Annotated in this window: 36 protein-coding genes; 24 read left to right on the forward strand and 12 right to left on the reverse strand. The window is 69.4% G+C overall.

The window, feature by feature from the left end; translation table 11 throughout:
* The 8 genes from A5691_RS21120 to A5691_RS21155 form a co-directional block, all read left to right on the forward strand.
* Window positions 1–819: alpha-hydroxy acid oxidase (locus A5691_RS21120; RefSeq protein ID WP_068018125.1), on the forward strand; the 819-nt coding region annotated here is incomplete at its 5' end.
* A 119-nt stretch (window positions 820–938) separates the two neighbouring features.
* Window positions 939–3,260 carry an endopeptidase La gene (gene lon, locus A5691_RS21125; RefSeq protein ID WP_068266784.1) on the forward strand — a complete coding sequence of 774 codons (2,322 nt, stop codon included), beginning with the start codon at window positions 939–941 and terminating at the stop codon, window positions 3,258–3,260.
* Window positions 3,261–3,326: 66 nt separating this feature from the next.
* The gene (locus A5691_RS21130) at window positions 3,327–3,815 is read left to right on the forward strand and encodes a hypothetical protein (RefSeq protein ID WP_068019266.1); all 489 of its coding nucleotides are present in this window, start codon (window positions 3,327–3,329) and stop codon (window positions 3,813–3,815) included.
* A 162-nt stretch (window positions 3,816–3,977) separates the two neighbouring features.
* Window positions 3,978–4,463: a hypothetical protein gene (locus tag A5691_RS28795; RefSeq protein WP_067760795.1), complete on the forward strand. Its 486-nt coding sequence runs from the start codon at window positions 3,978–3,980 to the stop codon at window positions 4,461–4,463.
* A gap of 95 nt (window positions 4,464–4,558) precedes the next feature.
* Window positions 4,559–4,936 carry a nitroreductase family deazaflavin-dependent oxidoreductase gene (locus tag A5691_RS21140; RefSeq protein ID WP_067760789.1) on the forward strand — a complete coding sequence of 126 codons (378 nt, stop codon included), beginning with the start codon at window positions 4,559–4,561 and terminating at the stop codon, window positions 4,934–4,936.
* A gap of 8 nt (window positions 4,937–4,944) precedes the next feature.
* Window positions 4,945–5,277, forward strand: a complete 333-nt coding sequence (locus tag A5691_RS21145; RefSeq protein ID WP_067889940.1) for a TfoX/Sxy family protein — start codon at window positions 4,945–4,947, stop codon at window positions 5,275–5,277.
* A 43-nt stretch (window positions 5,278–5,320) separates the two neighbouring features.
* Complete coding sequence (locus tag A5691_RS21150; RefSeq protein WP_067889939.1) at window positions 5,321–5,956, forward strand: endonuclease; 636 nt, start codon at window positions 5,321–5,323, stop codon at window positions 5,954–5,956.
* The gene (locus A5691_RS21155; RefSeq protein WP_068019263.1) at window positions 5,953–6,678 is read left to right on the forward strand and encodes a DUF72 domain-containing protein; all 726 of its coding nucleotides are present in this window, start codon (window positions 5,953–5,955) and stop codon (window positions 6,676–6,678) included. The genes A5691_RS21150 and A5691_RS21155 overlap by 4 nt, the downstream gene beginning before the upstream one ends.
* On the opposite strand, the gene A5691_RS21160 is transcribed toward A5691_RS21155, so the two are convergent.
* The 3 genes from A5691_RS21160 to A5691_RS21170 form a co-directional block, all read right to left on the reverse strand.
* A complete protein-coding gene (locus tag A5691_RS21160; protein WP_068266786.1) occupies window positions 6,675–8,786 on the reverse strand; it encodes an NAD(P)H-binding protein in 2,112 nt (703 codons plus the stop codon). The genes A5691_RS21155 and A5691_RS21160 overlap by 4 nt on opposite strands.
* Window positions 8,787–8,885: 99 nt before the next feature.
* Window positions 8,886–10,370: an acetyl-CoA acetyltransferase gene (locus A5691_RS21165; RefSeq protein WP_068015779.1), complete on the reverse strand. Its 1,485-nt coding sequence runs from the start codon at window positions 10,368–10,370 to the stop codon at window positions 8,886–8,888.
* 59 nt (window positions 10,371–10,429) lie between these two features.
* On the reverse strand, window positions 10,430–12,823 hold the full coding sequence (locus A5691_RS21170; RefSeq protein WP_369827051.1) for a CaiB/BaiF CoA transferase family protein: 2,394 nt from the start codon (window positions 12,821–12,823) through the stop codon (window positions 10,430–10,432).
* Window positions 12,824–12,984: 161 nt separating this feature from the next.
* On the opposite strand from A5691_RS21170, the gene A5691_RS21175 reads away from it, so the two are divergent.
* The 3 genes from A5691_RS21175 to A5691_RS21185 all read left to right on the forward strand — a co-directional run bounded on the left by A5691_RS21175 (window position 12,985) and on the right by A5691_RS21185 (window position 16,227).
* On the forward strand, window positions 12,985–13,902 hold the full coding sequence (locus A5691_RS21175; protein ID WP_067760775.1) for an undecaprenyl-diphosphate phosphatase: 918 nt from the start codon (window positions 12,985–12,987) through the stop codon (window positions 13,900–13,902).
* 179 nt (window positions 13,903–14,081) lie between these two features.
* Window positions 14,082–15,674: an alkaline phosphatase family protein gene (locus tag A5691_RS21180; RefSeq protein WP_231975439.1), complete on the forward strand. Its 1,593-nt coding sequence runs from the start codon at window positions 14,082–14,084 to the stop codon at window positions 15,672–15,674.
* 55 nt (window positions 15,675–15,729) lie between these two features.
* Entirely contained in the window at window positions 15,730–16,227 is a 498-nt protein-coding gene (locus tag A5691_RS21185) for a DUF427 domain-containing protein (protein ID WP_068015773.1), read from the forward strand.
* A 7-nt stretch (window positions 16,228–16,234) separates the two neighbouring features.
* On the opposite strand, the gene A5691_RS21190 is transcribed toward A5691_RS21185, so the two are convergent.
* The gene (locus A5691_RS21190; RefSeq protein ID WP_067778389.1) at window positions 16,235–16,744 is read right to left on the reverse strand and encodes a GNAT family N-acetyltransferase; all 510 of its coding nucleotides are present in this window, start codon (window positions 16,742–16,744) and stop codon (window positions 16,235–16,237) included.
* A gap of 96 nt (window positions 16,745–16,840) precedes the next feature.
* Here A5691_RS21190 and A5691_RS21195 point away from each other — a divergent pair, with 96 nt between their 5' ends.
* From A5691_RS21195 to A5691_RS21205, 3 genes are all read left to right on the forward strand, one after another.
* Window positions 16,841–17,689, forward strand: coding sequence for an SDR family oxidoreductase (locus A5691_RS21195; RefSeq protein WP_067760766.1), 849 nt, complete (start codon window positions 16,841–16,843; stop codon window positions 17,687–17,689).
* A 56-nt stretch (window positions 17,690–17,745) separates the two neighbouring features.
* Window positions 17,746–20,124, forward strand: coding sequence for a phosphoketolase (locus tag A5691_RS21200; protein WP_068015770.1), 2,379 nt, complete (start codon window positions 17,746–17,748; stop codon window positions 20,122–20,124).
* Window positions 20,125–20,246: 122 nt separating this feature from the next.
* Window positions 20,247–21,008 carry a CPBP family intramembrane glutamic endopeptidase gene (locus tag A5691_RS21205; RefSeq protein ID WP_067760762.1) on the forward strand — a complete coding sequence of 254 codons (762 nt, stop codon included), beginning with the start codon at window positions 20,247–20,249 and terminating at the stop codon, window positions 21,006–21,008.
* A gap of 6 nt (window positions 21,009–21,014) precedes the next feature.
* Here A5691_RS21205 and A5691_RS21210 read toward each other — a convergent pair whose 3' ends face one another.
* From A5691_RS21210 to A5691_RS21230, 5 genes are all read right to left on the reverse strand, one after another.
* Complete coding sequence (locus A5691_RS21210) at window positions 21,015–22,043, reverse strand: zinc-binding alcohol dehydrogenase family protein (protein WP_067760760.1); 1,029 nt, start codon at window positions 22,041–22,043, stop codon at window positions 21,015–21,017.
* Window positions 22,044–22,092: 49 nt separating this feature from the next.
* The gene (locus A5691_RS21215; protein ID WP_067760758.1) at window positions 22,093–22,392 is read right to left on the reverse strand and encodes a GlsB/YeaQ/YmgE family stress response membrane protein; all 300 of its coding nucleotides are present in this window, start codon (window positions 22,390–22,392) and stop codon (window positions 22,093–22,095) included.
* 134 nt (window positions 22,393–22,526) lie between these two features.
* Window positions 22,527–23,567, reverse strand: a complete 1,041-nt coding sequence (locus A5691_RS21220; RefSeq protein WP_067760754.1) for an alanine and proline-rich secreted protein Apa — start codon at window positions 23,565–23,567, stop codon at window positions 22,527–22,529.
* A 107-nt stretch (window positions 23,568–23,674) separates the two neighbouring features.
* Window positions 23,675–24,772: a sulfate/molybdate ABC transporter ATP-binding protein gene (locus A5691_RS21225; protein WP_067760752.1), complete on the reverse strand. Its 1,098-nt coding sequence runs from the start codon at window positions 24,770–24,772 to the stop codon at window positions 23,675–23,677.
* Between the two features lie 8 nt (window positions 24,773–24,780).
* Entirely contained in the window at window positions 24,781–25,578 is a 798-nt protein-coding gene (locus A5691_RS21230; protein ID WP_197499222.1) for an ABC transporter permease, read from the reverse strand.
* Window positions 25,579–25,692: 114 nt separating this feature from the next.
* Between A5691_RS21230 and A5691_RS21235 the strand changes: the two genes are divergently transcribed.
* The gene (locus A5691_RS21235) at window positions 25,693–28,362 is read left to right on the forward strand and encodes an adenylate/guanylate cyclase domain-containing protein (RefSeq protein ID WP_231980967.1); all 2,670 of its coding nucleotides are present in this window, start codon (window positions 25,693–25,695) and stop codon (window positions 28,360–28,362) included.
* On the opposite strand, the gene modA is transcribed toward A5691_RS21235, so the two are convergent.
* The gene (gene modA / locus A5691_RS21240; RefSeq protein WP_068015767.1) at window positions 28,363–29,121 is read right to left on the reverse strand and encodes a molybdate ABC transporter substrate-binding protein; all 759 of its coding nucleotides are present in this window, start codon (window positions 29,119–29,121) and stop codon (window positions 28,363–28,365) included. It lies immediately after the preceding gene.
* A gap of 234 nt (window positions 29,122–29,355) precedes the next feature.
* On the opposite strand from modA, the gene A5691_RS21245 reads away from it, so the two are divergent.
* From A5691_RS21245 to A5691_RS21260, 4 genes are all read left to right on the forward strand, one after another.
* Complete coding sequence (locus A5691_RS21245; RefSeq protein ID WP_068015765.1) at window positions 29,356–30,033, forward strand: SDR family oxidoreductase; 678 nt, start codon at window positions 29,356–29,358, stop codon at window positions 30,031–30,033.
* A 59-nt stretch (window positions 30,034–30,092) separates the two neighbouring features.
* On the forward strand, window positions 30,093–31,010 hold the full coding sequence (locus tag A5691_RS21250; RefSeq protein WP_067760740.1) for an LLM class F420-dependent oxidoreductase: 918 nt from the start codon (window positions 30,093–30,095) through the stop codon (window positions 31,008–31,010).
* 116 nt (window positions 31,011–31,126) lie between these two features.
* Window positions 31,127–31,507 carry a DUF4189 domain-containing protein gene (locus tag A5691_RS21255; RefSeq protein WP_067760738.1) on the forward strand — a complete coding sequence of 127 codons (381 nt, stop codon included), beginning with the start codon at window positions 31,127–31,129 and terminating at the stop codon, window positions 31,505–31,507.
* 199 nt (window positions 31,508–31,706) lie between these two features.
* Window positions 31,707–33,095: an NAD(P)/FAD-dependent oxidoreductase gene (locus A5691_RS21260; protein WP_067760736.1), complete on the forward strand. Its 1,389-nt coding sequence runs from the start codon at window positions 31,707–31,709 to the stop codon at window positions 33,093–33,095.
* 89 nt (window positions 33,096–33,184) lie between these two features.
* Here the strand turns inward: A5691_RS21260 and A5691_RS21265 are convergent, their stop codons facing one another.
* Window positions 33,185–33,568: a PaaI family thioesterase gene (locus A5691_RS21265; protein ID WP_067760734.1), complete on the reverse strand. Its 384-nt coding sequence runs from the start codon at window positions 33,566–33,568 to the stop codon at window positions 33,185–33,187.
* A gap of 305 nt (window positions 33,569–33,873) precedes the next feature.
* Here A5691_RS21265 and A5691_RS21270 point away from each other — a divergent pair, with 305 nt between their 5' ends.
* The 4 genes from A5691_RS21270 to A5691_RS21285 all read left to right on the forward strand — a co-directional run bounded on the left by A5691_RS21270 (window position 33,874) and on the right by A5691_RS21285 (window position 38,294).
* Window positions 33,874–34,293, forward strand: coding sequence for a BlaI/MecI/CopY family transcriptional regulator (locus A5691_RS21270; protein ID WP_067760732.1), 420 nt, complete (start codon window positions 33,874–33,876; stop codon window positions 34,291–34,293).
* Window positions 34,294–34,307: 14 nt separating this feature from the next.
* On the forward strand, window positions 34,308–35,258 hold the full coding sequence (locus A5691_RS21275) for a M56 family metallopeptidase (RefSeq protein WP_067760730.1): 951 nt from the start codon (window positions 34,308–34,310) through the stop codon (window positions 35,256–35,258).
* A gap of 99 nt (window positions 35,259–35,357) precedes the next feature.
* Window positions 35,358–36,815 (forward strand): NADP-dependent phosphogluconate dehydrogenase, encoded by a 1,458-nt coding sequence (gene gndA / locus A5691_RS21280; protein ID WP_067760728.1) that lies wholly within the window; start codon window positions 35,358–35,360, stop codon window positions 36,813–36,815.
* Window positions 36,816–36,857: 42 nt separating this feature from the next.
* On the forward strand, window positions 36,858–38,294 hold the full coding sequence (locus A5691_RS21285; protein ID WP_067760726.1) for a GuaB1 family IMP dehydrogenase-related protein: 1,437 nt from the start codon (window positions 36,858–36,860) through the stop codon (window positions 38,292–38,294).
* Window positions 38,295–38,339: 45 nt separating this feature from the next.
* Here A5691_RS21285 and A5691_RS21290 read toward each other — a convergent pair whose 3' ends face one another.
* Window positions 38,340–38,963, reverse strand: a complete 624-nt coding sequence (locus A5691_RS21290) for a GNAT family N-acetyltransferase (protein WP_067760724.1) — start codon at window positions 38,961–38,963, stop codon at window positions 38,340–38,342.
* Window positions 38,964–39,257: 294 nt separating this feature from the next.
* Here A5691_RS21290 and A5691_RS21295 point away from each other — a divergent pair, with 294 nt between their 5' ends.
* On the forward strand, window positions 39,258–40,628 hold the full coding sequence (locus A5691_RS21295) for a hemolysin family protein (RefSeq protein ID WP_067760722.1): 1,371 nt from the start codon (window positions 39,258–39,260) through the stop codon (window positions 40,626–40,628).
* The last annotated feature ends 67 nt before the right edge of the window (window positions 40,629–40,695 follow it).

Raw genomic sequence — 40,695 nt, forward strand, 5'->3', positions numbered from 1 at the left:
GCGATCGAAGACCTGGAGACCGCTGTTCCCCAGGGGCGCAAGTGGTTTCAGCTTTACATGTGGCGCGACCGCGACCGCTCGATGGCGCTGGTGAAGCGCGCGGCCGACGCGGGGTTCGACACCCTGCTGGCCACCGTCGACGTCCCGGTCGCGGGCGCGCGGCTACGTGACAACCGCAACGGAATGACCATCCCGCCGACGCTGACGCTGCGCACCGTGCTGGACGCGGTGCCGCACCCGAAGTGGTGGTTCGACCTGCTGACCACCGAGCCGCTGTCCTTCGCATCGCTGGATCGCTGGTCGGGCACCGTCGGCGAGTACCTCAGCACGATGTTCGACCCCAGCCTGACCTTCGACGACCTCGAGTGGATCAAGGCTCAGTGGCCGGGCAAGTTGGTGGTCAAGGGCATCCAGACGCTCGAGGACGCCCGCGCCGTCGTCGATCGCGGCGTCGACGGCCTCGTCTTGTCGAATCATGGTGGGCGGCAACTGGATCGGGCCCCGGTACCCTTTCACCTGCTGCCCACCGTGGCCCGTGAGCTGGGCAAGCACACCGAGATCCTGGTCGACACCGGCATCATGTCGGGCGCCGACATCGTCGCGGCGATCGCGCTGGGTGCGCGGTGCACGCTGATCGGGCGCGCCTACCTGTACGGGCTGATGGCCGGTGGCGAGGCGGGGGTGACCCGCGCCATCGAGATCCTCCAGAGCGGGATCATCCGGACGATGGGGCTTCTCGGTGTCACCTGCCTCGAAGAGCTTTCGCCGCAGCACGTGACCCAGTTGCGGCGGTTCGGGCCGATTTCGCCGCCAGCGTAACGGCGGCGCACCCGCGTCCCGAACGTGCGGCCAGCCGCACGCTCGTGGCGAAACCACGCCCGGGAACAAACCGGCACCGGGCTGGGTTGAGCGCATCAGACTCAGATTTTGGAGGATTGATGGCTGAAGCCAAATCGGTGCCGGTGCTGTTCGTCACTGACACCATTGTGTTGCCCGGAATGGTCGTGCCGATCGCGCTCGACGACACCGCGCGCGCGGCGATCGACGCCGCTCAGGCGAGCGAATCGGGGCAGCTGCTGATCGCGCCCCGGCTCGACGACCGCTACCCGTCGCACGGTGTGATCGCGAAGATCCTGCAGGTCGGCCGCATCGCGGGCGGGGGCACCGCGGCCGTGGTCCGCGGCGAACGCAGGGCGCAGATCGGGACCGGAGCGTCCGGGCCCGGCGCGGCGCTGTGGGTCGAGGTGACCGAGGTCCCCGAGGCGGAGACGACGGACGAGATCAAGGCGCTGACAGCGGAGTACAAGAAGCTGCTGCTGGCCATGCTGCAGCGGCGCGAGGCCTGGGAGATCATCGACTACGTCAACCGGCTGACCGACCCGTCGGCCCTGGCGGACACCTCCGGGTACGCGTCCTACCTGTCCAGCGAGCAGAAGCGGCAGCTGGTCGAGACCGTCGACGTCGCCGAGCGGTTGCGGGTCCTGATCGACTGGACCAGCGCCCACCTGGCGGAGGTCGAGGTCAACGACAAGATCGCCGAGGACGTGCGCGAGGGCATGGAGAAAACGCAGAAGGAGTTCCTGCTGCGCCAGCAGCTGGCGGCCATCCGCAAGGAACTCGGGGAAGGCGAGCCCGACGGCTCCGATGACTACCGGGCGCGTGTCGAGGCCGCGGAGTTGCCCGAGAAGGTGCGGGAGGCCGCGCTGCGCGAGGTCGGCAAGCTGGAACGGTCAAGCGACCAGAGCCCGGAGAGCGGCTGGATCCGCACCTGGCTGGACACCGTGCTCGACCTGCCCTGGAACGTCAGGACCGAGGACTCGACGGATCTGAAGGCCGCGCGCGGCGTTCTGGACGCCGACCACCACGGGCTGGACGACGTCAAAGACCGCATCGTCGAGTACCTGGCCGTGCGGGCCCGCCGCGCTCAGCGCGGGCTGCAGGTGGTCGGCGGTCGCGGCTCCGGCGCGGTGATGGTGCTGGCCGGTCCCCCCGGCGTCGGCAAGACGTCGCTGGGCGAGAGCGTCGCCAGGGCGCTGGGCCGCAAGTTCGTGCGCGTCGCCCTGGGCGGTGTGCGCGACGAGGCCGAGATCCGCGGACACCGCCGCACCTATGTGGGCGCGCTGCCGGGCCGGATCGTGCGGGCGATCGGCGAGGCCGGGACCATGAATCCCGTTGTGCTGCTGGACGAAATCGACAAGGTCGGATCCGACTATCGGGGCGACCCGAGCGCTGCGCTGCTCGAGGTGCTCGACCCGGCGCAGAACCACACGTTCCGCGACCACTACCTGGATCTGGACCTGGACCTGTCCGATGTGGTGTTCCTGGCCACCGCCAACGTGATCGAGAACATCCCGTCGGCCCTGCTGGACCGCATGGAGCTGGTGCAGATCGACGGCTACACCGAGGACGACAAGGTCGCCATCGCGCGGGACTACCTGCTGCCACGGCAGCGGGAGCGGGCGGCGCTGACCGAGGACGAGGTGACGCTGACCGACGCCGCGTTGCGCAAGATCGCCGCCGATTACACGCGGGAGCCCGGCGTGCGGCAGTTCGAGCGGCTGCTGGCCAAGGCGCTCCGCAAGGTGACCACCAAGCTGGCCGAGGCCCCCGAGCCGATCACGATCGACGAGCCGGATCTGGTCGACTACCTGGGTCGTCCGCGGTTCACCCCGGAATCGGCCGAACGCACGGCCGTGCCGGGCGTGGCCACCGGCCTGGCCGTCACGGGCCTGGGCGGCGACGTGCTCTACATCGAAGCCGGCGCAACGGACGGCGAGGCGGGCTTGCAGCTCACCGGTCAGTTGGGTGACGTGATGAAGGAGTCGGCGCAGATCGCGCTGTCCTACGTGCGCTCCCACGCCACCGAGCTGGGCGTCGACCCCAAGGCCCTGGACCGGCGCATTCACGTCCACGTGCCCGCCGGCGCGGTGCCCAAGGACGGCCCGTCGGCCGGCGTCACCATGGTTACCGCCCTGGTGTCGATGGCCACCGGACGGCAGGTCCGCTCAGATGTCGGCATGACCGGCGAGGTCACGCTGAACGGCCGGGTGTTGCCGATCGGCGGCGTGAAGCAGAAGTTGCTGGCGGCCCAGCGGGCCGGCCTCTCGACCGTCTTCATCCCGTCGCGCAACGAGCCGGATCTGGATGACGTGCCGGCCGAGGTGCTCGGCGCGCTCAACGTGCGGCCGATGACCGATGTCGCCGACATCGTTGCTCAGGCGCTGGAACCGGTCGCGCAGACCGCGACGGTCGCCGCTTGAGCTGAGCTTGGCCGGGATGCGCAGCAAACTCGCGCGCATCCCGGCCAACCGCGTTAAGGTCCGTGAATGGCCGTGATCTTGCGAAGGTTGCTACGCATTGGCAACCTTCCCGCCGACATGAGAGCAGAGGTCGAACCGGAGGGGATCCTCCTGCTGGCCGAATACGTCCCCGTCACCTTCCGGTTCGGCGGCTCGGTGCCGGGGCTCGTTTCCAAGGGCAGCGTCCGCAGTTACGTCGGCTCCCTCGTGCTCACCTCCCAGCGGGTGCTCGGCACGCTGTCCACGGTGCCCAAGCTCGCCGGGCGGGCCATCGACCAGCGCTGGGATGCTCCGCAGGAGGGCCCGGTTGGAGCCGAGATCTCGTCGACCGGAATAGCGGTCAACGTCGACGTCGGCCAGGTCGATCCCGCCTTCACGGGTCAGCTGTCGCTGCACTACAAGACGGCGATTCCGGAGCCGGTGCTGACCACCCTCCCCCGTCGGACGCTGAGTTTCTCGGTCCCGCGTGAATGGGTGTTGCGCGCCGTCGGCGTTCCCGCCCCCCGGCCTGCGTGAGGCCAGCAAATACGGCGAAGAGGTTTTCGACGTCCGACACCCGGGTATCTGCGGGGTTGGAGGTTCGACTGCCCGATGAGGGCGGTGGGGTGAGCGAATCACCAAGTCAATTGGTTCAGCTGCTGTTCAGGCAGCCAAACTGCTCGACAAGGGGGTTCACTGATGAATCTGAGCAAAATCACAGCCGGCACAATCATGGCCGGAACCATTACGTCCGCGGCGCTCGGCATCGGCGCCGGCATCGCACAAGCCGGCCCGGATGGCCCGAATGTGCCGAATCCGGGCATTCCGGGTCCGAACGTCCCGGGCGGCGACCGGGATGACCTGCCGGGCCAGCATGTGCCGGGACAGCCGATCTGTAACCCCGGCGCGCCGGGCGTGAACTGCAACGCGCCTGGCAGCCCGCTTCCCCCGGGACACGACAACTTCCCGCCGCCGGGGCACTACAACGACCCGGGCCGCTACGGCCTACCGGCCACCTGGGTCCCGCCAGTGGGTGACCCGGACGGAGCCCAGCTTCCGGTCGTGTTCAACCCTGACCTCGGTCAGTGGGGCGTCCAGACGTCTACCGGGTTCCAGGCGTACACGCCCGTCGGCGGTGCCAACGCCGGCGGCAGCGTCGGCGGAAACGTCGGCTCTCCGCGTTAAAGTCCGGTAGCTAACGACGTGCAGCCGCCCCCGAAAGGGGGCGGCTGTTTCGTTGCACGGTGACAGCGGCGGCACGCTCGGCGTTGAATGGACCCGTGAGTCTCAAACGCCAAGTGGTCCACCGCGTGCAGCGGTTGCTCGTCAACCCGGTGGGCCGACAAATGCCCGGAATCAGCTTGGAAACCACCGGCCGCAAGAGCGGCAGGCCGCGGCGCACCGCCGTCGGCGGGCGCCTGGTCGGCAATCAGTTCTGGATGGTCTCCGAACACGGCGAACACTCCGACTACGTCCGCAACATCAAGGCCAATCCCGCCGTTCGGGTGCGCATCGGCGGCCAATGGCGCAGCGGCACCGCGCATCTACTGCCCGACGACGACCCCCTGCGCCGGCTGGGTGACCTGCCGCGGCTCAACAGCGCGGTGGTGCGCCTGATGGGCAGCGACTTGCTGACCATTCGGGTGGATCTGGACTGACGCGCCGCATGGCCTACGACGAAGACCTGGCGAACGAAATCCGCGAGCTCGTGGCCTCCGAGCACGGCATCGAGGAGAAGCGCATGTTCGGCGGCCTTGCGTTCCTGGTCAACGGCAACATGTCCGTGGCGGTCAGCGGCCAGGGCGGTCTGCTGGTCAGGGTCCCGAAGGACGACCTCGACAAAGTGCTGCAGCGAGACCACGTCAGCCCCATGGTGATGGCAGGCCGCGACGTCCGCGGCTGGGTGCGGGTGGACGCCGCAGGCGTGCGCACCAAACGCCAGCTGCAGAGCTGGGTGACGCGCGGCGTCGGCTACGCGCGCAGCCTGCCCGCCAAGTGACCGGCGCGGTTTGCTGACACCCGGTGCGGGTACGTGGTCGGGTATGCCGAACCGCGAGCGACTGGTGCGACGACTGCTCGACGTCGCCGGCACCACCTACGCGGCCGAGGCGCGAATCAAGCTCGGCGACAAGCCGATGCCGTTATTTCAGCTGCTGGTGGTGTGCATGCTGGCCAGCAAGCCGATCGATGCCGCCATCGCCATGGCGGCCGGGCGGGAGCTGTTCGAGGCGGGTCTGCGCACCCCCGCGGCCGTGCTGGACGCCGACCGGCAGACCATGATCGACGCCTTCGGCCGGGCCCACTACGTGCGCTACGACGAAAGTTCGGCCACCCGGCTCACCGACATGGCCCAGCGCGTGCGCGACGAATATTCCGGCGATCTGCGCGCGCTGGCCGAACGCAGCCAACACGACGCCCCCTCGGCGAAACGATTGCTCAAGCAGTTCAAGGGAATTGGGGACACCGGCGCCGACATCTTCTTGCGCGAGGTGCAGGACGTCTGGACCTGGCTGCGGCCGTATTTCGACGACCGCGCCACCGCCGCGGCCAAGCAACTGGGTCTGCCCGCACAACCGGCAAGGCTGGGAGCCCTTGCGCCGCAGGCCAATGCGAGGCTCGCCGCCGCGCTCATCAGGGTGTCGCTGGACGACGGCGTGCGTCGGCAGGTGACCGGTTGACCGTACGCATCGGTACCTCCGGGTGGTCGTACAACCATTGGGCGGACGTGCTGTACCCGCCGGGCCTGCCCGCCGCGCGCCGGCTGGCGCGCTACGTCGAGGTGTTCGACACCGTCGAGCTGAACGCGAGCTTCTATCGGTGGCCGAAGGATACGACCTTCGCGGGATGGCGCGACAAGCTGCCGGACGGCTTCAAGATGTCCGTCAAGGCGCATCGAGGACTGACGCACTACCGTCGCCTGGCGTCGTTCGGCACGTGGATCGAGCGCTTCGAGCGTTGTTGGGAACTGCTCGGTGATCGCCGCGGGGTGCTACTCGTGCAGCTGCACCCCGAGCAGCAGCGCGACGACGCGCGCCTGGACGCCTTTCTGGAGGCCGTGCCGGAGTCGATCCGGGTGGCCGTCGAGCTGCGCCACCCGTCCTGGAACCACGAGGGCGTCTACGAGTTGCTGGAACGGCGCCGCGCCGCCTACGTGGTGATGAGCGGCGCCGGACTGGCGTGCGTGCCGCGCGCCACCACCGATCTGGTGTACGTGCGCATGCACGGTCCGGATCAGGACGCGATCTATGCCGGCTCCTACTCCAACGACCAGCTGCGGGAGTGGGCGGAGCGAATCATCGCGTGGAGCGACGACGGCAAAGACGTGTGGATGTATTTTAACAACGACCTGGGCGGCCACGCGGTGCGCAACGCGCTGTACCTGCGCGATCTGCTGGGTTAATCGGAGATCTGGTCGACGGGGGCCCACGCCCCGTCGATGACCTCGGGCGGGCGCTGCGCCTGCAACCGGTCCCGCTCGGCGCGGCGACGTTTGATCCGCAACCGGGCGTCGCCGGGCATGCTGACCAGCTCGTCACAGGTCAGGTAGTACACGTCCTCGGCTACGTCGAATAGGTCCGCGGCGGCTCGGCGAGAACCCAATTCCCGCAACGTGATTCGAAGCTGATGGGTGAAGCGCAGGGTGGCGTCATGAGCGAGCTCGCGGGAGTCGCGGGCGCTGGTGGTGAGCCGCTGGGCCAGCGTCGGCGACGCCGGCTCGGTCGACGCGGCGGCGGCCACGGCGACTTCCCCGGCGGCCGTCAGCAGCATCGTCGGGTCGTCGGCGTACGTTCGGCTGGCCAGCTCCGCCTCACCGGGCCCGCGATGCGCGATGCGGGCGACGGTCGCGTCCACGGCGGCCGCGGTCGTGGGAGACAACGCGCGGATGCTGGCGAGGTTGCCCTCCTGGGCCAGCGCACACAGCGGCGGGTCGGCCCGCAGCACGGCGGCCAGCTGGGCCGTTTCGGACGCCACGATGCTGCTTTCCATGATCATGCCCACCCCGGGCACACCGCGCGCCGCGTTGCTCCGCTCCAGCGCTGCCGCGGTGATACCGCTGTCGATCAGCCATAACGCGGTCAGGATCCAGCCCTGATGAATGCGGTCACGAAGCAAGCCGATCCGAACCTCCAGGCCGGCATCGGGCAGCGACGCCAGCTGCGCCGCGTCGAGGTGTTCGGTTTCGGCGGCCGCGCAGTAAGCGCGGGTGTCGGACTTGAGATGGCGCAGGAGCGCCAGCGACCGGCCCGCGACGACGGCTTTGGCGATCGACCCCAGGGCCCCGCCGGCCAGCGCGGGCTCCCCGAACGGCAGGGGGTCCCCCACATGCGGCCGGCCCACCAGCGCGTCCCGGGCGACGGCGTCCTGGTCCCAGCCGGGCAGCTGCGCGGCGGCGACCATGTTGACCGACACCCCGACGTAGGGCCGGTGACCGAACACGGCGATGGCCCGGTTTGCCCACTCGTCGCCGACCACGCCGCCGAGCGCCAGAACGTGGCCCAGCATCCGATTCGCCGTGCGCAGTCCGTTCAGCTGGACGTCCAGCGTGATGGGGGTGAGCGGCCCGGGCAGCGCCTCGGCGAGGTTGCCCGCACTGAAGATCGGGAAGCGGGGGTCGATCCGGTCGTCGAATTCGCCCTCGACGCCCTCGGGCGCCGCGCTGCGCTCGTCGCCAGAGGGGCCGGGGCGCGGGACCACCTCGACCGGAAGGGCCACCTGGCGACCGTGCCCGGTGGCGCCCGCGGCGGCGATCTGGCGGCCGACGAGGCCGCGGGCGGTGTCGGCGACCGCTTCGAGCGCCTGCCAGCCGAACTCGAACGACCAATCCTCTTGCACCCCGGCGATGTCCATGTCCGGGATGAGCTGCGGCCAGCTGCGCACCCGGTTCAACCGCGATCGCGGGTCGGCGGACCGCAGCAATCGCCACGCGGTGACGACGTTGACGGTGTCGGGCGAGGCGAGGTCCACCACACCCGTGCGGTCGGTGTTCAGCGACGCCACCAGAAAGCGAACCAGGTCCTCGACGTGCAACACCCGCATCGGCTCCGCCGAGACTTTGGTGCGCAGGAGCGTGGCCACGGTGCGGCACACCATCCAGTCGAGCTGGCGGCCGACCGGCGGGGCGATCCGGACCACCAGGCTGGGGCCCCAACTGGTGGCGACCAGGTCCTCGGCCGGCCGGTACAGCTCGGGCCGGCCCGCGGCCTGGGACACGAACAGCAGCCGGGCGCCTGCGCGGGCGGCGACGTCGGTCACGTGCGCGAGGCCCTCGAGATCGGAGCTGCCGGGCGCGGTCGTATCGACCGGGGCCAGGTGAACCACCGCGTCGGCGTCGTCGGCGAGCTCACGCAGGACGGGGTCGCTCAGCGATGCGCAAACGAATTCGACGCTGGGATCCAGGCAGGGATGCGGGCGCTCGGCAATGCCGCTGACCGTGTGCCCGGCAGCGATCAGCTGCCGTGCAACCAGCCGCCCGAGTGCGCCGGTGGCGTCGGTAACCAGGATCTGCACCTGGGCTCACCTCCCCCGACCTCAAAACTAAACAATAGGCAGCCGGCATGACCTACGCGACCGTTACTGAGCAAACGCCAGTAGACCCGGCGAAGGCGGTTATCGCAGCGCGGCGCTGCCGTCTGCGGCGACGGAAACCTTGGCGCCGCCGATGTCTTCCCGCACCGTGGCCTGCGCCGCGGCACTATCGGTAATCACCGCCAGGGTCCGCGAGCCGTCGGGCGTGCGCACGGCCAGGAAGGCCTTCTCCGGTCGTCCCTCGCGGTCGAACGGCGTCGTCCACGCCTCCACCTTGCCGACGCCTTCCCATTCCACCAGGCCGGCACAAGTCGGCTCGCGGTCGACCGCCGGTTGCGCGTCCTCCCAACGGAATTCGGTGGGCGGCTCGGTGCCGTACACGCCGAAGCTGTGCTTGGTCAGGTAGCCGCCGTTGGCGGTGATCAGTCCGCGTCGCCCGGGGTTGGCCACCAGCAACTCCGCCATGGTGGCGATGGAGTGCATCACGTAGTTGCTCCACGGGCCGCCGGCAAACGTCAGCCCCCCGGTGACCGTGAGCGGGCGGGCGGGGTCGTCGACGGCAAGCCCGAGTTCGGCCGCCGCGACCTGGACGGCCGAGGGAAAGCAGGAGTACAGGTCGACATAGTCGATGTCGTCGATGCCCAGGCCCGCCAGCTCCAGCGCGCGGCCGCCGGCGATCCGGATGGCCGGAGAACAATGCAGCTCGTCGCGCTCGGCGATGGCCGAGGTGTCGTGCGCGTCGGTGCCCGCCTGCGGGTAGATCCAGCGGTCCGCGGGGACCTGCAGTCGCCGGGCCTGCTCCACCGAGGTCAAGACGAGCGCGGCGCCCTGATCGACCATGTTGTTGGAGTTCATCAGCTTGGTGTAGGGCCAGCTGATCATCCTGTTCTGCGGGCCGGGCTCACAGATCTCCTCGGCGGTCACCGGCTTGCGGATCCACGCGTGTGGATTGTCGACCGCGACGGCGTTGAAGCGGGCCCACAGCTCGCCGATGCGCCTGCGGTGCCGCTCGACGGGCTCGCCGTTGGCGATCCGCAGCGCCTGCTCGAACAGTGGGTAGACATAGGCCGGACGGTCCAGCCGGATCCTGATCTCCGCGTCGCCGGCCATCGGGACGTCGTCGCCGCTGACCTCGGCCATCGGCACCGAGTCGTCCTGGATCGTCCACTCGAGCTTGCCGCCTTGGGCCCGCAGCCCCCGGCGGGTGCGCCAGGTCTCGGCTCCGGCGAGCAGCACCACCTGGGCACGGCCCCGCTGGATGTCCAGGCATGCCTGGTTGACCAGGGACTGCGGCACGTTGCCGCCGACGGGGCTGTAGAGGGTGGTGAAGTCGCTCGCGCCGATCCGCTGCCCGAGCAGCAGCCCGGGGTCCCGGTACTGCGCCGAGAGGATGTTCACCACGCGGATGGAATCCACGGCCTCGATCACCCGCGAATCGGCGGCCTGCCGGGCCGCGGCCGCCATCAGGTCCATCGGTTCCACGGACCGCTTGTCCGGGTCGATCTCGTCGCGGTGGTTGACCTGGCCGTAGCCGATCAGCACCGGTGTCCTGGGGTCGACGGTCATGGGTCGAACTTAGCGTGGCTATCGATCCGGCGGGTCGCGCGGGGCGCGTTCGCCGCGCGTCACGGCGGCCCGAACAGCACGCCCTCGGCGGCGAGCCGGTCGATCTCCGGAGGGCTCATGCCGAGCACCCGTCGGCAGACGTCGACGGTGTCCTGGCCCGGCACGGGGGCCGGGCGCTGCGGGGCCGGCGGGATGTGGTGGAACGGCGCCGGGCCCGTCTCCGCGGGCAGCGGGCGTTCGACGAGGGGATGCAGCATCTCGGCATACAGTTTTCGCTCGACCAGCTGCGGGTCCTCCAGCACGTCGGGCGGCCGGTTCATCGGTCCGGCCGCGACCCCCGAGGACTGCAGTAGTTGGGCTGCCCGCACCGGGGTGCGCGTCCGGGTCCACGCCGACACCAAACCGACCAACTCGCGCCGGTTCGCCAGCCGCGCCTCGCCGGTGGCGAAGCGCGGATCGTCGGCCCATTCGGGGTGATGGAAAACGCCTGCGGCGCAACGCCATTCCTCGTCGGAGCCGATCGAGATCACGCACCATTCGTCGTCCCCGGCGCACGGATAGACGGCGTGCAAGCTGGTGTCATCGGAGATTCGCGGCACGCCCGCGGCCAGCGCGGCCTGGGTGACGTACAGGGTGTCGAGTTGATTGACGACGGCTTCGGCCTGCGAGATGTGCACGTGCGACCCGCCGCCCGAGCGATGACGGTGGATCAGCGCGGCCAGCGCCGCGATCGCGGTGATCCGTCCCACCACGTGGTCCGGGAAGATGGTGGTCGCGTCGTAGAAGTGGTGCCGGGCGCCGCTATCGTGCGCCTCCGGATCGTCGCCCGTCCACAGCCGGGTCACGCCGGTGGCCGCGCGAACCAGGGGGCCGTAGCCCATGCGCGTGCTCCACGGACCCCGATCGCCGTATGCGCTGCTCTCGGCGAGCACGATGCGCGGATTCACCGCGCGCAGGTTGTCGTAGGAAAAGCCAAGCGCGGTAAGCGTTCCCGGCTTGAAGTTGGCGAAGACGGCGTCGGATTCCGCGACGAGCCGGGTGAAGATCTCCTTGCCGGCGGGACTGCGCAGATCCAGGCCCATCGCCAGGTGATTGCGGTGCGTCCAGGCGAACGACTCGCTCATGGCGTCGCCGGCACGGGCCTGCCGCAGCCCGTCCGGGTATTCGGGGCTTTCAATCTTGATGACCTCGGCGCCCAGGTCGCCGAACAGGCGGCTCAGCTCTCCACCCGCCACGATGATGCCGAGATCCAGGATGCGCACGCCGGCAAACGGATAGTCGCCGATGCGGCCCGACGGTGACTGCACCACCGCGGGGTTTCCGCGCCAGCCCGGCCCGTCCTGCCCCGCCGCCGGGGCCGGACTGCGGAAACCCGCGTGGTGGCCGTCGACGAGGAAGTAGCCGGTCGGCACGCGGGTGCGCACCCCCGGGACCAGCTCCGCCTCATTGACCGCACCCACCGCCTGGAAATGCTCGGAATCCATCACCCACGACGGCGTCAGCACGGCGGCGATCGGCACGCCGTGGGCCTGCCCCTCGGTCACCAGCTCCTTCATGGTCTGTCCGGCGAACAGCGCCTGGACCAACTCGCTGATCTGCGGCCACGCGGCGAAGCGCGCGCCGATCACGTCGTACTTCGGGTCTTGGAAATCGGCCGGCTCACCCAGCCAGCGCCGCAAGCCCCGCCACTGGCGCGGCGCCATCACGCACAGCCGGACGTACCCGTCCTGGCACGGGTAGATCGGGTAGGCGTCCTGGTTCTTCGGGCGGCCCCGCCACTGTCCCGTGCGGCGGATGCCGGCGGCGACCTGGCCGTGCGCGCCGAACGCCGGATCGAGCGACATGACGACGGCGTCGAACCGCGAAAAATCGATGAATTCACCGGTGCCGCAACGCAATCGGTTGTAGTAGGCAACCAGAGTTGCCCACGCCGCCTGTACGGCGGCGGTGGACGACGCGATTCCGTCGGGCGGCAACACCGGGGTCCCGGTGGTGGGACCGGATCGCGACAGCGAACCGGACATCGCGTACAGCACCGGATCGGTGGCCCGCCACAACGACCGCGGGCCTGTCGCCCCGAAGTCGGTGATCGACAGCACCACCAGATGCGGATGCTGGGCGGCCAGCTCCTCGACCGACGTCCCGAATGTGGGGGCCTCCCCGTAGAAGCCGTCGTCCACGACGATGTCGGCCTGCGCGGCGAGGTCGAGGAAGACACCGCAGTCGTCCTCGTCGAACGGGTCCAGCACCACGCTGCGCTTGTTGGCGTTGTGCACGGCGAAGGGAATGCTCGCACCGGCGAGCGTCGGCGGCGCATCGCGCGCCGGGCTTCCGGTCGGCGGTTCGACCTTGAGCACATCGGCGCCCAGGTCGGCGAACAGGCGCGTCACCGCGTCACCATTGCCGCTCGACAAGTCCAGGACGCGCACGGCGTCGAGCAACCCCTCGGACATCAGCACACCGTACCCGCAGGTGCCTGATCCGGCCCGGCCCCGTGTTGTCCCCCCAAAAGGCCAACTGGGCAAGCTGATTGGGTGGGCCAACCGGCCGTCGGCTATCGTCACAGGCCGATCGGCGAGGCCATGGGCGAAACGATCCGACGGAGGCATCCACTATGAGCGCGCACCTGACCTACATCGAGGCCGTGGTGGTTGGGGCGTTCCAGGGCGTCACCGAGCTGTTCCCGGTCTCCAGCCTCGGGCACGCCGTGTTGGTGCCGGCGGTGGTCGGCGGTCGATGGGCCCGGGACCTGAGCGTCTCCGCCCCCGAATCGCCCTACCTCGCATTCATCGTCGGCCTGCACGTGGCCACCGCGGCCGCGTTGCTGGTCTTCTTCTGGCGGGACTGGCTCCGCATCGTGGCCGGATTCGTGTCGTCGTTGCGGTATCGACGCATCCAGACCGCAGACGAGCGGCTCGCCTGGCTGATCGTGGGCGCCACGATCCCGGTCGGGCTGGCGGGGCTGGCGCTGGAGCGGACGTTCCGCACCACGCTCGGCAAGCCCGTCCCCGCGGCGATCTTCCTTTTGCTCAACGGCATCGCCCTCTACGCGGGCGAGGTGCTGCGCCGGCGCGTCTCCCCCACGCCCGACCACGACCAAACCGCCGGGGAAGAGCCCGCGCACAGCGGCGAGGCCGTCGACAACCGCCTGGCCCAACTCCCCCTGCGCCGCGGCGTCCTGATCGGCGCCGCGCAAATCCTGGCCCTGCTCCCCGGCATCAGCCGCTCGGGCATCACCATGGTGGCCGGCCTGTGGCGCGGCTTGTCACACGAGGACGCCGCGCGGTTCTCCTTCTTGTTGGCGACGCCCATCATCCTGGCCGCCGGCGTGTACAAGATCCCGGAACTGTTCGGGCCCCGCGCGGCCGGGATCGGCGGCCAGGTGCTCGCCGGGAGCATCGCCTCTTTCGTGTGCGCTTACCTCGCCGTGCGGTTCCTGACGCGGTACTTCCAGACCCGAACCCTGACGCCGTTCGCCGTTTACTGCGCGCTGGCCGGCGGCGCCAGCCTGGTGTGGCTCGCCATCAGCTGAACGCCGTACACGATTTCGGTGACAAGGCTTCACCGACTCGGTCACCAAACGGCAACCGCTGGGTATCGATTCGCGCAAGAACATAGGCGGGCGGCGTGGCGTAGCTCACCATCGACGGAGCAAATGCGCGGCGTCCCAATCACAGAGGTGAAGCCTGAATGTTCTGTCGCCTTGGTCGTGTGGCCGGCGCTGCCGCCGGGACCGCCCTGCTTGCGCTTTCGACGTTGACGGCGCCCAAGGTGGGCGCCCTGGTCCCGATGAGTCCGAACCTGTTGGTCAACCCGGGCGCCGAACTCGGTGACCCGTCATTGTCGGGATACAGCGGGGTGACCATGCCCGGCTGGACCGTGACGGGAACGCCGACGGTCATCAAATACAACACCCTGGTCCGCCTGCCCTCGCCGCTCGGGTCGCCCGGGCCGACCATGCCGAAGTTCCTGGCGTTTCCGTCCGCCCAGCACGGGCCTCCCGACGGCGGCGCCCAGTACTTCGGCGGCGGGAACGTGGCGTCGTCCACCATCACCCAGGTCGTCGACCTCAGTGGTGCCGCGGCGGCCATCGACACCGGCACCGTGCCGTACACGTTCAGCGGCTGGCTCGGCGGCAACAGGCTGGAGCTGTCCGAGGCGTCGGCCACCGTGGATTTCCTGGCCGCCAGCCAATTACCGCTGGGCACAGGGAAAATCGGGCCGGTCTCCGTGTTCCAGCGGGAATTCCAGAATGAGCTGTTCGAGCGCAGCACCACCGGGACAATCCCGGCCGGCACGCGCAGCGCGCGGGTGACCGTCCTCTTCAAGGACACCCACTGGGCGGGCGGCGCGTACAACCACTCGTATGCCGACAACCTCTCGTTCACCGTCGGCGCCCCGCTGCCCGCCCCGCCGCTGCCCACGCCGCCCAACTCGACGGTCAAGCCACTGGACCACGTGTTCCTGGTGTACATGGAAAACCATGGCGTGAAAGACGTTGTGGGCAGCCCCAATGCGCCGTACATCAACAGCCTCATCAGCTCGTACGGCTACGGGGCCAACTACTTCGCCCTGACGCACCCGAGCCTGCCCAATTACTACCCGATCCTCGGCGGATCCGACTTCGGCGCCAACTACAACTGCGAACTGAACTGCTTCGACGCGCCCAACCTGGCCGACTCCGTCGAGGCGAACAACAAGACGTGGGCCAGCTATGAGCAGTCCATGCCCACCCCGTGCGCCAAGACGTCGAGCGGCCCATACACCCCGGGCGAACTACCGTTCCTCGCGTTCCACGACATCGTGTCCAACACCCCGCGGTGTGAGGCGCATGTGCTGCCGTTGACGCGGCTGGCCACGGATCTCGCCTCGGCCAACACCACCCCGAACTTCGTGTGGTTCGCCGCCGACGAAAACAACAACATGGAAGGACCGGTCAACCTGCGCTTCGTTGGCAGCCAGCTGACATCGCATCAGTACAACATCAAGGCCGGCGACCAGTTTCTGCAGCAGGTACTGCCGACGATCGTCAATTCGCCCGCCTTCCAGACGCAACGCAGCGCCATCTTCATCACGTGGGACGAGGACTACAACAACCTGTCGCTGACCAACGGCAACGAAGGCAACCACATCCCGATGATCGTCATCCCGTCACCGAATTCGGGTATGCGCCAGGGTCATTTGGTGTCCACCAGCCACAACAACCACTACAGCCTGCTGCGCACCATCGAAGATTCCCTCCAGCTTCCCCGCCTCACCAACAACGATAAATTCGCCCAGCCGATGAACGAATACTGGCCCTAGATTGGTCGTAGCCTGGCCGGAGGTACGAAGTGACCGACGAGTCGAGGCAACCCACATGAGCCGTTTTGAATCCGGACGTTCCGCACCCGGCCAGGAGTCGGTGTGGGAGTACCCACGCCCGCCCAGAGTCGAGCCGTTCACCGGTCCCATCACCGTCGAGTTGGGTGGGGAAGTCATCGCTTCCACCCGGCGGGCCTGGCGGGTGCTCGAGACGAGTCATCCACCGACCTATTACCTCCCGCGCGAGGCTTTCGCCGACGGCGCGCTGCGCCGGGCGTCCGGGAGCTCGTGGTGTGAATGGAAAGGCAGGGCAACCTATTACGACCTGCTCGCCGGCGGGGTCGTGGCCCCGAAATCCGCGTGGAGTTATTTGAGTCCGGCGCCGGGATTCGAAGCTATCGCCGGGGCGGTCGCGGTGATGGCCGCCAACGTCGACCGCTGCACGGTCAATGGAGAGGTCGTCCTGCCCCAACCAGGCGGTTTCTACGGCGGCTGGATCACCAGCTGGGTGACCGGGCCGTTCAAAGGGGTTCCGGGCTCGACGGGTTGGTGATGCGCCGCTACACCGGCTCGAGTCGATAACGCACCAGTCGCGCCGGTTCATCACCGAAATGCTCTGTGCGGCAAGCCCCATCGAGCCGCCAGCCGCCTCGTTGGTAGAACCGGCGGGCGCGGGCGTTGGCGTCCAGCACCCATAACACGGCCCCGGTCACGCCGATCGCCCGCAGCCGGTACCGGGCCGCCCCCAGCAACAGGGTGCCCACCCCCGCACCCGCGTGCGCCGGGTCGACGTAAAGAGCCATCAGCTCACCGAAGTTCGGCAACGCCGCGTCGCGACACAGGCCCGCGGTGGCGAAGCCGCGAATCGCGGGGCCGTCGACGGCGACCAAGGTGGAGGGCATTCGCAACCCCACGCGGCCGAAGGCGTACCGATCGACCACCGCCTCCGGGGTCAGACTGTCCAGGTACTCGTCGGCGACGAGACCGCGGTACGCCGACCGCCACGACCGCACGTGCAGGCGGGCCACCTCGTCGGCATCGGCGGGGACCGCCGCGCGCACCTCGATCACCGGTGCAGTATCCACGGTTGTTGCGCAGCCCGACGCCGAGTGCTGTGCTTACCGGGTCGCCTGTTGACACCCGTCAAGAATTCGGAGGGTAGGGAAATGGCAGACACGGCATCGGTCGGGTTGAAGGTTCGCGGCAAGGTCATCGTCATCACCGGCGGCGCCCGGGGCATCGGGCTGGCCACCGCCACCGCGTTGCACAATCTGGGTGCCAAGGTGGCGATCGGCGACGTCGACGAGGTCCGGGTGAAGGAATCCGGCGCCGCGCTCGGCCTGGACGTGTACGGCAAACTCGACGTCACCGACCCGCACTCGTTCTCCGATTTCCTGGACGAGGTCGAGCGCCAGCTCGGCCCGGTCGACGTGCTGGTCAACAACGCCGGCATCATGCCGCTCGGCCGGATCGTGGACGAGCCGGACGCCGTCACCCGGCGCGTCCTCGACATCAACGTCTACGGCGTGATCCTGGGCAGCAAACTGGCAGCCCAGCGCATGGTGCCCCGCGGATCCGGCCACGTCATCAACATCGCCTCGCTCGCCGGCGAGACCTACATCGCCGGGGCGGCCACCTACTGCGCAAGCAAGCACGCGGTGATCGGGTTCACCGACGCCGCGCGGATCGAATACCGCAGCACGGGCGTGAAATTCTCGGTCGTCATGCCGACGTTCGTGAACACCGAGCTGATCGCCGGCACGTCGGGGGCCAAGGGCATCAAGAACGCCGAGCCGGCCGACATCGCCGAGGCGATCGTCAACCTGGTGGCGCATCCCAGGCCGCGTGTGCGGGTCACCAAGACGGCCGGCGCGCTGATCGCCTCGCAGAAGTTCATGCCGCGCGCGCTGTCCGAGGGGCTCAACCGCGCGCTCGGCGGCGAGCACGTCTTCACCGACCACGTCGACGCCGAGCAGCGCAGGGCCTACGAGTCGCGCGCCCGCGGCGAAGAGTAGTCGGCGATGGCGACCGCGTCGGGCGCCGTTCACCGCAAGCGCGGACAATCGGCTGAGTGAGCCTAGAAACCCAGACAACCGCTCCCCTTGCCGACGACGAACTCGACCTGATCAACGCGTATTGGCGCGCCGCCAATTACGTGTCCGTCGGGCAGATCTACCTGCTGGACAATCCCCTGCTGACCGAACCGCTCTCGCCCGAGCACGTCAAACCGCGGCTGCTGGGGCACTGGGGCACCACCCCGGGCCTGAACCTGATCTACGCGCACCTCAACCGGATCATCCGCGACCGCGACGCCAGCATCATCTACGTCACCGGGCCCGGCCACGGCGGCCCGGCGCTGGTCGCCAACGCCTACCTCGAGGGCACCTACAGCGAGGTGTACACCGGCATCGAGCAGGACGCCGAAGGGCTGCGAAAGCTCTTCCGGCAGTTCTCTTTTCCCGGCGGCATCCCCAGCCATGTCGCCGCCCAGACGCCCGGCTCCATCCACGAGGGCGGTGAACTCGGCTACGCGCTGGTGCATGCCTACGGCGCGGCCTTCGACAACCCGGATCTGGTCGTGGCCTGCGTGGTCGGGGACGGCGAGGCCGAAACCGGGCCACTGGCGGCCAGCTGGCATTCCAACAAGTTCCTCAACCCGGTCACCGACGGCGCGGTGTTGCCCATCCTGGCTCTCAACGGCTACAAGATCGCCAACCCGACGGTGCTGGCGCGCATCCCGCACGACGAACTCGAGGCGCTGCTACGTGGCTACGGCTACCGGCCCATCACGGTCGCCGGTGACGATCCGGCGAACGTCCATCAGCAGCTGGCCGCCGCCCTCGACGACGCCTTCGACGACATCGCGGCCATCCAGCGCGCGGCCCGCGCCGGCAACGGGACCGAGCGGCCCGTGTGGCCGATGATCGTGCTGCGCACCCCCAAGGGCTGGACGGGCCCGAAGGTGGTGGACGGCAAGAAGGTCGAGGGCACCTGGCGAGCGCACCAGGTCCCGCTGGCCGAGACGCACGACAACCCTCAGCACCGCGCCCAGCTCGAGGAGTGGCTGCGCAGCTACCGGCCCGGGGAGCTATTCGACGACGACGGCAGGCTGCGCGCCGAGCTGCGCGCGCTGGCGCCCAGCGGTGACCGCCGGATGAGCGCCAACCCGCACGCCAACGGCGGACTGTTGCTGCACGACCTCGACCTGCCGGACTTCCGCGACTACGCGGTCGCGGTGCCGCGGCCCGCCGCCACGACGCACGAGGCGACCCGGGTGCTCGGCACCTTCCTGCGGGACGTGATCGCCCGCAACTCCGACCGGTTCCGGCTGATGGGTCCCGACGAGACCGCGTCGAACCGGTTGGACGCCGTCTACGGGTCGACCGACAAGGTGTGGCTTTCGGAAATCGGGCCCGACGACGAGCACCTCGCGCCCGACGGCCGGGTGATGGAGGTGCTCTCCGAGCACCTGTGCCAGGGCTGGCTGGAGGGCTACCTGCTGACCGGCCGGCACGGCCTGTTCAACTGTTACGAGGCGTTCGTCCACATCGTCGACTCGATGCTGAACCAGCACGCGAAGTGGCTTGCCACCAGCCTGGAGCTGCCGTGGCGGCGGCCGATCGCGTCGCTGAACTACCTGCTCTCCTCGCACGTCTGGCGCCAGGACCACAACGGCGCGTCGCACCAGGACCCCGGCTTCATCGACCTGGTCGCCAACAAGCGGGCCGAGCTGACCCGGGTGTACCTGCCGCCGGACGGCAACACGCTGCTGTCGGTGACCGACCACTGCCTGCGCAGCCGCGACTACATCAACGTCATCGTCGCCGGCAAGCAGCCGGCGCTGGCCTACCTGGACATGGACCAGGCCGTCGCGCACTGCGCGCGCGGCGTGGGCATCTGGCCGTGGGCGAGCACCGCCACCGCCGAACCCGACGTCGTGCTGGCCTGCGCCGGCGACATCCCGACGCTGGAAACCCTGGCCGCGGCCGACATCCTGCGTCGCGAACTGCCCGAGCTCGCGGTCCGGGTGGTCAACGTCGTCGACCTGATGCGGCTGCAGCCGGATTCCGAGCACCCGCACGGCTTGCCGGACCGGGAGTTCGACGCGCTGTTCACGCGCGACAAGCCGGTGATCTTCGCCTACCACGGCTACCCGTGGCTAATCCACCGGCTCACCTACCGGCGCACCAACCACCCGCGCATCCACGTGCGTGGGTTCAAGGAGCGGGGCACCACGACGACACCGTTCGACATGGTGATGCTCAACGATCTGGACCGCTTCCACTTGGTTATCGACGTCATCGACCGGGTGGACGGGCTGGCCAGCAAGGCCGCGGTGCTGCGCCAGCGCATGGTCGACGCCCGGCTCGCGGCGCGCATCTACACCCGGGAGCACGGCGAGGACGACCCGCAGATCGCCAACTGGACCTGGGAGGCGAGCGAGCAGTGATGGGAGCGAGGCGGACATGCGCGCCGAGATTGCCGTCACGGTCGCGCCCCGGGCGCCGACCACAACCGTGACGGCCATCTCGTTGGAGTCACGCCGCCGCGGCTCACCGGTAAACTGGCCAAATGCCCGAGGCGCCCGCCATCGCTGACACCCACCCGGTGCTCGCGCAGCTGTCGGCGCTGCACAGGGTCCGGATCCACCTCGACATCGCCGTCGTCGTGCTCGTGCTGGTGCTGACCAACCTGGTCGCCCACTTCACCACCCCCTGGGCCGGCATCTGCGTCGTTCCCGCCGCCGCCGTCGGCCTGGTGTTCCTGATGCGCGCCAACGGTCTGGAGTGGGCCGATTTGGGTCTGGGGCGCGAACACTGGAAATCGGGGTTGGGCTATGCCGTGGCCGCGGTGCTGGTCGTGGCGTCGGTGATAGCTGTCGGGGTGCTGCTGCCGATGACCCGGCCGATGTTCCTCAACCACCGCTACGCAACGGTCTCCGGCGCGCTGATCGCATCGATGGTGATCATCCCGCTGCAAACCGTGATCCCGGAGGAGCTGGCATTTCGGGGCGTGCTGCACGGCGCGCTGCACCGGGCCTGGGGCTTCCGCGGGGTCGCGTTGGCGGGTTCGCTGCTGTTCGGCCTGTGGCACGTCGCGACGTCGCTGGGGCTGACCAGCAGCAACGTCGGCTTCACCCGGCTGTTCGGCGGCGGCGTCGTGGGGATGCTGGCGGGTGTCACCGGCGCGGTGCTGGCCACCGGTGCGGCCGGCTTCGTCTTCAGCTGGCTCCGCCGGCGCAGTGGCAGCCTGATCGCGCCGATCGCGTTGCACTGGTCGCTGAACGGGCTTGGGGCGCTGGCCGCCGCCCTGGTGTGGCATCTGACCAGCTGAGGGCGCTCACACCAGCAGCACCGCCGCGCCGGCGATGCGGCCCGCGCTGAGGTCGGCCAGCGCCCGATCCGCCTGGTCCAGCGGGTATTCCGGTGTGGTCACCTCGATGTGATGCTCGCCCGCGAAGTCGAGGAACGCCCGCGCGTCGGCCCGGGTGTTCGACGTGACCGAGCGGACCTGGCGCTCCTGAAACAGGTGTCGCTGGTAATTCAGGACCGGGATGTCGGACAGGTGGATGCCGGCGATCGCGAGGGTGCCGCCGCGGTCCAGGGCCTCCAGCGCGGGCAGCACCAGCTCCCCGACCGGCGCGAACAGGATCGCCGCGTCGAGTGGCACCGGTGGCGGGTCGGCCGCTCCCTGCGCCGACGCCGCCCCGAGCTGCATGGCGAGCTCACGCGCCTCGGCTCCGCGGGTCATCACGTGCACCTCGGCGCCCTGCGCCAACGCGACCTGCGCGGTGATGTGGGCACTGCCGCCAAAGCCGTACAGCCCGAGCCGTCCGCCTGGCGGCAGGTCGGCACGAAGCAGGGAGCGGTAGCCGATGATGCCGGCGCACAGCAGCGGCGCGAGCTCGCTGTCGCTGTAACCGGCGGGCAGCGGATGCGCGAAAGCGGCGGGAACCGTGGCGAATTCGGCGTAACCACCATCGGCGTCCCAGCCGGTGTAGCGGGACTGCGGGCACAGGTTCTCGTCGCCGCGGCGGCAGTACTTGCACACCCCGCAGGTGTGGCGTAGCCAGGCGATGCCGACCCGGTCTCCCACCCGAAACTCGTCGCCCGCTTGCGCGCCCATTTCCACGACCTCCCCGACCACCTCGTGGCCGGGCGTCACGTGGTCGCGATGCACGGGCAGGTCGCCCTCGGTGACGTGCAGGTCGGTGCGGCAGACGCCGCAGGCCCGGACGGCGACCAGCAAATCCGATGGCCCGGGGCGCGGCACCTCCGAGGCGACTTGCTCGAGCGGGGCGGTGTCCATGGGGCCGGGTTGACGCACCCGCCATGCGCGCATGGCCGCGGTGGACAGCGGTGCAATCATCCGTCAATCATGCCGCCAACCGCCACGGCCGCAACGGGTTGACTGGGGTCTACGTCCTGCGCACCATCCCGACGATCCAGAGCAGGATCAGCGACCCTAGCAGCGCGGTGAAGAAGGTGAAGATCAGGCCCCCGCCCGCGGTGTTGACGAAGAAGCTCAAAATGAAGCCGCCGATCAACGCGCCGATGATTCCGATCACGATGTCCATCAGGATCCCGGCGCCGCTGCCCCGGATGATCTTGCTGGCGAGCGCGCCGGCCAGACCGCCGATGATGATGTATCCGATGATGCCGACGCTCGTGAACGTGGTTGAGCGGGCCAGATATTCGGTAGCTGCCATGACGTCCATGCGGGTCTCCTTGCATTCGCTGGCAAAGCCCAGCGAATTGCTGGGCCGTCACTTCGGTATACCCGCTCCGCGTAACGAAAAAGGTCCGGATTCGGCGACGGTTCGCCCATCATCCCGGCGCCCCGATCAGGGTGTCAGGTGGACTGCGTCCGCTGTGGTGCCGGCGCCGGGGTGGGGCTTACCTCCCCGGCCGGAGCCGGAGCGGGAGCCGGCGATGGCGCTCCCGGGGCCGCCGGGGCGGCGGGCGCAGGTTGGCCTCCGGGCGGAGGTGCCGCCGGTGCCGGCTGTGCGCCCGGAGCCGCCGGGGCTCCAGCGGCCGGCGCGGGCGGGCCCGCCCAGGGCTGGATCGACTCGGCCAGCGCCTTGGCCGCACCCTTGTCCACCGGGTCGTTGGCCGTGCCGAGCCAGACCACGAACCAGCGTTGCGGCGGTCCGCCCGCGTTCGTCGCGGGCAGCCCGACCACGCCCGTCCAGATCTGGCCGTTGGGCTTGGAGGCGTCGCTGAACTTGACCTCGTAGTACGACGCGCTGCCCGTGATGCCGTTGGCGCCGGTGAGCGTGGTGGCTTCCTGGTTGATCCGGGTGCCCGGATACGGCAGGAAGAACTCACCCATGTCCGAGCCGAGCCGCACGGCGGCCTTGGCGTTGTTGGCTTCCGCACTGGCGTAAAGCTTCTGGTCCAGGCGGCCCATCACGATGCGGGTGTCATTGGCGACCGGTGGCGGCTGGTCGGGCAGCGGCGGCGGCCCCGTCGTCTTGCTCAACAGCGCCGAGCCGTAGTCGAGGTGGGAAGCGTCCGATTCCACCCAGCCGGGCGGAAGGACGTAGCTGAAACCGCCCACGGCGTTGGCGACCCGCCCGGCGTTCGGGTCGACGGGGGGCGGCGGCGGTGCGTTCGGGTCGACGGGCGGCGGCGGCGGCGCGTTCGGGTCGACCGGTGCCGGGGACGCGCCGGGCGCCGGGGCGGCCGGCGGCGGTGTGGTCGCGGGAGCCGCGGGGCCGGCTGCAGGAGGCGCCGTCGTTGTCGTCGGCGGGACCGGAGTCGGAACCTCCGGATCGGCGTTCGCGGCCCCCGGCAATGCGATCGTGACGGCGCTGGCACTGGTCACTGTGGCTATCGCCAGCGTCGCCCACAGGCCTTTGCGACGTGTCGAGTTGGGATCCACCTGCTCCATGGCGACGAACCTACCGTGTTACCGCTGTGACGCAAGGAGCCTTGCGGACAATTGCAGCGTCGTTTTTCCGATGTTGCCGATGCGCGACCGGGCGCCCGATTGCACCCTCAGTGCGCCGCCGGATACAACTCGACCTCGTGCGCTTTGACCGAGAACCACACCCTTTCCCCGGGCGCCAGCCGCAGCTCCGATGCGGCGTCGACCGTGATCTCCGCGGCCAGGCCGGGCGCACCGTCGGGTTGCTGCTCGCCGCGCACCAGCACCGCCGCCCCGCGGATGTCCAGCTCCGCCACCGTCACCTCGACCGTGTTGCGCGGGCTGCCGTGCGGTCGGTCCCGATAGATCGCCACCGCCGTGGGCGGGAACACCGCAATCGCATTCTGGCCCGCGGCGAGCCCCTCACCCCCCGGCGCCGCATGCCAGCGCACGCCGGAGCGCGCGTCCAGTGCGGCGTCCGCGGCGGCCGTCCCGTTGACCAGGTTGACGCCCGCGATCCGCGCCCCGAAGTGACTGCGCGGCGCGGTGAGCACGTCGGAAACGGGACCGATCTCGGCGATCTTGCCGGACTCGAGCACCAGCACCCGGTCGGCCAGCGTGAACACGTCGAGCAGGTCGTGCGTAATCAGGACCACCGCGCAGCCGGTGCGGGCGACCACGCGCCTCAGTACCGCGCGAATGCTCGCGGCCGCCGCGACGTCAAGACCGTTCAGCGGCTCGTCCAGCAGCAGCACGTCGGGCTCGGCGGCCAGCGCCCGCGCCACCGCCACGCGCTGGGCTTGCCCGCCGGACAGCTGCCGCGCCTTGCGGTCGGCGAACCGCTCGGCGTCCACCTCGCGCAGCCAGCGCAGGGCCGCCGCCCTCCCCGCGGCTCGTCGTGTTCGCAGCCCCCCGCCCCGGCTGCGCGTCCCGAAGGCCACGTTGGCGGCGACGCTCATGTGCGGGAACAACAACGGGTCCTGCATGAGCAGGCCGACGCGGCGGTCATGGGTTGCCACGTTGACCCCGGCCGCGGTGTCGGTCAGCACCCGGTCGCCCAGCCGCACCACCCCGTGGTCCGGGCGAACCAGCCCGGCGATCACATGCAGCGCGGTGGATTTGCCCGCGCCGTTGGGCCCCAGGACCGCAAGGACTTCGCCGGCCGACACGGTGAACTCCACGTCCAGTCGGCGGTCCGCGACGTCGGCGCGCAGCTGCAGTTCGCTCATGGCCCCGGCTATCTCGTTTCGTCTCCGGTCAGCCGGCGGGCGCCGAGCCCCAGCACCACCAGCGCCGCCACCGCGACCAAGAGGATCGACAGCGCGACCGCGGCGTCGGCGTCGGTGACCCGCTGCAAATAGATCTCCAGCGGCAGCGTGCGGGTGACCCCTTGGCGGGACCCGGCGAACGTCAGCGTGGCGCCGAACTCCCCCAGCGAGCGGGCGAACGCCAGCACCGCGCCCGACGCCAGGCCCGGCAGTAGCAGCGGCAGGGTGATTCGCCACCAGACGGTGCTGGGCCGCGCCCCCAGGGTCGCCGCCACCACCTCGAAGTCGGCGCCGGCGGTGCGCGCGGCGCCCTCCAGGGAGATCACCAGGAACGGCAGCGACACGAAGGTCTGCGCCAACACCACCGCGGTGGTGCTGAACGCGATGCTGACACCGGCGGCCTCGAGGTACTTGCCGAGCAGCCCGAGCCGGCCGAACGCGTACAGCAGCGCGATCCCCCCGACGACCGGCGGCAACACCAAGGGCAGCAGGATAAATGGTCGCAGCAGCCGCACCGGTCGCGCGGTGCTGCGGGCCAGCACCAGGGCCATCGGGACGCCAAACAGCACGCAGAGCACGGTGCTGGCCGCGGCGGTCTTGAGGCTGAGCAGCAGGGCGGTTCGCGACGACGCGCTGGCGATCAGTGACCAGAAGTTGGGCCAGTCGACCTTGATCGCGATGGCGAGTAGCGGCAGCACCACGAACCCGGTCCCCGCGGCGGCGGGAACGTACACCCACCGCGGTAGATCGGCGCGACGCTCGCTAATGCTTGGACCCCAACCATGATCGGGCGATGAACACCGCCCCAACCTAGCGCCCGAGAGCCGAGGTTTCCGCCGATGTGCGAGGTAGAAGCAGGTGCGTTGTGAGATTCTGCTGGGGTGTCCGCTCGGCCGGCGGCCGCTCCTTCGGGGGTGGTGACGTTTCTGTTCACCGACGTCGAGGGCTCGACGCGTCGGTGGGAGGCCGACGCGGACGGGATGCGGGTGGCCCTCGCGGCCCATGACGACGCGTTGCGCACCGCGATCGAGGCGCACGGGGGCTGGTTGTTCAAGCACACCGGTGACGGCGTGTGCGCGGCGTTCGCCTCGCCGCGCGCGGCGGTCGATGCCGCCGTGGCCGCACAGCGCTCACTCGAGTTGCCGGTGCGGATGGGGCTGGCGACCGGCGAGGCCGAGCTGCGCGACGGCGACTACTTCGGCACGGTGCTCAATCGTGCGGCGCGCGTGATGGCCGCCGGGCACGGCGGTCAGATCCTGGTGGCCGCGTCGACGGCAGGCTTGCTGAGCGGCGTGGATCTGGTCGACCTGGGACCCCGTCGGTTGCGGGACGTCCCCATGCCGGTCGGCGTGTTTCAGGTCCGAGCCGCCGGCCTGCGGGCCGACTTTCCGCCGCTGCGGGCGCTGGACACGAGTCCGGGCAACCTGCGGCCCGCCCACACGAGCTTGATCGGCCGCGAGGCCGCCGTTGCCGACATCGAAGCGGCGGTCAAGACGCATCGTTTGGTGACGCTGACCGGAGTGGGTGGGGTCGGCAAGACCCGCCTCGCGTTAGAGGTGGCCACGCGGTTGGCTGATGAATTCCCGGACGGGGCGTGGCTTTTCGAGTTGGCCGCGGTGACCGACCCGGCGGCGGTTCCCGACGCGGTCGCGGCGGTGTTGGGCATCACCCAGCAGCCGGGCCAGACCGTCGGCGAGTCGGTCGCTGCCGCATTGGAGGGCCGGGTAAGGCTGTTGGTGCTCGACAACTGCGAGCACGTGCTCGACGCCGCCGCCCAGCTGATCGAAGCCATCCTCGCACGATCGGCCTCCGTGAAGATCCTTGCCACCAGCCGCGAAGGACTGGGAATTCCCGACGAGCAGGTGCGGCCCGTCCGTTCCCTGGACGTGGCGGGCGTCCACTCCGCGGCTGTTACCCTGTTTACCGAACGCGCCCAAGGCATTTCGGCGGGCTTCTCGATGGTCGACGGCCGTGATGCCGCCGCCGTCACCGAAATCTGTCAGCGGCTGGACGGGATTCCCCTAGCCATCGAGCTGGCCGCGTCGCGGATGGCGTCAATGACCGCCAGTGAAGTGCGTGACCGCCTCGACCACCGCTTCAGGCTGCTGGTCGGTGCGCGGCGCGGCCTGGAGCGCCACCACACGCTGCGCCACGCCGTGGCCTGGTCCTACGACCTTCTCGACGACGACGAAAAGGCAGTGCTGGCACGCTGTTCGGTGTTCGCGGGCGGATTCGACCTCGAAAGTGCCTGCGCCGTAATGGGCGCCGAGGATGAGTACGTGATTCTGGACCTGCTCGATGCCTTGGTGCGCAAGTCGCTGCTGGTCGTCGACCGGTCTTCGGGGCGCACCCGGTTTTCGATGCTCGAGACGATCCGCCAATTCGCCGAGGAACAGCTCATCGCCTCCGGCGCTGCGGGAGAGATCCGCGCCGCGCATGCCCGCCATTTCGCCGGGCGCGAGGCCGACGTCATGGCGCTGTGGGACGGCCCGCGCCAGCGTGAGGCATACGACTGGCTCACGGTCGAGTTGGCCAACTTGCGCACCGCCTTTCGCTGGTCGACCGAACACGGCGACCTGGATGCGGGTGCGGCCATCGCCGCATACGCGGGCTTGCTTGGTCCGTTTCTCGAGAACTACGAACCCATCGCCTGGGCCGAAGAAATGGTCGAACCCCTTCGTGCCGTCGACCACCCACGGCTGGCAGCCGTGTGCGTGGGGGCATCGCTGGCCGTTCTGGTCGGCCGGTACCAAGAGGCCGTGCGCTACAGCGAAATCGGTGAGACGGTCATCGCCGCCGCCAGCGACAAGGTGTCGTCGTTCGGGGAGGCCTTTCTCGGCAGCGCGTATTTGTTCGTCGGGCAGCCCGAACGGTATCTCGAGCTATGCCGGGCCCAGGTGGGGCGCGGTGGGGACGCCAACACTTTCGCCAGGGCAAACCTGGTGTTCGCTCTGGCCGTCTGCGGTTCGTCTGACGGGGCGTTGGCAACGGGCGAGGGCCTCATCGATGCCGCCGAGGCCACCGGGAATCCATGGGTGCTCGCCTACGCACTCTTCGTGTATGGGTACGCGGTCCGTGCGACCGATCCGGATCGCGCCCTCGCGGCGCTGCGCCGCAGTCTGCTCGTCGCGCGGGATAGCGGCAACCGGTTCTACGAGACCCAATTCCCGTACTGGGCCGCCGGACTCATGGCCGAGCAAGGGGACCCCGGGGCGGCGGTGGATCACCTCGCCTCGGCCATCCGCAACAACCACGAGTCGGGCAACATCGGCATGATGTACAACGCGCTCGCCGTCCTCGCCGTGTTCCTCAACCGGCTAGGACACTACGAACCGGCTGCCACCATCGCCGGTTTGGCGGCGGTCAGCCCGATGGCAGCAACGACCTTGCCCGAACTCGCAGAAATGATCGCCGACCTTCGCGAGGTCCTCGGTGACCAAACCTACGAATCGCTCGCCCGCAAGGGTGAGACGATGACCACCGCCGAGATGGTGACCTACGCCTATGGCCAAATCGACCAGGCCCGAACGGGTTTCGGACCGCCGCGCTGATCAGGGCTTGGCGAACCCCGCCTGGGCCAGGATGTTTTGGCCGACGTCACCGGTCACCATGGCCACGAACCGCTTCGCCAGCGACGCTTGCGGCGCCTTGTTCATCACCGCGATCGGATAGACGTTCACCGCGCCGGCGGCCTCCGGGAAGCTGACGGTCGTCACCTTGTTCCCGGCGCTGTGGGCGTCGGTGACATAGACGAGCCCGGCGTCCGCCTGCCCCGTGGTGACCTTGTTGAGGACGTCCGTCACGCTCGGTTCCTCGCTCACCGGGTTGAGGTGGACGCCGGTGCTGTCCTCGACGCGCCGGGTCGCCGACCCGCAGGGCACCGGCTTCTGGCAGACGACCACGGCCACCCCCGGCCTCGCGAGGTCGGCGAACGACCCGACCTGCCTCGGGTTGCCCGGCGCGGTGACGATCACCAGCGTGTTCGAGGCGAAGTTCGTCGGGTCGCCGGCGACCAAGCCGGCCTTGGCGACCGTGTCCATCTGCGCGGTGTCCGCCGACGCGAAGACATCGGCGGCGGCGCCCTGCGTCAACTGGGTGGCCAGTTCCGACGATCCCGCGAATTCGAAGTCGACGTTGCTGCCGGCGTTCTGGGCCTTGAACAGCGCTCCGATCTGGGTGAACGCGGGCTTCAGCGAGGCGGCGGCGAACACCACCAGCGTCCCGGGCGCCGCCGGTTTCGATCCGCACCCGATCAGGGCCGCCATCAGCATCGTCGAGACGAAACCGGCCAGGAGTCCGATCCGAGGCATGGATGCACCCTAACCCGCCGACGATGCGGAGCTATTGCAGGCCTAACGGCGCAAAAAAGTGTGGGTCGAATAGTTACGGAAATGATCCGCGCGTCGCGGCGCGAACAATTTCGCCGACTAGCTACTGTCCAGTAACATGGACGCATACTGATGCCATAACGTGCTGAGATCCCAGGCCGGTCCGTCATTCGATCCGCAGCAGGATCTGGGTTCAACGTTGAACACGAGGAGGTCATGGCAGTGGAAGTGCTGGTCACCGGTGGAGACACCGAACTTGGACGCACAGTGGCCGAAGGCTTCCGCGATGACGGTCACAAGGTGACCCTCGTGGGCGCACGGCGCAGCGACCTCGAGATCGCCGCCAAGGAACTCGACGTCGACGCGATCGTCTGCGACACCACCGACCCGGCGAGCCTGACCGAGGCCCGTCCCCTGTTCCCCCACCATCTGGACACCATCGTCAACGTGCCGGCTCCCACCTGGGAGGCCGGCGACCCCCGCGCGTACTCGATCGCCGACACGGCCAACGCCTGGCGGAATGCCCTGGACGCCACGGTGCTATCGGCCGTGCTGACGGTGCAGACCGTGGGCGATCACTTGCGCTCGGGTGGCTCCATCATCAGCGTGGTGCCGGAGAACCCGCCCGCCGGAAGCGTCGACGCCGCGATCAAGGCGACCCTGTCGAATTGGGTCGCCGGACAGGCGGGCATCTTCGGCACCCGCGGCATCACGGTCAACGCCGTCGCCAGCGGGCGCAGCGCGCAGCCCGGCTACGACGGCCTGTCGCGCACGCCCCCGTCGGTCGCCGGCGAGGTGGCCCGGCTGGCCCTGTTCCTGACCACCCCGGCGGCCCGCCACATCACCGGCCAGACGCTGCACGTCAGCCACGGCGCGCTCGCCCAATTCGGCTGAGGGCGTAATCGCGGCGCGAGCCGTTTCGTCGCGCGTGGAGCGGCACTACGGTAGACCGCGTGGCTATTCGACTCGGTCTGCAGATTCCCAACTTCTCCTACGGCACCGGGGTGGACAAGCTCTTCCCCACTGTCATCGCTCAGGCCCGCGAGGCCGAATCCGCCGGCTTCGACTCGGTCTTCGTGATGGACCACTTCTACCAACTGCCCATGTTGGGCGACCCCGACCAACCGATGCTGGAGGCCTACACCGCCCTGGGCGCGCTGGCCACCGCCACCGAGCGAGTCCAGTTGGGCACCTTGGTGACCGGCAACACCTACCGCAATCCCGCGCTGCTGGCCAAGACCATCACCACCCTCGACGTGGTGAGCCAGGGCCGCGCCATCCTCGGCATCGGAACCGGCTGGTTCGAACTCGAGCATGACCAACTGGGTTTCGAATTCGGCACTTTCACCGACCGATTCAACCGGCTCGAGGAGGCGCTGCAGATCATCCTGCCGATGATCAAGGGCGAGCGGCCGACCTTCTCGGGCAAGTGGTACCAGGTGCGCGAGGCGATGGCGAATCCCCGCTTCCGCGACCACATTCCGCTGATGATCGGGGGCAGCGGTGAGAAGAAGACGATCCCCCTCGCCGCGCGCCACTTCGATCACCTCAACGTCATCGCCGGATTCGACGAACTGCCGGGCAAATTGGACGTCGTGCGGCGGCGCTGCGAAGAGATCGGCCGCGACCCGGCGACGCTGGAAACCAGCACGCTGACCACGGTGCTGGTCGACGAGAACACCAAGCCGGACCAGATTCCGGCCGAGATGACCCAGCGCATGGTGGTCGGCGGCCCCGAGTCGGTCGCCGAGCAGATCAAAACCAAGGTGGTGGACGCCGGCATCGACGGCGTCATCATCAACCTGCCCTTCTACGCCCCCGGCGTGATCAGCTCCGTAGGTGAGGCGCTGCGCCCGGTTGTCGGCCTGTAGCAGCCGACGCCGCGGGCCGTGGGGTCGCGGTTTGGCCCCGCGGCGGTAATACTTCCGTGTAGCAGCGTTTACCTGCGCCACCCGGGCGCAGCGCGGAAGAAGAGGCCGGGAAGGCAATGAAGACAGCAGCCCTGGCGTTGATGGTGGCCGGCGTGGCGTTTGTCGCACCCCCGCTCGCGCATGCCGGCGGCGACGGGATCGCGATGGCGATATCGGACTCCACCGGCCACATCGACATCGCCGACGGCGCCTCGAGCGTGGGTGCGGCCGAGAAGGCGGTTATGGAGACCTGCCGCAAGACGATCAGCGACTGCCGCCTGCTGGCCAGTGGGCAGGGTGGGTGCGTGGCGCTGGTGATGAACGCGTCGAAGACCAAATACTTCGGGGGCTGGGGCCCGACGCCCGAAGAGGCGGAGGCACAGGCGCTCTCACGCGCCCCCGGCGGAACGATCCAGGCGGGCCACGACCACTGCGTGGGCGGAGGCTCGAGCCAATAACGGCGGCCTCGTGCCAGCGGGCCGGCGACCCTGATAGTTGCGCCACAGTGGCCGGCGCCCACCAGGGTTTTCGCCCCCAACACCGTTAGTGTTGCAAACAACACATGCGTATCAACTAGGTTTCCGGGTACCCGCCTGGCTAGCGTTGTGGCTAACTGCAGTCGCGTGTCCAAAAGCCCCCGTCAGGAGCAGCGGAAACATGAGCCCCCCACCCGAAACCACAGCTGGAACCGAACGGCGCCACCAGGTCGTCATCATCGGTTCGGGATTCGGTGGACTCAACGCGGCAAAGAAACTGAAGCACGCCAACGTCGACATCAAATTGATCGCGCGCACGACCCATCACCTCTTCCAACCGTTGCTGTATCAGGTGGCCACGGGCATCGTGTCCGAGGGCGACATCGCCCCGCCCACCCGTGTCGTGCTGCGCAGGCAGCGCAACGTCCAGGTCCTGCTCGGTGACGTCACGCACATCGATCTCGATGGGAAGTTCGTGGTGTCCGATTTGCTCGGTCACACCTACGAAACCCCTTACGACAGCTTGATTATCGCCGCCGGCGCGGGGCAGTCCTACTTCGGCAACGACCACTTCGCCGAGTTCGCACCCGGCATGAAGTCGATCGACGACGCACTGGAGGTGCGCGGTCGGATCCTGAGCGCCTTCGAGCAAGCCGAACGGTCGCGCGATCCGGAGCGACGGGCCAAGCTGCTGACGTTCACCGTCATCGGCGCCGGCCCCACCGGCGTCGAAATGGCAGGCCAGATCGCGGAATTGGCGGCCCACACGCTGAAGGGCTCGTTCCGTGGCATCGACTCCACCAAGGCGCGGGTGATCCTGCTCGACGCCGCCCCCGCCGTGCTGCCGCCGTTCGGCGACAAGCTGGGGACGCGGGCGCGGGCCCGGCTGGAGAAGATGGGCGTGGAGATCCAACTGGGGGCGATGGTCACCGACGTCGACCGCAACGGCATCACCGTCAAGGATTCCGACGGCACCATCCGGCGCATCGAGTCCGCGTGCAAGGTGTGGTCTGCGGGCGTGCAGGCCAGCGGGCTGGGCCGAGACCTCGCCGACCAGTCGTCGGTGGAACTGGACCGGGCGGGCCGCGTCAAGGTGCTGCCCGACTTGTCGGTTCCCGGCCACCCGAACGTGTTCGTGATCGGCGACATGGCCGCCGTCGAGGGCGTACCCGGGGTGGCGCAGGGCGCGATCCAGGGCGCCAAGTACGTCGCCGGCACGATCAAGGCCGAACTCGGCGGGGCCGACCCCGCCGAGCGCGAGCCGTTCCAGTATTTCGACAAAGGCTCCATGGCAACGGTTTCGCGGTTCTCCGCGGTGGCCAAGGTGGGCCCGCTGGAGTTCAGCGGCTTCATCGCCTGGCTGATGTGGCTGGTGCTGCACCTCGTCTACCTGGTCGGGTTCAAGACCAAGGTCAGCACGCTGCTGTCGTGGACGGTGACCTTCCTGAGCACCCGGCGTGGCCAGCTGACGATCACCGAGCAGCAGGCCTTCGCCCGAACCCGCCTCGAACAGCTGGCGGTGCTCGCCGCCGAAGCCAAGCGGCCGGCGACCGCCAAGCGAGCGAGCTAACGGGCCAATCGCAGCAGGGCCCGAATCGCGGATCCGGCCGGCCTCCGCGAAAGTCGTTGCGCAACACAGCAATACGCCGTCGCGCGGATCTACAGGTTCTGCAGCCGCACCTGGCCGCGGGCGACCACCTTGCCGTCGCCGTCGGTGATCGTGACCAGCCACAGCTGCTGGCGCCGGCCGCGATGGATCGGTTCGGCGACGCCGTACACCATGCCCGAACCGATGGAACGCAGGAAGTCGGTGTTGTTGTTGACCCCTACGACGTTGCCGCCGCCGCGGGTCGCAAGCCAGGTGTAGGCGGCCACGCTGGCCATGCTCTCGATGATCGAGCAGTACACCCCGCCGTGCACGAGGCCCATCGGTTGCAGCAGTTTGGGCGTGACCTCGAGTTGCGCGCGGGCGCCGTCGGGGCTCAGTTCGGTGAACTGCAGTCCGATCTCCTGATCGAAGGGGGCGGTGAAATCCGGCGGCATGCTCGGCGGCTGAGGCACGTTCTGTGTCTACACCATGGGTCGGGCGACGGCGCTGGTGGCGGGGTTGCCGCCCCGGAAACGGCTGAGCCCCGTGCCGCGGGGGCACGGGGCTCGCCGATCGAGTAGACCGGGGGTCACTGCAGCCCTCAGGACTCTGCCGCGGTCGTTGTTCGCTCGACTGGGTTAGCATAGGCAAGGCTGCCCTAATTTCGCAAGCGCCTATCCGGCGGCGCGGTGAGCAGCTGCGGTACGACGGTCGGTAGTAAGCGGAGTAAGATGTTGTCGACGTCAGGAGAGAACGCACTATGGCGAAACTGACCCGGCTCGGGGATCTGGAACGCGCCGTGATGGATCACTTGTGGTCCACGCCGGAACCTCAAACGGTCCGCCAGGTCCACGAGGCGTTGTCCGCGCGACGCGACCTCGCCTACACGACGATCATGACCGTCCTGCAGCGGCTGGCCAAGAAGAACCTGGTCTCGCAGATTCGCGACGACCGCGCGCACCGATACGCTCCCGTGCACGGCCGCGACGAACTGGTCGCCGGGCTGATGGTCGACGCGCTGGCCCAGGCCGAGGACCCCAGCGGCAGGCAGGCCGCGCTCGTCCATTTCGTCGAGCGGGTCGGCGCCGATGAGGCAGCTGCGCTCCGGCGGGCGCTCGCCGAACTGGAAGCTAATCAACGCAACAACGCGCCAACCGCTGGCGCGTCGCCGGAGGACTGAGGGAGACTGACAGCGTGTCCGCGCTGGCCTTCACCATCCTCGCGGTGCTGCTGGTCGGTCCGGTGCCGGCCTTGTTGGCACGCGCGAGCTGGCCGCTGCGCGCTCCCCGCGCCGCGATGGTGTTGTGGCAGGCCATCGCGCTCGCCGCGGTCCTCTCGGCGTTCAGCGCCGGCATCGCGATCGCCACTCGGCTGCTCATGCCCGGTCCCGACGGGCGGCCCACCGCCAGCATCCTCGGCGCCGCCGGCCGCCTCGGCTGGCCGCTGTGGGCCGCGTACATCGGCGTCTTCGCCCTGACCGTGCTGGTCGGCGCCCGATTGATGGTGGCCGTCGTCCGGGTGGCAATCGCCAACCGGCGACGGCGCGCCCATCACCGCATGGTCGTCGATCTGGTCGGCCTGGGCCACGGCGGCGCGCTTCCCCAGCCCTGCGCCCACACGCGGGACCTTCGTGTGCTGGACGTGCCGCAGCCGCTCGCCTACTGCCTGCCGGGCGTCCGCAGCAGGGTGGTGGTCAGCGAGGGGGCGCTGAGCACGCTCGCCGACGCCGAGGTCGCGGCGATCCTCACCCACGAGCGGGCCCACCTGCGGGCCCGCCACGACCTCGTCCTGGAGGCCTTCACCGCAGTGCACGCCGCGTTCCCGCGGCTGGTGCGCAGCGCGAACGCGCTCGGGGCGGTGCAGCTGCTCGTCGAGCTGCTCGCCGACGACGCCGCCGTGCGCGCGGCGGGCCGCACTCCCCTGGCTCGCGCGCTGGTCGCCTGCGCGTCCGGGCGGGCGCCGTCCGGCGCACTGGCCGCCGGCGGACCCAGCACCGTGGTCCGCGTCCGCCGGCTGTGCGGGGGCGGCAACAGCCTGGCGCTGGCGGCGGCCGCATACCTGGCCGCGGTCGCCGTGTTCGTCGTGCCCACCGTCGCGTTGGCCGTGCCGTGGCTCACCGAGCTGCGGCGCCTGATCAACCTCTGACGCGTTCGACGGCCAGCACCCCGGGCGGACGCCGGTCCCCTGTGCCACAGTGTGACGGAAAGCTTTTGGGCACAGTTCTCCGACTCGAGAGGCGAAGACATGGGTTCGTCGGAATCAACCACCGCTACCGCGCAGATCGGCGTCACCGGCCTGGCGGTGATGGGCTCGAACATCGCGCGCAATTTCGCCCGGCACGGCTACACGGTGGCGCTGCACAACCGCTCGATCGCGAAGACCGACGCGCTGCTCAAAGAGCACGGTGACGAGGGCAAGTTCGTGCGGTCGGAGACCATCGCGGAGTTTCTCGACGCCCTGGAGAAGCCGCGGCGGGTGCTGATCATGGTCAAGGCCGGCGACCCCACCGACGCCGTCATCAACGAGCTCGCCGACGCCATGGAGGAAGGCGACATCATCATCGACGGCGGCAACGCCCTCTACACCGACACCATTCGCCGCGAGAAGGCGATGCGCGAACGGGGCCTGCACTTCGTCGGCGCCGGCATCTCCGGCGGCGAGGAGGGCGCGCTGAACGGCCCGTCGATCATGCCGGGCGGCCCCGCCGAGTCCTACACGTCGCTGGGCCCGCTGCTCGAGGAGATCTCCGCACACGTCGACGGGGTCCCGTGCTGCACCCACATCGGGCCCGACGGCGCGGGCCATTTCGTCAAAATGGTGCACAACGGCATCGAGTACTCCGATATGCAGCTGATCGGCGAGGCCTACCAGCTGCTGCGCGACGGCCTGGGCAAGACCGCCGAGCAGATCGCCGACGTGTTCGACGAGTGGAACAAGGGCGACCTGGACAGCTTCCTCGTCGAGATCACCGCCGAGGTCCTGCGCCAGAAGGACGCGAAGACGGGCAAGCCGCTCGTCGACGTCATCCTCGACGAGGCCGAGCAGAAGGGCACCGGCCGCTGGACCGTGAAGTCGGCCCTGGACCTCGGCGTCCCGGTAACCGGGATCGCCGAGGCCGTGTTCGCCCGCGCGCTGTCGGGTTCGGTGACCCAGCGCAAGGCCACCACGGGGCTGGCCTCGGGCGAGCTGGGCGCCAAGCCCGCCGACGCGCAGCAGTTCGTCGAGGACGTGCGCCAGGCCCTCTACGCGTCGAAGATCATCGCGTATGCCCAGGGCTTCAACCAGATTCAGGCCGGCAGCGCCGAATACGACTGGGGCATCACGCCGGGCGACCTGGCCACCATCTGGCGCGGCGGCTGCATCATCCGGGCCAAGTTCCTCAACCGCATCAAAGACGCGTTCGACGAGGACCCCGATCTGCCTAGCCTGATCGTCGCGCCCTACTTCCGCAGCGCGATCGAGGCCGCGATCGACGGCTGGCGCCGCGTCGTGGTGACCGCCACGCAGCTGGGCATCCCGATCCCCGGCTTCTCCTCGGCGCTGTCCTACTACGACGCGCTGCGCACCGAGCGGCTGCCCGCGGCGCTCACCCAGGGGCTGCGCGACTTCTTCGGCGCGCACACCTATGGCCGCATCGACGACGACCCCGATAAGCGCTTCCACACGCTGTGGAGCGGGGACCGCAGTGAAGTGCCCGCCTAGCCGGGTACTACTTGAGGGACACGAGGGGGCGCGGCGACAGCGATGAGATTTCTGGACGGGCATCGGCCCGGTTACGACCTGACCTACAACGACGTCTTCGTGATGCCGAACCGGTCGGAGGTCGCGTCGCGCTTCGATGTCGACCTGTCCACCCAGGACGGCTCGGGCACCACCATCCCGGTGGTGGTCGCCAACATGACCGCGGTGGCCGGGCGGCGGATGGCCGAGACGGTCGCCCGGCGGGGCGGCCTGGTGATTCTGCCGCAGGACATCCCGATCACCGCGGTGCAGCAGACGGTGGACTTCGTCAAGAGCCGCGACCTGGTTCTCGACACCCCGGTCGTGCTGGGCCCCGACGACTCGGTGTCCGATGCGACCGCGCTGATCCACAAGCGCGCACACGGGGTCGCGGTCGTCGTCTTCGAGGGCCGCCCGATGGGCTTGGTGAGCGAATCCTGCTGCCTGGGCGTGGACCGCTTCGCCAGGGTTCGGGATGTCGCGATCACCGACTTCGTCACCGCCCCGGTCGGGACCGAACCACGCAAGATCTTCGACCTGCTCGAGCACGCCCCGATCGGGGTTGCCGTCGTGACGAACGTCGACGGCACGCTGGCCGGCGTGCTCACCCGCACCGGGGCCGTCCGCACCGGCCTGTACACCCCGGCGCTCGACCGTGAAGGGCGGCTGCGGGTGGGTGCGGCCGTCGGCATCAACGGCGACGTGGGCGCCAGGGCGCGCTCCCTGGTCGAGGCGGGCGTCGACGTGCTCGTCATCGACACCGCACACGGGCATCAGGTGAAGACGCTCGAGGCGATCCGCACGGTGTCCTCGCTCGAACTCGGGGTGCCGCTGGTGGCCGGCAACGTCGTCTCCGCGGAGGGCACGCGCGATCTGCTGGGCGCCGGGGCGAACATCGTCAAGGTCGGCGTCGGGCCGGGGGCGATGTGCACCACCCGGATGATGACCGCTGTGGGGCGCCCGCAATTCTCGGCCGTCGTCGAATGTGCTTCCGCGGCAAGGCAATTGGGTGGCCACGTGTGGGCCGACGGCGGCGTTCGACATCCCCGGGACGTGGCGCTGGCGCTGGTGGCCGGCGCGTCCAACGTGATGATCGGATCGTGGTTCGCCGGCACCTACGAGTCGCCCGGCGACCTGATGCGCGACCGCGAGGACCAGCCCTACAAGGAGAGCTACGGCATGGCGTCCAAGCGTGCGGTGGTCGCCCGCAGCGCCGCCGACACCGCCTTCGACCGCGCCCGCAAAGCGCTCTTCGAGGAAGGCATTTCGACCTCACGCATGGGCCTGGACCCCGACCGCGGGGGCGTCGAGGATTTGATCGACCACATCACCTCGGGCGTGCGCAGCACGTGCACCTATGTCGGCGCCGCCAACCTGACGGACCTCTACGAGCGTGCCGTCGTGGGGGTGCAGTCGGCCGCGGGCTTCGCCGAAGGCCATCCACTGCCGCTGGGTTGGTGACCCCCGCCGCACGCAATTCTTTGGCGGCGCAGGCAATTTGGTGGGTCAGGCGCCGGCCGGACGTTCCCACGCGTAGAGCGACATGCGGCGATTCCTGGTGTCGTGTTCGCCGAGGAACGCGCAGCCGGCGAATTCGCAGAGTCGGCGCGCGGTGGTGTTGCGGTGATCGGGGTCGAACATGACGCGCCGGCAGCGGGGCTCCATGGCGAAGACGCTCCCGACGATCTGCGGCAACAGCATCGGGCCCAGGCCCCGGTTCATCAGGCCCGGGTCGGCGATGGCGGCGTGCAGCCCCAGGTCATACGGATCGGCATCGTAGTGGTGCGAGATCAAGTCCTTTGCGCCCCAGTATAATTCGAGGTAGGCGCAATCTTGGCCATCGACGCTGCCCAGCAGTGGCACCGAATACGTGCCGTCCAGCTGCGCGCCGAGGTGCCGCTCCCATCGCGGGGCCGGCCAGTCGTACTCCCAGGCCGCGGCCAGGTGTGGGCGGTTCATCCACTCCGCCACCATGCCCGCGTCCTCGGGCCGCGCGACACGCAGCGCGAAGGGCGGTTCGAGCGCGGGGGCCGGCGGCCGCCCGATGCGCGCCACCTTCTCGGAGATGTCGAAGCGCTCGCGCGGAAGGACTTGGGCCGGTTCGGTTTCGGGTGGGCCTTCGGACGCCATAGTCCGCCAGCCTATCGAGTAAGGTTAGGCAACCCATACTTGGGTCCCGGGCGGGCCCGGCCTCCCAGTGAAAACGGTCGTTGACCGAACGGGGGGCGGACCGGGCTACGATAAATCAGCAAAGACGGAAGCGACCGCGTCCGCACCGGTTTCAGGCAGCGAAGGGATTGACGTGCCGCAGGCACCCGTGCAGCCCATGGGCTTCCGGGCGCGGCAGCCGTCCGACGAGCCGCCCGATGCGGAGCCTTCCCCGGCCATCCCGCCAACACAATCGGCCCGCGGGCGGCGTGCTCGATGAACGTCAGCGTCGCCGTGATCAGCATCATTGCCATCGCGGTGCTCATCTTCGGTAACGCGGTATTCGTGGCGGCCGAGTTCTCGCTGACCACGCTGGACCGCAGCGCCGTGGAGGCCAACGCGCGGCGCGGCGGCCGGCGCGACCGCGCGATCCGGCGCGCCCACCACAAGTTGTCGTTCCAGCTGTCCGGCGCCCAATTGGGCATCTCCGCAACCACACTGGCGGCCGGTTACCTGACCGATCCGATGCTGGCCGACCTGCCGCACCCGTGGTTCGACGCGATGGGCATTCCCGACAAGGTGGCCGACGCGATCATGGCGTTCGTGGCGTTGGTCATCGTCACCTCGGTGTCGATGGTGTTCGGCGAGCTGGTTCCCAAATACCTTGCCGTGGCCCGGCCACTGTCCACCGCGCGCGCCGTGGTGGGCGTTCAGCTGCTGTTCTCGCTGCTGTTCACCCCGGCGATCCGGCTCACCAACGGCGCGGCGAACTGGATCGTGCGCCAGCTGGGCATCGAGCCGGCCGAAGAGCTGCGGTCGGCCCGGTCGCCGCAGGAACTGCTGTCCCTGGTGCGCTCCTCGGCGCGCAGCGGCTCGCTGGATCCCGCGACCGCGTCACTGGTGCGGCGCTCGCTGCAGTTCGGCGCCCTGACCGCCGAGGAGCTGATGACGCCCCGATCCAAGATCGTCGCGCTGCAGACCGACGACACCGTCGCCGACCTGGTGGCCGCGGCCGCCGAGTCCGGGTTCTCCCGGTTCCCGATCGTCGACGGCGATCTCGACGAGACCATCGGCATCGTGCACGTCAAACAGGTGCTGGCCATCCCGGCGGCCGACCGGGCGCGCACGCCGCTGACCAACGTGGCGCAGCCCGTCCCGGTGGTGCCCTCGACGCTGGACGGCGACGCCGTCATGGCCGAGATCCGCGCGAACAGCCTGCAGACCGCGATGGTGGTCGACGAATACGGCGGCACCGCGGGCATGGTGACCGTCGAGGACCTGATCGAAGAGATCGTGGGCGACGTCCGCGACGAACACGACGACGCCACCCCGGACGTCGTCGCGGCCGGCACCGGCTGGCGCGTCTCGGGACTGCTGCGCATCGACGAGGTCGCCACCGCCACCGGGTTCCGGGCGCCGGAAGGGCCCTACGAGACCATCGGCGGGCTGGCGTTGCGCGAATTCGGCCACATCCCGGTGGCCGGTGAAACGGTGAAGCTGCCGGCCCTGGACGCCGACGGCCTGTTGGACACCTCGCTGCGCTGGCAGGCAACGGTCATCCGGATGGAGGGACGCCGGATCGACCTGCTGGAACTCAACGAGCTGCAGGGTGACGGCGACACCGGCGCGGCGGGGGGTCCGCGATGAGCGATCCCGTCGGAGTGTTCCTGGCGATCGTGCTGATCGGCGTCAACGCCTTCTTCGTCGGCGCGGA

It is taken from the genome of Mycobacterium sp. E183 (assembly GCF_001667735.1).
Taxonomy (GTDB): Bacteria; Actinomycetota; Actinomycetes; order Mycobacteriales; family Mycobacteriaceae; genus Mycobacterium.

Excerpts from the sequence above, each read along its gene's own strand:
- lon (WP_068266784.1), top strand. The coding sequence starts at position 939 with ATGGCTGAAGCCAAATCGGTGCCGGTGCTGTTCGTCACTGACACCATT.
- A5691_RS21130 (WP_068019266.1), top strand. The coding sequence starts at position 3,327 with ATGGCCGTGATCTTGCGAAGGTTGCTACGCATTGGCAACCTTCCCGCC.
- A5691_RS28795 (WP_067760795.1), top strand. The coding sequence starts at position 3,978 with ATGAATCTGAGCAAAATCACAGCCGGCACAATCATGGCCGGAACCATT.
- A5691_RS21145 (WP_067889940.1), top strand. The coding sequence starts at position 4,945 with ATGGCCTACGACGAAGACCTGGCGAACGAAATCCGCGAGCTCGTGGCC.
- A5691_RS21150 (WP_067889939.1), top strand. The coding sequence starts at position 5,321 with ATGCCGAACCGCGAGCGACTGGTGCGACGACTGCTCGACGTCGCCGGC.
- A5691_RS21165 (WP_068015779.1), bottom strand. The coding sequence starts at position 10,370 with ATGACCGTCGACCCCAGGACACCGGTGCTGATCGGCTACGGCCAGGTC.
- A5691_RS21170 (WP_369827051.1), bottom strand. The coding sequence starts at position 12,823 with ATGTCCGAGGGGTTGCTCGACGCCGTGCGCGTCCTGGACTTGTCGAGC.
- A5691_RS21175 (WP_067760775.1), top strand. The coding sequence starts at position 12,985 with ATGAGCGCGCACCTGACCTACATCGAGGCCGTGGTGGTTGGGGCGTTC.
- A5691_RS21185 (WP_068015773.1), top strand. The coding sequence starts at position 15,730 with ATGAGCCGTTTTGAATCCGGACGTTCCGCACCCGGCCAGGAGTCGGTG.
- A5691_RS21195 (WP_067760766.1), top strand. The coding sequence starts at position 16,841 with ATGGCAGACACGGCATCGGTCGGGTTGAAGGTTCGCGGCAAGGTCATC.
- A5691_RS21205 (WP_067760762.1), top strand. The coding sequence starts at position 20,247 with ATGCCCGAGGCGCCCGCCATCGCTGACACCCACCCGGTGCTCGCGCAG.
- A5691_RS21210 (WP_067760760.1), bottom strand. The coding sequence starts at position 22,043 with ATGATTGCACCGCTGTCCACCGCGGCCATGCGCGCATGGCGGGTGCGT.
- A5691_RS21215 (WP_067760758.1), bottom strand. The coding sequence starts at position 22,392 with ATGGACGTCATGGCAGCTACCGAATATCTGGCCCGCTCAACCACGTTC.
- A5691_RS21220 (WP_067760754.1), bottom strand. The coding sequence starts at position 23,567 with ATGGAGCAGGTGGATCCCAACTCGACACGTCGCAAAGGCCTGTGGGCG.
- A5691_RS21225 (WP_067760752.1), bottom strand. The coding sequence starts at position 24,772 with ATGAGCGAACTGCAGCTGCGCGCCGACGTCGCGGACCGCCGACTGGAC.
- modA (WP_068015767.1), bottom strand. The coding sequence starts at position 29,121 with ATGCCTCGGATCGGACTCCTGGCCGGTTTCGTCTCGACGATGCTGATG.
- A5691_RS21245 (WP_068015765.1), top strand. The coding sequence starts at position 29,356 with ATGGCAGTGGAAGTGCTGGTCACCGGTGGAGACACCGAACTTGGACGC.
- A5691_RS21255 (WP_067760738.1), top strand. The coding sequence starts at position 31,127 with ATGAAGACAGCAGCCCTGGCGTTGATGGTGGCCGGCGTGGCGTTTGTC.
- A5691_RS21260 (WP_067760736.1), top strand. The coding sequence starts at position 31,707 with ATGAGCCCCCCACCCGAAACCACAGCTGGAACCGAACGGCGCCACCAG.
- A5691_RS21265 (WP_067760734.1), bottom strand. The coding sequence starts at position 33,568 with ATGCCGCCGGATTTCACCGCCCCCTTCGATCAGGAGATCGGACTGCAG.
- A5691_RS21270 (WP_067760732.1), top strand. The coding sequence starts at position 33,874 with ATGGCGAAACTGACCCGGCTCGGGGATCTGGAACGCGCCGTGATGGAT.
- gndA (WP_067760728.1), top strand. The coding sequence starts at position 35,358 with ATGGGTTCGTCGGAATCAACCACCGCTACCGCGCAGATCGGCGTCACC.
- A5691_RS21285 (WP_067760726.1), top strand. The coding sequence starts at position 36,858 with ATGAGATTTCTGGACGGGCATCGGCCCGGTTACGACCTGACCTACAAC.
- A5691_RS21290 (WP_067760724.1), bottom strand. The coding sequence starts at position 38,963 with ATGGCGTCCGAAGGCCCACCCGAAACCGAACCGGCCCAAGTCCTTCCG.
- A5691_RS21295 (WP_067760722.1), top strand. The coding sequence starts at position 39,258 with ATGAACGTCAGCGTCGCCGTGATCAGCATCATTGCCATCGCGGTGCTC.